The organism is Paraburkholderia bonniea (genome assembly GCF_009455625.1).
GTDB classification, from domain to species: Bacteria; Pseudomonadota; Gammaproteobacteria; order Burkholderiales; family Burkholderiaceae; genus Paraburkholderia; species Paraburkholderia bonniea.
In genome coordinates this window covers 2,529,053-2,586,723 of sequence record NZ_QPEQ01000001.1, presented here as the reverse complement: position 1 = coordinate 2,586,723, position 57,671 = coordinate 2,529,053, and the positions used below count along the sequence as shown (strand labels likewise).

Sequence of the window (57,671 nt, the reverse complement as noted above, 5' to 3'; positions counted from 1 at the left end):
TCAACGGGGCGGGCAATGTGCGCGACCTGTGGCAGGCGGCGAGTATGGAGACGGCTGAGGGTTCTGGATGCCGGTTAGTACCGGCTGCAGACCGAAGCCGCTTCATCCGATTGAGCAAGCCGTTTGACGGGGTGAGAAACAAGCAGCGCGATGCGCGGCGGATGTCTCGACGGACTGCCCGGGCAAGACATAACCTGGAATCAAACTTTGCCTGTTTTGCTAAAAGCGATAGTCGTTGCGCCAGAGGTTTGTATGCAAAATGCATAATTCAAATGTTATTACGCCGATAAGATAATTCTTATGCTTAAAATATTGAGATGCATTTTTTAAATAAAATCATAGAGATAAAGATATCAGACGATTTTTGAAAAATTCGCCAATTGTAAAATTGCGTCAATAACGGATTTAATTGTTTGGATGGTGAATTTTTCGTGTAAGAATTACGATTCTTGAAGAGGCGGAGGGAGTGAGCGGAAGTGGAGATTTACTGTTTCTTGAGAAGCTTCATTTGTGCCATATGAGATTCATTGCATGTCGAAGTGATGGATGTTTTTTATCGGCAGGCATTGGGGTTAACGAAAGGGTATTGATTGACCATGTTTGAGCGTTGTATGTTCAAGAGCACCAGCTTGTCTAAAAATGAGTGAGCCATAGATGAGTTAATTCTTTCTATGATGCGTGAGTGAAGTTTTTAAAAGTCGAAGATGGTTGATATTTAATAGATATATTGGCCATTGCTTATAGATCTACCGGGTTGATCTGCTGCATTGCGCATCGCCGGGATGGTAGCCGTGAGATTGATTTTATGTCGTTTCTTCCTGAAGTAAAGAAAAAGCCGCGCTATTTAAATGCCCATATTGATGAATCGGTTTTTTGGGTGCCATTTTCATTCATAATTTTGTCCTGCCTGTTTTTACAGAATAGTCTTTCTGAGAATGACGCGGTGGGGTTTGTTTTGAAAATTTGCAGGGCGCTTCCGTTATTGAATCAGTACGCTTCCCGGACTGAGTTCCCAGTTGCGTTTTTGATTGGTTATGGTTCTGCATTTTACCTTGGGTGGATAGGATCGATTTACCTGTATCTGCGGAATATTTTTAATAAGAAAGTACGGGTGGAGATAGATAAATATGATCGCAAGGAGCGAAGGATGTATTTGATAATGTTTTTTGTGATTTTGGCGCTGGCCATTTGGCCGGATTCAAATTATGGAAGCTCATCAGGGGTTGGTCGAAGTATCGTGCGGAATAGAGCTATTTTGGCGATATTTTCGGGTGGAGTTTATTTTATCAACCTGATGTCCACTACATTGGCAATTTTCATTTTCGAATACTACATCAGGAGGTGTTATGGAAAAATACTTAACAGATGAAGAGTTGATTACGGGATCTGCGAATGAAAAAGGAGATGCTGGGGCAACAAATAGCGATGTCAGGGCTGTAATCGAGTTTGTTCAGGAAAATATAGCGGATATCTGGACCTTTGGTGCTGGGGGAATTGAGGGGTCTGACCAGATTGTGGCTGAGCAGCAGTAGCACCGAACTGTTGCATGGTGGTCCGGATAAATGCACGTGTTTTTCGGTAGAAATTCAGAGAGAGGCATGATTGCCGATGCGATGAATTGCTCTGATGAAGACTGCTATGCATTGATTTATGATGCAAATGCTCCGTCAAAAATGATTTGCTTGTGGAGAAAATATGCCTGTAGGTAGATTGATTAGCATCATTTTTACAGTGTGTTTGTTTCTGTTCATAGTTTGTGATCCGGTAGAAGTGTTGTTTTATACCGCTCCAAAAAAATCTGATTTAATATATTCTTCTGGGGTGGTTAATCTAGACCGCGCGTATAAGGGAGGGGTAATAGTAAAATTAAAAACAAAAAATGGAAAAATGATTTTTGTTTGCAGAAGTGCATCCATGAATATTCTGCAGTCTGTTATGTGTCCATTTTCAAATGAAGAAATAGATCTTCTTGATAAAAAACACGTCACTGTTGGATGGTATAAGCAAAATAAATGGCCGTTAACTTCTTCAGAGTTGCAGGTTTTTGTGCTTTTGTTAAATGATAGAAATATTTTTTCTTACGAAAAAATGGTTGATTTTTATAATAAAAAAAATAAAGAAGTGAGCTTTGGATTTGTAACGATATTCATTGGGCTATTTGCTGTTGCGTGGATGGCAAAGAGTATTTTTGAGCAATGCAAGGTTGATGTAAAAAATGCGGAGAATAAGTAATGTAAAATTTAGGTGTTGAGTATCTTCAAATAGGGCTTGCGCAATTTTCAAATGGTGCAAATGCTGTGCAAGTTGGTAAAAACATAGGAAACATGACAGAAAAAGATCCGGATCGGTCGGCTGCAGTTATTTCTATATTGCAAGCGGCCGATAGTTTTTTGGGGTCAATTGGAAGAATGGCCCCTTTTTTGGTGGCAAAAACTGCACAAGGGAGCATTCCGCTTGCAGGAACTCTTTTATCCGTTGCTTCTTTGTCAAATAACTTGCTTGAAATTTAAAAGCAGTTGCCCTCTGGGAAAATAAATAAAAGCAATATTTACGGTGTGGTTAGCGATCTTTATTCGATTGCAGGTAGCTTAACCATGGGTCTTGCTGCAATAGCTATGGGCAGCTCTGGTGCAATTGCATTAGGTGCGGTTTTAGGTGGAATATTGGTTGTCGGTAGCATTGGGTTTGCTGTTGCATCAGTAATGGCGGGACGTGGCACAGTGAATATTCCGCCACCAATCATGGCTGTATTAGAAGCAACCGATTCATTGGTGAGTAAACTTGGCAATTCGTTGGGCGAAGTCATCGCGGAAATCGGCGAAATTTTGGACAACGTGCTTCATCATGGGGAAAGATCTGTCTGATTTGATATATGGCTGGATTGTAAAAAAAGTAAGCGACATCAGCGCCTTCTTCAGCTCATTCTCCCAGTCGCGCGACATGATCGCCCCCCTAATCCTCGATCTAAACGGCGACGGCATCCACACCACCGGCGTCGACCAGTCCAGCGCCCATTTCGACTTCGCAGGCGAGGGCAGCCGCACCCACACCGGCTGGATCACCACCGGCGACGGTTTTCTCGTCCTTGACCGCAACAACAACGGCGCCATCGACACCGGCGCGGAACTCTTCAGCAACTTCACCAAACTCGCCAACGGCATGCTCGCCGCCAACGGTTTCGACGCGCTACGCGAATACGACAGCAATAAAGACGGCGTGATCGACCGCCACGATGCGATCTGGTCTTCACTAAAAATCTGGCACGACGGCAACAGCGACGGCATGACCCAGCAGGGCGAACTGCTGACACTAGACCAGTCAGGCATCGTCGAAATCCGCTTAAGCAAGGACGGCACCATCCGCACGCTGGAAAACGGCAACATGGTGCGCGGCAAAGGCAGCTTCATACAGATCGTAGATGGCAAACATACCGAACGAGAAATGCTCGAAGTATGGTTTGGCCAGGACACGCTGCATCAAAAATTCGACACGACGATTGCGTTACGCGACGACGTGACTGCGTTACCAGACATTAACGGGGCGGGCAATGTGCGCGACCTGTGGCAGGCGGCGAGTATGGAGACGGCTGAGGGCGCAGCACTGCGCACGCTGCTCCGCCAGGTGGCCGCAGTAAAAACCACGACTGAACAGCATGCGCTGATCGAGTCGCTATTGAAGGCATGGGTGGCGACGTCAAGCATGACGACCACGCAAGCGATGGAAGCTGCTGGCCAGCGCCGGCTGGTGGGTGAAAACGCTACGCGAGAATGGGCAGGCCGTCTGACGGTGCTGGAAAAGATGGCGGGCACGATGCTGGACGCGCGCCATGGTGGTGGCGTGGTACTGAGCATCGAGCGTTTCCGGCAGATCCAGCGGGCATGGGAAACGCTGGTGCACTCGGTGTACGTGGCAGTGGCATCGCAGACCACGTGGAAGCCGTATCTGGATGCGATCCGTTACCGGTTTGACGCAAACGGCCGGGTCAGCATGGATTTCAGCGGGATGGTGGCGTTGTTGCAGACAGCATCCGGGCGCGTCGGGACGATAGAAACGGCGCTGCTGATGACCGAATTGATCCGGCAGCACGGTGAGGGCTGGCGGGCGAACGGTTTCGCGCTGGAAGCGCATTTACAGCGCTACGTCGCCGCGCATGATTCGGCGGCGCTGCGTGCCGCGTTGGCGGCGGTGGGTGTGCATTACGGCGCGGGCGACGTCGAGGGTGGGGCTGGCGCGGATCTTCTGCTGGGCATCGCAGGCAGCACCCGATTGACGGGTGGCGCGGGTGATGACTTGTTGCTGGGCACTAGCGGCGATGAAAAGCTGAACGGCGGAGCGGGCAGCGATCAGTATTTCTTTGGCCGCAACTCGGGCAACGACACGATCAATGATGAACATGACCTCTATGAAGACGACGTCGATGTACTGAACTTCGATGCGGATGTGCTTCCTGAAGACGTGATGGTGAAGCGGGATGGTTACAGTAACGATCTGCTGGTAACGATCAGGGGTGCGACGAATGTGCTGCGTATCAAGGATCAGCTGTACCAGTCTGGCGAGAAATTCATCAAAGCCATTGAGCAATTCAAGTTTGCTAATGGCACGATCTGGAGCAAGGATGAAGTCGCGCTGATGACGCTAAAAAGCACCTCAGGCAATGATGTGATTTATGGCTTCAACGGCAACGATCTGATGGATGGCGGTGCAGGCGATGACCGTCTCTATGGCGGCAACGGCAGCGACACTTACCTGTTCGGCCGTAACTCGGGCAACGACACCCTCTTTGAAGACTACGATTTCAGCGACAGGGACAAAGACGTTGTTCAATTCGATGCAGATGTTCTGCCCGAGGACGTGACGGTAAAGCGGGATGGCAGCACTGACGATCTGCTGATAACGATCAGGGGTTCGGCAAACGTGTTGCGTATCAGCGAGCAGTTACGGCAGCTTGGTCAGACGTTCTACAAAGCCATCGAGCAATTCAAGTTCGCCAACGGCACGATCTGGAGCAAGGACGAAATCGCGCTGATGACGCTACAAGGCACCTCAGGTGACGACCTTCTCATAGGCTTCAACGGCGACGATCTAATGGACGGAGGCGCAGGCAACGACCGTCTCTATGGCGGCAACGGCAGCGACACCTACCTGTTCGGCCGTAACTCGGGCAACGACGTCATTGGCGAAGAATATGACTTCGACAAACGCTACAACGACGTCGTTCAGTTCGACACTGACGTCCTGCCAGAAGACGTGATGGTGAAGCGCGACGGCGAGAGCAACGACCTGCTGGTAACGATCAAAGGCGCAACAAACGTGCTGCGCATCAAGGACCAGTTACAGCAACACCGCGAGGAGTTCATCAAAGCCATTGAGCAATTCAAGTTCGCCAACGGCACAACCTGGAGCAAGGACGAAGTCGCGTTGATGACGCTACAAGGCACCCCAGGTGACGACCTTCTCATAGGCTTCAACGGCGACGATCTGATGGATGGCGGTGCAGGCAACGATCGTCTCTATGGCGGCAACGGCAGCGACACCTACCTGTTCGGCCGCAACTCGGGCAACGACGTCATTGGCGAAGAATACGACTTCGACAAACGCTACAACGACGTCGTGCAGTTCGACACTGACGTCCTGCCAGAAGACGTGATGGTGAAGCGCGACGGTGAAAGCAAGGACCTGCTGATAACGATCAAAGGCGCAACAAACGTGCTGCGCATCAAGGACCAGTTAAATCAACACCACGAGGAGTTCATCAAAGCCATCGAACAATTCAAGTTCGCCAACGGCACAACCTGGAGCAAGAACGAAGTCGCGTTAATGACGCTAAAAAGCACCCCAGGTGACGACCTTCTAATCGGCTTCAACGGCGACGACATCCTCGACGGTGGCTCCGGCACCAACACCCTCGCAGGCGGCGCAGGCAACGACACCTACCTCCACGGCCGCCGTTCAGGCCATAACACGATTGAAGAAGGCTACGACTTCGACAAGCGCTACATCGACGTGGTGCGCTTCGACGCCGACATCCGTCCGCAGGACCTCACCGTCAGCCGCGAGCTGTACACCAGCAACATCGTGATCAAGATTGACGGCTCGCATACCGAACTCAGAATCATCGACCAGTTGGTCCAGCACAACGACGAGTACGTCAAAGGCATCGAACAGTTCGTCTTCGCAGACGGCACGATCTGGGACAAACAGACAATCGCCGAGAAATCCGCGCGCACGCCGCAAATCAGAAGCCTGATGGGTTGGGCCGCAGGAGAGAACGCACACCTGCACGATCCGATTGGCCACATGTGGAAGAAGTATTACGCGGCAGGCGGGAAGCGCGCAGGCGAAGAATCGTTTTATGCCGACGGCACTGCACCGCTGCCGTGGAGTTCGCGCAAGTCGTCGGGGATTGCCGAAGCCGCCGCCGACGCCTTACCCAAGTCCCCCGTTCTACCGGCCTACAGCAAAATTGAAAGAGACGCCGAAGCCATGTATCAGGGGCTATTGCGCGCATATGCCACGCCATCGGCTGCCACTACCACCCGCGAACAACCGCGCGAAACAGCGTTCTTCGCACCACCGTTGATCGCATCGAATATCAGCTAACCTGGCGCAGCGTCAAAACTGGCTTGGTGACAGGAGTAAAAAAAGCAAACGCAACTGTCACCAGGCTACTTCAAACATCGACGTCAAACACCCGCACCTGAGTAAACACACAAAAAGTTCGCGGCCGGTTTGACCCAAGACCCAGGACCCAAACCAGAAAAGCTACGCCCACTCACTGCAGAAGAGTGGACGCAGCTCCTGATTTCTCGCTAACCCATCATTAAACGAAGCGCTCATTCGCCGTCAGATGCAGTGGTAGTTACCGCTTTGCGTGGACGGCGGCCACGAGTGGTTTTAGCGGCGGGCTTTTCTGATGGCTCAGTGGCAACGGCCTGGGCCTCACGGGTATCCGGTGCAGCAGATGCAACCGGCGCAGCAGGCACATCATGGCCCGCCGTATCAGGCACTGCCTCAGTCGCTTTTTGTGTCGTTTTGCGTGCCGCAGGTTTGCGGCCACCACGTGCGGTCCGTGGTGCTTTAACCGGTTGTTCCAGCACTTCAGCCGCAACCCCAGCCGCTTCCGTCATGCCAGCACCAGCACCAGCACCAGCACCAGCACCAACGCTAACGGTTGCCCGGAGCGCATGAGCCTCACCCTCGGCTGTCGCACGAACGTCCGGTGTTGCCACGCTTTCCGTGCTCCGCGCTTCATGAGCGGCTTCTATGCCCCCGCTCCGCGCAGATTTCCCGCGTCCGCCACGGCCTTTGCGCCGCGTTTCGTGTTTGCCGCTCACGCCTTGCCCAGACGTTCCAGACGTCCCAGATGTAGCCGCCACTGGATGAGCGGCGACGCTTTCCGTTAGCCCAAGCCCAAGCCCCAACGCCGCGCTGTCTTGTGCCGCGTCGCCGCGTGCCGTGCTGGCGTTGCTGCGATACACGTAGGTACCCGATTTTTCATCCCGGCCGAATTCGAGCAGCCCGCGTGCCTGGGCTTCTTCCAGCAGGTTGCCGAACGCGCGGAAGCCGTAATAGGTTTCGTTGAAATCGGGCTTGCGGCGCTTGATTGCGTTTTTCAGCACTGAGGCCCAGATCTTGCCGCTGTCGCCGCGTTCCGTGGCGAGCGCATCGAAGGTTTGCACCGCCATTTCGATGGCTTTGCTGCGCCGTGTTTCGAGGTCTTCGCGGCGCAGCTTTTCTTCTTCGGGGGGGCGTTTCGCTGAGGGCTGTGTGGGCCGTGTGCTGTCGCGTTTAGTGCTGACGGTGCGCTGGCTTTCGCGCACGAGGTCGTCGTAAAAAATAAATTCGTCGCAGTTGGCAATCAGTAAATCTGAGGTGGATTGCTGTACGCCAACGCCGATCACTTGCTTGGCGTTTTCGCGCAGTTTCGATACGAGCGGGGAAAAGTCTGAGTCGCCACTGATGATGACGAAGGTGTTCACGTGTGACTTGGTGTAGCAGAGGTCCAGCGCATCGACTACCAGGCGGATATCGGCGGAATTTTTGCCGGACTGGCGCACGTGTGGGATTTCAATCAGTTCGAAGTTGGCTTCGTGCATCGTCGCTTTGAAGCTCTTGTAGCGTTCCCAGTCGCAGTAGGCCTTTTTCACGACGATGCTGCCTTTGAGCAGCAAACGCTCAAGCACTAGCTTGATATCGAATTTGTCGTACTTCGCGTCGCGCACGCCGAGTGCGACGTTTTCGAAGTCGCAAAACAGCGCCATGCTGACGGTTTCCGGGGATGACGCCATAAATTTCTCCAGTTCAATCCAGTTCAGTTCGATGAGGTAGCAGCGAGCGGGGTGTGGCGGGGTGCTTGAGCCAGACCGAGCCAGATCAAGCCAGATTGCAGCCGCTCAAGACGGCTGAAGCGCGCCCATGATAGCGATTCGCGCAGTGCGAGGGCTTTTATGCGGCATACGGCATGCCGCATGCCGCATGACATGCACTACACCCGGTGCGCTGCGGCATCCCAGTTGATATCCGCGCACAGCACCTGCATTCCTTGTCCGGTCTCTACGGCGATCGAAGCCGTAATGCACAGGTGGGCTTCGTTGATCGACAGATACGGTGGCGTCAGGTGCACCTGACCCGGTGTGCGCATGGCTTCGATGAAGTATGGGCGGCGAGCCCAGCTTGCGCCTTCCGAATGCAGCAGTGGCCGGAAGCGCCGGGCTCGCAATGAGGTCCGGCGCAGGGGCAGTACGTTGTCGCCGATTTGCCGTCCGGTGTGGTCCAGCAAGAAGCAGCGTGCGGTGTCGCTTAGTGTCAGCAGCGCTGCGCTCGCGTGCGTCAGGCTGGCACCTGCTGCGCGTTGTTCGCTGGCTTGCTCGAGCGCTGTGACGTAAGGCGCGAGACGTGTGGCTTGAGCCCAGTTGCGTGCGGCAACCCGTTCGCGCAATGCAGCGGACAGGTTGTCCATCAGGCTGGCTGCGGCTTGTGCCTGTAGCGGTTCGGTGCTTGGGGCAGCGAAGTACGTGCCTTGCACAAAATCGACGTTGCATTCGAGTGCGATCAGGGCGTCCCGTTCGTTGGCCAGGCCGCCCATCAGCACGAGTTGTCCCGATTCATGCAACAGCGATACCAAACCTGGCAGCACTCGTTCGATATGCGCATGCTGGCTGGCCTGGGCCAGGATGCAGCGATCCAGCGTGACGATGTCGGGGCGCAGGTTCCATACGCGGTCGATATTCGAATGCTTCGCACCGAAGCCATCCAGGGAAATCAGGAAACCTGATTTACGCAGTGCATCAATGATTTCAGCAAAGCGAGTGGTTTCGCCGCCAGCTTGCTCGGGCACTTCGAGCACCACCCGCTGCGGCATGAGTCCGAGTGCTTTCAGGCCAGCCAGCAGCGCGTCGCCATAACTCGTATCCATCAATGCCGCGGGATGCAGGCTCAGAAAAAGCCATTCGTCACGGCTGTCGAACGCGTGGAAATTGCCCAGATGCAGCGATTCAGCGAGGCGTCCCATTTCCAGCAGATCGCCACGGCGCGCGGCCTGGGTAAAGACTTCGTGCGATGGCACCTGGCGGCCCTGTTCATCGTGCGCCCGCAACGACGCGTGATAGCCAATCGCACGCCGGTGCGAGACCGAGAACACAGGGGCGAAAACGCTGAATACGGTGTAGCCGCCATAGAGCACGGTGCGGCGCAAACCAGCATCACCGGCCATGGGGCGTGGCGGCTGAAAGCCGGGGGGATCGAGGTCGATCATGCTAGGTCGGACGCCTGTTGGTGGGGCTGGGGGGATTCACGGCGCGTTCGCACTCGTGTTGCCACGGTGTTGGCTCGCGCCGGAAGGAGCTGAGCTTACAGGATCGGTATGCAAGAAGCATGCGCGGCCTGGCCAGGCGATATGCGGCTCGGGGGGCGGGATGGCGGCATTGGGGCGCGGTGAGCGAATGGCACTGCCCGGGCATAGTTTAGTGCGCCGTGATAGGCGCTGCACTGTGCTGGGGCAGCGCGTTTTGCTGGTGCATGGCTGGTGCCCGGCTTGGTGCGGCTGGGGCACGGTTGAGGTGCGAGGGGCGTGCTGCCGCCGTTGCCGCCACAATCTGCCGCATCAGGTTTGCTCGGACGGATCGGTTTTCTTCAGCGTTCCGCGTGTTTGCGTCGAGACCTGGGCAAAGATCCACATTGAGCCCGCCGTGATGATGCCAAGGCACAGAAAGGTGGCATGAAATGCGGGCAGCGAATTGGTCGGCGTGACGCGCGCGATGATGCCGGTGAACGTGGCCAGCAACGCTCCCGCGACGCTGACGCCAAGGCTCATCGACAGCATCTGCACCAGCGAAAACAAACTATTGCCGCTGCTCGCGCCGCCAACGCCGAGGTCTTTCAGCGTTAGCGTGTTCATCGCGGTGAACTGGATCGAGTTCACCGCGCCAAAGAAAGCGAACTGCACTAGCCTGAGCCAAAGCGGTTGTCCGGCGCTGGTGAGCGCGAAGCTGGCGATGGCGAGGCCCACCAGCAAGGTGTTGATGATTAGTACGCGGCGATAGCCATAACGTGTGATGAGCCGGGTGACGATGCGCTTGGAGGTAATCGCCGCCGCAGCGACCGGCAGCATCATCAGGCCGGCTTCAAAGGCGTTGTAACCGAGGCTGACTTGCAGCAGCAGCGGGATCAGATAAGGCATGGCACCGCTGCCAATCCGGGCGAACAGGTTGCCCAGCAGGCCAACGCTAAAGGTGTGGATCTTGAACAGTTCGAGCGGAAAGATCGGCTGAGGTGCATGTACTGCATGCAGCCCATATGCGACGAAACACGCGAGCCCGAGAATCAGCAGCACCAGCACTGTGGCGTGGCCCATGCCTAATTCGGTGCGGCCATCCAGTGCAAACGAGAGCGCCACCATGCCCGCGACCAGTAACAAATACCCTTTGCTGTCGAAGCGGGCGGTATCGGGATTGCGGTTATCCGACATGAAGAAATAAGTAGCGATGCAGCCGCCAATTCCCACCGGCACATTGATCAGGAAGATCCAGTGCCATGACGCGATCTTCACCAGCCAGCCTCCCAGGGTGGGTCCGATCAGCGGGCCGATCAGTCCTGGAATGGCGACAAACGAAAGCGCGGGCAGATAACGTTCGGCCGGGAAGGTGCGTAGCACCGCGAGCCGTCCGACTGGCAGCAGCATCGCGCCGCCAACGCCTTGCACGACGCGTGCGAGCACCAGGTAGGTCAGTGTCGGGGCGCTGGCGCAGAGCAGTGAGCCAATCGTGAAGACGAGGATGGCGCTGAAAAACACCCGGCGCGTGCCGAATTTGTCTGCGAGCCAGCCGGAGACGGGAATCATCACCGCCATCGTCAACGAGTAGGCAATCACCACCGATTGCATGCGCAGGGGTAACTCGTTCAGGCTGTCGGCCATCGCGGGCAATGCCGTGTTGACGATAGTGGCATCGAGCGTCTGCATGAAAAAGCCCGTGGCGACCAGCCACAGCATGATGGTGAGAGAGCGGGCGGTGGGCGGCGTGGACATGGACGAAAAGAGGTGGGAAGAGGCATGAGCCAGAAGGGATGCACACCGGTGAGGGGGCGCGTTTGACGGTTTGACGCCCGCGGCGGGCAGCAAGGCACCGGACCCCGGGCGGCAGAATCGCGCCAGTGTGCAGAGCGCGCGGCGAAATTGCAAACCGTGGTTGCAGGGTAGGGGGAAGCACCGTGATGAGCTGCAACTGTCACTGTCCGTTTTCCGGGCGGCACAGTTCGGCTTGAAGTGCCCGCAAGTGTGCATGGGCTAGCCCATGCCTTGGGTCAACAATGAAAGCCCATCAAGCCTTTGACGGAGCAGGTAATGCGTGAGATCCGCACTTATGAGCTGGACCATGGCGAAGCGCCGGTTGCCTGGTGTGCCACGCAACCGTTCGTCGTTACGATTACTGCCGGTGAAGTCTGGCTGACGTTAGCGGGTCAACTGGGCGATCACTGGCTGGCCGCTGGTGAATCGTTGGCGTTGCCGCGTGGCACGCGGGTCTGGGTGAGCGCTGGGCCAAACGGTGCGCAGGTCAAACTGGCCTTGCCTGCTAGCTGGATTGCGCCGTCACTTGCGTGGCGAGGCGGGTGGGGCCGTGTTTTGCGCTGGCTGCCGCTGGCGGTAATGCCAGACCGCGTGTGACCAGGTCCAGGTCTGGCTTGAGGCTTGAAGCGCCCTGGATGCTCGTTGCCCGTGCCCGCGCTAGAGCCAGCCTGCATCCGGCGACTACGCGGCGAATAGCACGTTAAGTTGTCCGTGCCCGCGCTAGCGTCTGCGTTACGCTGGCCGGCCTCTAGCTGCGTAGCTCGATGACGAAGTCGTAGTAATCGTTGCGGCAGTAGGTATCGGTTAACTCGATGGCACGCTGGTCCACGGTGTAGCCGACCCGGGTAATCAGCAACAGCGCATCGTTGGGCGCGATGTTCATCTGCTGGGCGATTTCTGCCGTGGCGTTGACTGCGCGAAAGTGTTGCAGCGCGCGCACGATCGACAGCCCGTGCTGGTCCAGATAGCTATAGAGCGAGTCGCCAATGGTCTTTGGCACGGGAATCAGCGCGGCCGGAAAGGTCGAGTTTTCGACCGCCATCACGATGCCATCGGCCAGCCTCAGACGGCGGAGATGAATCACCTGCGCGCCGGGCGACAGCCCAAGCTGAATGACTTCATCACGATTGGCTGGCCGCACTTCGTGCGAGAGCCACTTCGAGCTCGGCGTAAAACCGCGCCGCCGCAGCATCTGGCTGAAGGATGAAAGGCGCGAGAGCGGGTCTTCGTAGCGTGGCGTGATAAAGCTGCCTGCTCCCTGGGTGCGACGGATTAAACCTTGTTCGACTAGTAGCGCCACGGCGTTGCGTGCGGTGATCCGCGATACGCCCAGGGCTTCCGAGAGCAATCGTTCAGAGGGCAACGCTTCGCCAGCCTGCCAGCGATTGCTGTGAATCGCATGGTTGAGCTTGCGGGCTAGTTGCAGGTACAGCGGGGTATCGTTTTCCGGGTCCGGGCGCAGGTCGCGCCAGCGGTCTTCCGAGGTTGATGTCATGGAACGCTTGCAAGGGGGTTTGGGCGGCAATTCTATGTCATTGGCGCGTCAGGCTTATAGCGGTCTTTTGCGCGCTGATATACAGCGCATGCAGGACGCTAAACCGTGGCAAGCCTCGCGCCCGCTTTTCCGCTTTTTACCGCGTGTCAGATTGCTTGCGGAAGGCGGGCGCGAGGGGCTTGAGGAGCGCTAGCGGCCTCTGCCGCCGTTGCCTCTGCCACCGCCGCCGCCACTGCCGCCATGGCCACCGATGCCACCGATGCCACCGATGCCACCACGACCACCACCCATGCCACCCATGCCACCGTGGCCGCTCGCGGAACCCGCACCGCAACCACACCCACCTTGAGCGCCGGGGCCACCAGGGCCGCCGCCGCTGGGCCCGCCAGGGCTGCTGCCGCCGCCACCGCCTGTGCTACCGCCACCGCCAGTGCCTCCCGTACCACCACTTCTCCCGCCGCCGCTTGCCGCGACGCCGCCACCGCGTCCGCCTCCCACTGCGCCACTGTTCCCGGCTGCACCACCCGCAGCACCGCTGCCGCCACTACCACCGCCGCCGCCATTACCTCCTCCTCCGCCACCCGCGTTACCGCCGCCGCGTGGTCTTGCGGGCTGGCATTTGCCGGGATTGTTATGGCAGGTGTTGTCGATGGCAAAGACCGATGCGGCATCGTCAGCCGCGGTGGCCGACGGCGCGGCTGCGGCGATGACTATCGCCTCGGCTGGCGCAGTGTGTTGCGCCAGCAGGATCACGCTATCTGCGCCATCTGCGTTATCGCCAGGCAAGGCCGCATCGGCCACGAGCATCCATGGGGGAATCGTGCTGTCAGCCGGTGCGGCCTGAGCCACACGTGGGAGCAACAACGGCCCCATGCCTGCTGCGAGCGTTGCCGCGCGCAGAAGCGGCAAGCCGTAGCGTCTAAGTATTCTGGTTTTCATCACCTTTCTCCCGATGAGCCGGCTGATGCCTCGTTGCTGCCGTCTCATATGCAGTTGCGCGCGGGTGGCCCGATGAGCCGCGATTTTGTTGTCGTTATTGGTGTGACGCCAGGCTGGTCGTGTTGCATGACTCGTCGCCGGGAGTTCAAGCGATAACTGTGCCATTGCCCGCTTAAGCCCAGTGGTGTGCGGTGTGAGCTACGCGTGCAGGGGAGCGGTGGGGCGCAAATCGAGGAAAGTGTTTCGTCAATGAAACGTGGCGGCGAGGCGGAGGGGACGGCGGGCCTCGATGCAAGGTGTTGCGCCGCGAGGCGAAGACGAAGGTGCGGCGATGGTGAACGGCACCGGGCGGGATGGTGCTCCGCTCAGGCATACAAAAAAGACCCCGTTCAATCGCGTGGGCGGGCCTCTGCATGCCTGAGCGGCCAACCAGCCACCTGCGATAGAACGGGGTGTGTGCCTTGAGCGAGCTATTTGCGTTTCGCGTTCACGATGGCTTCTGACACGTTGCCGGGTGTTTCAGCGTAGTGCTTGAATTCCATCGAGTACGTTGCCCGCCCTTGGGTCAGTGAGCGCAGTGAGGTTGAGTAACCAAACATCTCCGCTAACGGCACTTCAGCGCGGACCAGCTTGCCGCCGCCACCGGCGATGTCTTCCATGCCCTGGACAATGCCGCGCCGTCCCGACAGGTCGCCCATCACGTTGCCCATGAACTCTTCGGGCGTTTCAACTTCAACGGCCATCATTGGCTCCAGCAGAACGGGCTTCGCGCGGCGCATGCCTTCCTTGAACGCCATTGAGCCGGCCATGCGGAACGCATTTTCGTTCGAATCCACATCGTGGTAAGAGCCAAAGGTCAGCGTGGCCTTCACATCAACGACCGGATAGCCTGCCAGCACACCGGCCTTGAGTGTTTCCTGAATGCCTTTGTCCACGGCTGGAATGAATTCGCGTGGCACCACGCCGCCTTTGATGGCATCGACGAAGGCATACCCGTCGCCAGGTTTTTGCGGCTCCAGCTTTAGCACCACATGGCCGTATTGTCCGCGTCCGCCAGACTGCTTGACGAACTTGCCTTCGACATCCTCAACAGCACTCCGAATGGTTTCGCGGTAAGCCACCTGAGGTTTGCCCACGGTGGCTTCGACGCCAAACTCGCGTTTCATCCGGTCCACCAGGATTTCGAGGTGCAGCTCGCCCATGCCGGAGATGATCGTCTGCCCGGATTCCTCATCGGTTTGCACTCGGAACGAGGGGTCTTCCTGAGCCAGCCGGTTCAGCGCGATGCCCATTTTTTCCTGGTCGACCTTGGTTTTGGGCTCAACCGCCTGGGAGATCACCGGCTCCGGGAAGATCATTTTTTCGAGCACGATCACGTGAGCTGGATCGCATAGCGTGTCGCCTGTGGTCGCTTCTTTCAGGCCGACTGCGGCGGCGATGTCACCGGCCCAGACCTCCTTGATTTCCTTGCGCTCGTTGGCGTGCATCTGCAGGATCCGGCCAAGGCGCTCTTTCTTGTCCTTGACCGGGTTGTAGACGGTATCGCCTGAATGCACGATGCCCGAATACACGCGAAAGAAAATCAGCTGGCCGACATACGGGTCAGTCATGATCTTGAACGCGAGTGCGGAGAACGGTTCGTCGTCGCTGGGATGACGCTCGATTTCGTTGTCGTGCAAGTCATGCCCGAGGATCGCAGGCACATCCACGGGCGATGGCAGATAGTCGATCACGGCATCGAGCATCGCCTGCACGCCCTTGTTCTTGAACGCGCTGCCGCACAGCATCGGCACGATTTCGTTGGCGATGGTGCGCTCGCGCAAGCCCGCCTTGATTTCTTCTTCGCTAATAGGCTGGCCTTGCAGATACTTGTTGAGTAGCGTTTCGTTGGCCTCGGCTGCTGCTTCGACCAGCTTTTCGCGCCAGTGCCTGGCCGTATCGAGCAGCTCCGCTGGAATCTCTTCGTACTGAAACTGGATGCCCTGGCTCTCGTCATCCCAGACGATCGCTTTCATCTTCACCAGATCCACCACGCCCTGGAAATGATCTTCTGCTCCGACCGGAATCTGGATGGGTACCGCGACGCCTTTCAGGCGCTCGCCAATCTGCCGCTGAACCCGGAAAAAATCGGCACCAACGCGATCCATCTTGTTCACGAACGCGATGCGCGGCACCTTGTATTTATTGGCCTGACGCCAGACCGTTTCGGATTGCGGCTGCACGCCACCCACCGAGTCATAGACCATGCACGCGCCATCCAGTACCCGCATTGAACGCTCGACTTCGATGGTGAAGTCGACGTGCCCAGGGGTGTCGATGATGTTGATGCGGTGTTCCGGATAGTTGCCCGCCATGCCTTTCCAGAAAGCAGTGGTGGCCGCGGAGGTGATGGTGATGCCGCGTTCCTGCTCCTGCTCCATCCAGTCCATGGTGGCTGCACCGTCATGCACTTCGCCGATTTTGTGAGTGACGCCGGTGTAGAACAGGATGCGTTCGGTGGTGGTGGTTTTGCCAGCATCAATGTGAGCGCTGATGCCGATATTGCGGTAGCGCTCGATGGGAGTCTTGCGGGGCACGTGTTTCTCCTTGGAATAGCGCAGAAAAGCGCAAACACCTGGCGGCCAGGGCTGTCAGGCGCGGATGGTTGCGGACAGTTGCGCCTGACAGAGGGCAAGGATACGCCGTGGCACGTGCTTTTGCAGGATCGTTACGCGTGGCTTGCCGTGCGGGCGCAAGACGCAAAAAAGCCGTTGAAGCGATATGCATCAACGGCTTTATCTACGGCTTCAGAGCGGCGCGCTTACCAGGCCAAAGTCATCAGGTCAGAGCCATCAGCTCAAAGTCATCAGGCCCAAGCCACCAGACGTGTGGTCTCGCGCATGCGCGTGTTACTGCGGCGAGGGCAAGCCTTGAATTTTCATGCCGGGCTTAATGCCCTTGGCGCTGAACCAGCCCCGGCTCATTTCCAGCGCATACACGCCGTTGTTCTTCGGGCAATGATTGTTGCTGGTTTCAGCCTGCATTTCGGCGATATCGGTGATGGTGCCGTCTGCACGAATGAAGGCGATGGACAGCGGGATCAGCGTGTTCTTCATCCAGAAACAATGCACGGCGTTTTCGTTAAACACGAACAGCATGCCTTCGTTGGGCGCGAGTTGCGTGCGGTACATCAATCCTTGTTCGCGGTCTGGGTCGGTGGCGGCGACGGCCGCATCAATCACGTACATGCCTGCGGTGAGTTTCAGCCGTGGAAAATCGCCCGGTGCCTTGGCACCCGCGGGCATGGTCTGCGCGTTAGGCTGCGCCGCATGAGTGCTGAACGACGCCAACGCTGCGAGCGGCAGCGCGAGCACTAGGGCAAAACGCGCTATCAACGAGCGCAGATGAAATCGCACGGCCAGACTCCTTGGTCAAAAAAATAATTCGCGCATGGTACGTGAGCGCGGCAAAAACAAAAAGGCAGACCGCCTTGTGGACGGTCTGCCTTTTAACGCCAGGAAACGATGCCAGCGATGCTAGCGACACCGGCATAAATGCCAATGTGTGTTTCGCAACAGCGTTTTACATCATGCTTACTCAGCAGCGCCAGAAGCGGCTTCAGCAGCAGCAGCCTTCTTGTGCGTTGCTTTCTTGTGGTGCGTCGACTTCTTGTGCTCAGCCTTGTGTGCCGACGAAGCAGCAGCAGCCGGAGCTGCAGCAGCTGTAGCTTCTGGTGCCGAAGCTTGTGCGAAAGCAGCAGTTGCGAAAAGGCCAGCGACCAGAGCAGCGATCAGTTTGTTCATTTTGTGAATCCTCAGCTTGAGTTAATTAACCAAATGACCCGGTTAGGTAGAGTCATGTCGGTAAACGTGCCATCCACCTTTCGGTTGACAGCTACAGCGCAGAAAACTTTGCTGTGTCTGTCAGCGTCTGGGCTAGTAGCGAAACCGTTGGAGCGGTTCGCCGCTAGACCCTTGAGGCTGAATGCCAGACGGCTTGGGTGGCATCTGCGTCGAATAACGCGTGAGTCAGTAACGCGGTTGACGCGATTTTTTACGATTTCTGGATTTCTTTGCGCCATCGCGGACAAGGCCAATAGCGAGGGCCAGACATCTCGCGTTCAGGTGCAGGAAATACTGTGCAAATACAATCGCCTGCATTTTTTTGAGATTGCGTGCGGGTTGTGCGTGGGTTGTGCCTGACGCGCTGGGGTGTTTCAGATGAGACCATCCCACGGTGCTTGAGGTGGCAACACACGCTGTGCGCCTGGTGCGAGTTCGAGGGAGAAAAGATCGAGTGCACCGATGCCAACACGCACCAGACGCAGCGTTGGAAAACCGAGGGCGGCTGTCATGCGCCGCACCTGCCGGTTTTTGCCTTCACTAATAGAGAGCGTGATCCATGTGGTGGGAATCGCGGCGCGAAAGCGCACTGGAGGATGACGCGGCCAGAGCGCGGTGGTGTCGGCTGGATCGAGCAGGGCGGCCTGGCAGGGGCGGGTGACGTAGTCGCCTAGATCAACACCGCGTGCCAGCGCGGCAAGGTCAGCCGTAGCGGGCACACCTTCAACCTGAGCCCAGTAACGTTTGACCAGTTTGTGCCGCGGCTCGGTGATGCGCGCTTGAAGCGCGCCATCGTCGGTGAGCAGCAGCAGCCCTTCGCTATCTGAGTCGAGCCGGCCAGCCGGATACACGCCAGGGGTTTTAATCCAGTCCGCCAGCGAAGCACGTGTTGCGTGTGGTGAGAACTGGCAGATCGTGCCAAAAGGCTTGTTCAGGGCGATAAGACGCATGCAGAAAACCGGGCCGAAGTCTGGAGGGCTGCCGCCACCACACTGGCGTGGGTGGTGGCACGTGGCGGGATATTAATGCATAATGCGCATCGCTCAAGTCTTATATAAGACCTAAGAGGCAAGGAAGAGGCAGGGATGGCCTGAAAAGGCTTCCAGCGGGTGCTGCCGGATGCTTCGGCAGCGGCGTTTTACAGCGGTCATGGCGGCATAGCCGGTCTGGCCGTGTGGGCTAGAATGGCCGCCTGGTGCGTTCGGGCCTTGCATGCCACCCGCGCCCTGTCATGCCGCTTTGCTTCATCAGTTTTTTTCGCTTTACTCGCACAGCCATCACTGGAGTCCACTCATGCCGTATCAGCACATCAAGGTTCCGACCGGCGGTGACCAGATCACCGTCAACGCAGATTACTCACTTAACGTTTCCGACCAGCCGATCATTCCTTATATCGAAGGCGATGGCACTGGGCTGGACATCACCCCGGTGATGATTAAAGTGGTCGACGCGGCTGTCCAGAAGGCTTACGCGGGCAAGAAGAAGATTCACTGGATGGAAATTTTCGCGGGCGAGAAAGCGACCCGGGTCTACGGCCCGGATGTCTGGCTCCCGGAAGAAACGCTTCAGGTGCTCAAAGAATATGTGGTGTCGATCAAAGGCCCGCTGACCACCCCAGTTGGCGGTGGTATCCGTTCGCTGAACGTCGCACTGCGCCAGGAACTGGATCTCTACGTGTGCTTGCGCCCGGTGCAGTACTTCAAAGGCGTGCCTTCGCCAGTGCGCGAGCCTGAAAAAACCAACATGGTGATCTTCCGCGAGAACTCGGAAGACATCTACGCTGGCATCGAATGGGCGGCTGAATCCGAGCAGGCCAAAAAGGTCATCAAGTTTCTGCGCGAAGAAATGGGCGTGAAGAAGATTCGTTTTCCTGAAACTTCAGGCATCGGGATCAAGCCTGTTTCGCGCGAAGGCACGGAGCGTCTGGTGCGCAAGGCAATCCAGTACGCGATCGACAACGATCGCCGCTCGGTGACGCTGGTGCACAAGGGCAACATCATGAAGTTCACCGAAGGCGCGTTCCGTGACTACGGCTATGCGCTGGCGCAAAAGGAATTTGGCGCGGAACTGATCGATGGTGGCCCATGGATGAAGTTCAAGAATCCGAAAAACGGCAACGAGATCGTCGTCAAGGATGTGATCGCTGATGCATTCCTGCAGCAAATCCTGTTGCGTCCGGCTGAATACGATGTGATCGCCACGCTGAACCTGAACGGCGACTATGTTTCCGACGCGCTGGCGGCTCAGGTGGGCGGTATCGGCATTGCGCCGGGCGCGAACATGTCGGATTCGATTGCGATGTTCGAAGCCACCCACGGCACCGCGCCGAAGTATGCGGGCAAAGACTACGTGAACCCTGGTTCAGAAATTCTCTCGGCTGAAATGATGCTGCGCCACCTCGGCTGGACCGAAGCGGCGGACGTGATTATCAAGTCGATGGAAAAATCCATTTTGCAAAAGCGCGTCACTTATGACTTCGCACGGCTGATGGAAGGCGCGACGCAAGTGTCGTGCTCCGGTTTTGGCCAGGTGCTGATTGAAAATATGTAAGCGCCAGGTTTAACCGGACCTGGATTCGGGCCCGGTTAAATAGAAGCAAATGCAGCAGTAAAAACCCCCGGTGTCCGTAGTGGCATCGGGGGTTTTTTCTTGGTGGGCTCAGTTATGCCGTGACTCAAATCGTCCCTGTCGTTTTATTTGGCCTGAACATTGATTCTGAAACTTTTCTGGCGGTGGCCTGATGCATCAGGCATTATGCGATTGGCATCAATTATTTAAATAAGCATCAGCATGATTATCTGTATTAATCAGAGTTTCGCTCAGGCAGAACGATAAATTATCTGCCTGAGGCACGGTTAAATATCATCGCGGCACAGATATCCTGAGAGGCGAAGTAAAAATGACGAGTAATGTCAAAAAAATTCAGGGCGGAACGCCTGAGTTACCCAGAAAAACCCTGCCTGGCACGAATTTTCGTCCAGAAAAAGATTCCTCTGTACCGCAACACGGTGAGTCGATTTTACCGAAAATGATTAAAGCGGACACCTTGGATGATATTCAGAATCTGGCGCGGCGTAGTGATTTGCCTCCACCTCCACCTTCGCCCAAGCCTGCTGGCATGGGCGAAAGTTTTACCTGGGGTGAGCTGGATGTTTGTGAAACGCCGGGCCTTGAGATCAGTGTTACAAAATTCAATATCGTCGATCTGAGTAAAAAACTGAATATGCAAGATAGCCTGGGCAATACGCCATTCGGTTATATCTTGTCTCCCGCATCCAATAAGCTAAATTATTTAGAAAGCTTTTTCCCGATACTCGGTGAAAACTGTCTTTACCGGCTGCATTGTGATCCGTCGCTTGATGCTGGTTTGCTGGGCCGGGCTTGCGAACGTGCTGAAAGTCTTGGAGTAATATTGCGTTTCGTCAGCCAAAAATCGATTGTGGAGCAAAAAGATGTAAATGGCGCAGTGATTAAGGCGGAGCAGATCTGGTTTGATAAAAGGCAGGGTAGCAAAACGCCATTTGAATGCGCGTTAAGATGTTTTGTCGATATTCCAAAGGGTTCTGTTGGACGGCAGTTAAGTGGCGATATGGCTGATTTTATGGCGAGCATTGAGCCAAAAACATTAAATCAATTTTTTGTTGAAAATGTGGATCTGGTGCAATCATTTCTGGGGAAAATAATTGCAGAAATGAATAGCGATATAGATGGTGATGGCTGTTTGCAGATGTTTGCCCTGGTTTTTAATCATCAAAATGCCGTTGAAATTCAGTCTTTTGAAAATCGTTTTTTTCTTTGTCAGCCTAATGGCCTTGCTATGCTAAAGCTTGCCGCGGCATTGAGAGTGATGCATGCGATTTTGGGCAATTTCGAAAAAAACAATCTTACTGAAAAAATAAGGAATCTAAATAAATGCGTGGCGGATAAACTGCAGCTAGACGAGGCGGTGCGCGAACTGGGAAATTTTAAATCAGAAGTTCAGAGTATTTTGGAGAAAATGGTTGCGCGGAATGGGTCTTGCTTGATGGAAAAAGAAATAAACGACATAAGACTTGCGATGTGCTCATTACCGGTGAAAGAACTTCATTTGCCATCGACCATGGTGCAATATAATAAGGCAGTAAAATTTGCGGATAAGGTATATGCCACAAATCTCGAGGGGTTTGATTCTGCGCTGAAGGATGTTGTTATGAGCAGAAGCCCATTAGCTAAAATAATTAAATCTCATATGCAGGTCGAGTTGGAAAAATTTACCGCAAAGATGAAATCGTTTTCCTACGCTGACGAAGCAAAAGAAACGAACTCGCTGGAAGTCATGGAATATAAAGAATTCATATCTGATTCCGAGAAGAAAATAGATGAAATTTTCAATAATGATTTGCCGGAAACCAAACTCGATTCAAAGCAAAAAACCGTGATCAGAGGTATTTTAAAAAAATACGCGGTGCGGATTCGGGATGAGGTTGCAAGAAATGATCCGGAACGTGTTTGTAATAGAAAACAAAGTTATCTGAATTCTATTTTTAGGGTGCATCCGGATGAGAGAGGTAATCTCATACAAAAAGTGACAGGACAAGATCATCCTGTTTTTAAAAAATTTTCCAGCGAAATAGCGAGCTATGAAAAAAGGCTCTCGCTAGATTTACGTGACAAGCAGAATGAAATAGATCGTGAAAAAAACAAGATTGATGCCGAATTTAGATTTAATGAAGAATCTGATCATTTAAAAAAGGCGCAGGAAATTATTTTCGCTAATTTACGGGCGTGGCGCAGGGCAGGATTGAGTGAATTTGAAAAAAATTATGTTTTAGGTTTGCTGTGGATGATGGAAAACAGCATAAAGGAAGTCAATACTAACCTCGACAAGCTGCCTTCGGCTGATATGGGCACGAGCCGGGAGAAGTACAGCATTTCAGAATTAAATAAAAAACTGCGGAAAATGTAATATTTCGTGCCGGGGTGAGTGCTCGCCTGAGTTGCTTATGTAATCCGCATCAGTGTAACCAGGCTGTGGCGGCGAAATCATGCAACTGAAACAACCAGAGGCCTGCTGGCCAGCTTGCTTATCAAGCAAACTGGTCCGATTTACGGGCGGATTGGCGTTGGAACTTTTTCTCCGGCGATGTTACGTACCTCGCACGAAACATCAGACACGCTGCGCCAGCCAGATGGTGAATCGTGAATTAACCGGTCTATCTAGCCGGGTATTGATACAGGATAGTTTTTAATTAGCAGAATTTTATTTATTAATTTGAATGGCTAATTTTGCCGGGGGTAGTGTGATAACTGTTAAAAATCAAAAAAATATTCGTGATTATGGAGGTGGGTTGAAAAATACCAGTATCACGATTTCCGGCGATAGCCCGCTTGAGATTGTGTCAGCATCGCCAAAAAGGAATGAAAACAATTACCCGCAATTTAACGAGAAAGTCGATTTAAGGCAGCGCCGGATTAGTAGCGTTGCAACTGAAGAAATAACTGAAGGCGAAGTAGTGGATAAAGCAGTGGATTTTATCCCGGTTGTACCGGCGGAGCAAAAAGTTTCACGCGATGTAATGGATCAAAAATTGATCGAGCAATTTATTATTTTAGGCGATAGCGCTGAGTTTGACGCTCAGGCGCTTGCCTTGCTTGATTTTTTTTCTATCAGAAAAAAAGAAGATGCGGTGCAGTTTTTTAATAAAAATGAGATGTTAAAATCAATATTGGTAAAAGCAATCGCAAAAAATATAAAAAAGCAGGAATTCGCCTCTCGGCTCGACTGGATTTTTATTGACCGGAAGTCAAAATATGAATATTGCCAGATTATTCTGGAAATCGAGCTGCCAGAAGGAAGGGTGCTGAAATCTTATTTTAATCAGGCGTACAGTAATATGCTGTCGATCTGTGATTCCATTATGGTCGTGAGAGATAAGCTTCTGCTGGAGAAAAAAAATAAGCTGGGAAGTTATGGAGCTGCAGCCCAAAATTTTATTAATCACTTAAGGCATTTGGGTGCGATTGAAAGGCACTATGGAGCGAATCCGTATTATTATAATCCGGAGCTGTGGCGTGAAATTGATATAAAAGAAAAAATAATAGATCGTGAATTTCGTGAATCTCAGTGGGAAAATGAAAATTCATTGATCGCAAAGGGCGAAAAAATTCAGGAATTGGAGAGAATTCATACGCATGGCGAAAAAGATATTATTCGGGATGCATTTAAAAAAATTATCGATTTTAAGGGGGGGTTGCCGCGCAAAGGGCTTGTGCCGCTGATATTGGTGGCCGAGGAATATTCCAGGCTGACAAGCGATTCTGAGCTAAGAAAAGCTAAATATTTTAATGTCGAAAATCCATGCGAATTTCTGGATCAGTTAATTGATCTGTATAACGATGAAAAAACGAATAAGTCAAACTGGCGCAAGTCGCTGGTTAACTTGTTTTAAACCAGGCCGAAGCCGCCCCGGCCAGTCGCCCTGGCCATCTGGCGGATCCCCCGTTCCGTACCCGTACCCTCCACGGCCTGCCCACCGCGCTGCTCAAGCTGCTCAAGCCGCAACCGCCGCACCCAGATACAAATGCGCCAGTTGCGGGTCTTGTGCGATTTGATCCGCAGGCCCGTCCAGCCGCATCCGGCCACCCTCCAGGACATACGCGTAATCGGCCACTTCCAGGGCCAGCCGCACGTTTTGTTCGACCAGCAGGATCGACATCCCCGCTTCAGCCAGATCCAGAATGATCTGGAATATCTGCGTGATGACTTTCGGCGCGAGCCCCAGCGATGGCTCATCGAGCATCAGTAAATCGGGCTCTGCCATTAGCGCGCGGCCAATCGCCAGCATTTGCTGCTGTCCGCCAGAAAGACGGTTGGCCGATGAGTGCCGGCGCTCAAGCAGGATCGGAAACAGCCCATACACCTGCTCTCGCAGCGCTGTCGCGCTTTTCGGGCCTCGGCCCAGGTGTGCGGCGATCAGGTTTTCTTCCACCGTGAGGCGCTGGAAGATTTGCCGCCCTTCCGGGCAGTGCGCCAGGCCGCCGCGAATCACCTGGTCGGGCCGGGCCCGTGTGATGTCGCGCGCGCCAAAGCTGACCTGACCACCCTTGACCTTCACCATCCCGGAGATCGCGTTTAGCAGCGTGGATTTGCCCGCACCATTCGGGCCGACCAGCACGACGATCTCGCCTTTTTGCACCTTCAGGCTGACGTCAGACAAGACCTGCTTAGTGCCGTAACCGGCGGACAGATTTTCGACGTTGAGCAAGCTGGCGGATGCTTTCGAGTTCATTTTCGGTTCCAAGGTAGGCGTGCTGCACGTCCTGGCTGGCCTGGACTTCATCGGGCGTGCCGTCGAACAGCAGAGCCCCGTTTTGCAGCACATACACGTGATCAGAAATCGACATCACGAGATCCATGTCGTGTTCGATGACGATGACCGAGAGGTCGGGACGCCGCAGTGCTTTGAGCCGGTCGCGCAATTCAGCGCTTTCGGCTTCGTTGAGTCCGGCGGCGGGCTCGTCCAGCAGCAGCACGCGCGGCCGCCGGGCCAGCGCCCGGACGATTTCGAGCATGCGCTGGCGGCCATAAGAGAGCGAAGCCGCTTCGTCGAACGCCACGTGCTGCAGGCCGAACTGTTCCAGCAGCTCCATGCAGTACGCGAGACGCTCCTCGCGCCGCCGCCGCGCATCGGCAGGCCACACCAGATCGCGCCACACATGGCGCGCTTCAGAGGGAAACAGGCAGACCTCGATATTTTCGATCACCTGCATCCGGTCGAACAGCCGGATGTTCTGGAAGGTGCGGGCGATGCCAGCCAGGCTGATCTGATACTTCTGCAACTGGTGAATGGGCTGGCCATCGAGAAAAATTTCGCCGGAGGTCAGCTCATACGAACCCGTTGCCAGATTGACCAGGGTCGATTTGCCTGCCCCGTTCGGGCCGATGATCGCGTGAATCTTGCCGGCTTCGAAGGTCATCGAAACCTGGTTGATCGCGGTGACCGCGCCGTAACGTTTGGTGAGATCCCTGAATTCGAGTGTCATCGTGGCAGCACCGATTTGAGTAGTCGATCAATTCCGTAGCGCCGTGACACCAGCCCTTGCGGCCGCAAGATCACCAGCACCACCATGAACAAGCCCAGCAGCAGCATCCGGTATTCAGCGAAACCACGCAGCACTTCGGGCAGCAGCACCAGGATCAGCGTGCCGACGATCACGCCAAGCACGTTGCCGACACCGCCAATCACGATCATCAGCACGATCAGCACGGATTCGTTCAGCGAGAAGCTGTCGGGGCTCACGTAGCGCTGCGAGGTGGCGAACAGCACGCCTGTCAGGCTGCCGATGGCCGCGCTGATGGCGAAGGCCCAGAGCTTGACGGAAGTGGTGTTGATGCCGATGCTGCGCGCCGCATCCTGGTCTTCGCGGATCGCGGCCCAGGCTTTGCCGAGAATCGAATGCTCCAGCCGGTACACAACGTAGATCACCAGCAGCGTGATGCCGAGCAGCAACCAGAAAAAAGCCTGGGGGGTATTCGGCGACCAGCCGAACAGGCTGGCGTGGTCGATCTGCGAAATGCCCTGGGGGCCATTGGTCAGGCTGTCGAGGTTATTCAGGATGATGCGGATGATTTCGCCGAAACCCAGCGTGACAATCGCCAGATAATCGCCGCGCAACCGTAGCACCGGGATGCCGAGCAGCACCCCCGCGAGCGCCCCTAGCACAATGGCGGCTGGCAGGATCAGCAGAAACGGCAAATGCAGTCCGAGTTGCGGGCTGGCCAGCAACGCGCAGGTGTAGGCCCCAACTGCGTAAAACCCGACGAAGCCGAGATCGAGCAGACCAACGTAGCCAATCATGATGTTCAGGCCCACGCCCAGCATCACGTAGATCAGCACACTGTTGGCGACGCGGGCATAGTGCCCGCTGGCGAATGCAACCGAGGCGCAGGCAGCGAGCGCGGCCAGCAGCAGCACACTGCCGATGATCCGTTCGCGCGCGGTGACCGGGCCGCTTTGGCTGGCTGACAAGGTGTGTGCCTGCATCAGTAGTCCCTCTTGTAGACCATGGTTTCTTCGGAAATTTTTTCGCCCAGCAAACCGGTGGGGCGCACCAGCAAGACGACGATGAGCGTCATGAAGGCGAAGATGTCGCGGTACTCGGTGCCGAGCACGCCATGACTGACGATGGGCAACAAGCTGGTGCCGAAGACCTCAAGAAAGCCCAGCAGGAGCCCGCCCAGCATCGCGCCCGGAATGCTACCGATGCCGCCCAGGATCGCTGCGGTAAAGGCTTTGAGACCGACGGTGGCACCCATGGTGGGCGACACGATGCCGTAGTAGTTGCCGTACAGCATGCCCGCGACGCCGCCAAGCGCCGGGCCGATCAGGAATACCAGGCTGATCGCGCGATCCACGCGGATGCCGAGCAGCATCGAGGTGCGCGAGTTTTCCGACACGGCGCGCACGATGATGCCCAGCCGGGTCTTGTTGACGAAGAGGTACAGCGCCCCCAGCAAGGCGAAGGCGAACAGCGTGATGTAGATCTGCGTGGAGGTGAGCGACGCGCCGGCGATGTTGAACTGGTGCGCGGGGATGAGTTGCGGAAAGGCGATGGGTTGCGGGCCGCAGACCACCTGCACCGCGGCCTGAAACGCCAGCGACAACCCCAGCGCGCTAAGCAGCGGGGCCAGCCGTGACGAATGGCGCAGTGGCTTGTAGGCCAGCCGCTCGACCATCACGCCCACCAGGCCCACCACGGTGAAGGCCGCGAGCAGACCGAGCCCGGCTAGCACCGGCATGGCAATGCCGGTTTGCGGCAGCCACAGCACCAGGCCGACGCAGACATACGCGCCAAGCATGAAGAATTCGCCGTGCACAAAGTTAATCAGGCGCAAGACGCCGTACACCATCGTGTAGCCCAGCGCGATCAGCGCATACAGGGAACCAATAGTCAGCGCGTTAAACAGTTGCTGGGTGAGAAATGCTGTCATGGCAGGAGATCCTGATGTTTCGGCATGGGCTGGCGTGGTTGTGCTGCCCGTGCTGACAAACCGGTGGAAGATGCCGCTGGTGCCGTGGCGCTAATCGCTAATCTTGTCCCGAGGTTATTTTTCATCCCCAGGCCCGTGCTACTATTCACGTCGATGAATTTATCTCTAAATCTATCACGTTCATGAAAAATTCAAAAATAATTTCACAGAAAAAGAAGCCAGCGGAGGCTGACAAGGGGGAGCTCCACCTCAACCTCAATCTCGACGCGGCGACCGATGGTGTGCGTGGCATTGGCGAAGACATTCGTGGCTTGCGCAAGTCGCGCCGCATGACGATTAACCAGCTCGCCAGTGCGCTGGACCGCTCGGTGGGCTATGTCAGCCAGATCGAGCGGGGCTTGTCTACTCCAACTCTGAAAGACGTGTACGCGATTAGCGCGACGCTGAATGTCACTGTGGGCTGGTTTCTGCGGAATAACGAACCGGGTCTGGCACCGGCGGATGAACGTGGTTTAGTGGTGCGTCAGAGCAATCGCCGCCGCATGAGCCAGGACGGCATCCTGACTGAGGCGCTGTCGCCACAGCTGGGCGAGAAACTTGAATTCATGCAGTCGACCTTCGATCCTGGCGTCGTAACGGAGGAAAAATCCGTGCAGGGCACCGGGCTTGAATGCGGCATGGTGCTGAGCGGTCAGCTTGAGCTCTGGATCGACGACCATTACTTCGTCCTCAATGCCGGTGACAGTTATTCGTTCCGGCGCAGCCAGCGGTATCACTCACGCAATCCATCGCAAACCGAGCGGGTGGTGATTATCTGGGTGTTTGCCCAGTAAGCCTCCTGGTCTTGCCTGGCACCAGGCGTGCGGCTGCAATACCGCATATTTCACATCCCATGCCCCACATCCCGTATGGCCCGGCAGCACGAAGCCCCCGCACAACACGGGGGCTTCGTGCGAGTGCGCTGGCTTATTTGCTGACCAGCTTGAAGTTCTTGCCCTCCACCTGGAACATGAAGAGGCCGCCACCCTTGAGCGCGCCAGCTGGGTCAAAGGCGACCTTGCCCAGCAAGCTGTCGAAGTTGCTCAACCGCATCGCGGCGAGGATGCCCGCACGGTCTAGCGATTTCGCGCTCTTCATCGCATTCACCACCGTCTGGCCAGAGACCCAGCCATAGACCGCTTGCGGGCCAGGCGCGGCACCAAACTTCGCCTGATATTTCGCGGCGAAGTCACGCAGTTCCGGGGACGCGTCGTAAGGCAGCGCCTGGAATGTCACATAGGCATTGGCGGCGGCACCGCTCGACAACTCGTAGAACTGCGGTGTGTAAGCGCCATCCGGTGCCATGAAGGTGGCCTTCATGCCTGCGCTGCGCATTTGCTTCACGAACAGCGCGAGCTGCGGCATCGTGCCGCCGAAGTACACCACGTCGGGCGCTTGCTGCTTGAGCGTGGCCAGCACGGAGCTGAAATCGACGTCAGTCGGGTTCACGCTGGAGGTGCTGGCAATCGCGCCGCCCAGGCTTTTGAACCTGGCCGTGAAGGCCTGCGAGACGCCTTGGCCAAACGCCTGCTTGTCGTTGACCACGGCTGCCTTGCGCGCATTCAGCGTGCCGTAGGCGTAGCTGGCGGAGAGCTCGCCTTGCACTGAATCATTCGGCGCGCCCTGGAACACGTGTTTAAAGCCAAGCTGCGTGACTTTCGGGTTGGTCGAAATGGTGAGTTGCGGCATGCCACAGCCGTTATAGATATCCATCGTCGGAATCGTCACGCCGCTATTCATGTGAGCCACGGCGGTCACGACGCCGCGTTCGTCACAGAATTTTTGCGCGATCAGTGTGCCTTCGCGCGGGTCGGCTTTGTCGTCCAGCCGTTGCAGCGCGATTTTTCTGCCGCCAACCCCGCCTGCGGCATTCGCCTGGTCGATATACAGCTGCAGCCCGTTGAGCCATGAACTGCCGAAGTAAGCCTGTGCGCCCGAGAGCGGGGCCGAGGCACCGATGGTTAACGGCTCGACAGCCAGGGTGCTGGCGGAAAACGTGGCCAGGGCGGCAAACACGGCAGCGGATAGCGATTTCTTCATGTCAGTCTCCAGTTCCAGTGGTCACACACGACGTGCTGGCACGGCGCGTGTGACGGTTCGTGTGGTGAGGTGTCGTGTTTTTGCTTGCCTTAGAGCGCGGCTTGAGATGCTCTAGATGTGCAACTGCCTGAGCTCCGGCCATACGCCTGGGGCGGCGCATGGCCCAACTGCGGCCTAGTCCAGAAACCGGCCGAAAGTCAGCGTGAAATCAGCCACGATGAATTCAGCGCCAAGTACCTTGAGCACCGGCAATTCGTGCAACGGATCTTGCGGATTGCCGCCTAACGAGACGGTGGCGCTGCCAACCACCCGTTGATGCACCGTGGCGTCTTGCAGCTCATTGACGATCACCCGGTCCATGTCGAAGCCTTCACCGTTCACAGCAGGAAACCGCTTTACCTGATAGCGCGGCTGCAGCGGTGGTTTGTCGAACGACACGTTGGCGTCAGGACGAAAATCTGCATCGATCAGAATTTCGCCACGGCGCACGACCCGGCCCCGCACGCGTCCTTCATGTTCGGACCAATCCACCTTCGACATCTTTTTCGGGTAACCCCAGATTTCACGCCCGGCCGCCATTGAATCATCATTTGTCACAAATTCGTATAAAACATGACCGCCGCGCTGGCCGCCGCATTCAACCGGCACCACGATTCCGCCTTCCCGGTATGCGCCTAACGGGCCGCCATCTGGCACATCCATCACGAACACTTCCATCACATCTGACACCGCCGTGAGATGCCGCGGCAACATCCGCGCCAACGCTGCGCTGTCGGTGCGGCAGAACACGCTCAGCTTGCGGTAGTTGCGGTAGTAGTAGGGCGGCTTGGGGAACAGCGGGGCGGCGTCAGGCAACGAATAAACAGCGGCAGTCATGGCGAGTCTCCGGGAGGAAGAGAAAAAAATCTGGTGTGAAATTTTTTATCAATATATCATCATCGTGAATATTTTTAATATATTTTCATGGTCGGGAGTTCCCTGGCATGGCCTCCGGCAGCAGGCCCCTGCGCCTGCTTCTGGCTGCGGCGCTGGTGGTGGCCTTGCGCCTTGCGCCTTGCTCCCGGCGCTGGCCGGCCCCTCACTTTGGAGAATCACGTGTCGAAGCATCTGGTGCAAAACGGCAATAACGCCCCGATCCACGCGCCTTTGATCCCGGACCCGTTTGTCCCGTATCACTGCCCGCGCCAGCGTTCGCTGAACGCGGTGTGCCGCGTCGACCGGGCCACGCTTGAGCGTTATCTCGCCCCCACGCCGTTTACGCCGCTCGATGACCGCGTGCTGGTGTATGTCGCTGATTTCATGAATTGCAACAAGGTGCCGTTCATGGATGCGGGCATCGTCGTGCCGGTGCGTTACGGCGACGGCCAGGGCGGCTACTTTCTGTTCGAGTACGAAGACGACGATGCGGCGATTGCCGCTGGGCGCGACCTGTGGGGCTATCCGAAGAAATTCGGCGTGATTGAGCTGCTGGAAGACGGCGAGCGGGTGCGCGGCACGGTGGTGCGCAAAGGCGTGACGCTGATCGAGATCGAGTGTGATCTGGCCTCTGACGCAACCACGGCGGCTGCGGCGAACCTGCCACCGCCGCTGGTCACCACGCCGCATCTGAACCTGCACGTTCAGCCCGCGCCGGATGGCAGCATCCTGAACAAGCGCGTGATTGCACGCGACACCTCAGCGGATTTTCAACTGACGTCAGCGCGTCACGGTGCGGCACGGGTTCAGCTAGCGGGGATTGCGACCGATCCGCTGCACGAATTTCAGCCGTTGGAAGTGCTGGGCGCGACATATGTGATTGGCGATTTTTTCGCTACTGAGCAAAACGGCTGGGGCCGCACGCTCGAAGTGCTGCGCTAGCTGCAGCACCGTCGCAGCGCAGCGCTGCGCTTGCTGGCAGGTGCAAACCTGACGGCGGTGGTGTGGGGGCGGCTGATTTTTCAGCCGGCCCGGAAAATTCACTCAGAAGATGGCAGGCACATCCATGAAGGTAGATCGTAAAGAGTCCGCATTGATTACGGGTGCTGCATCCGGCATTGGCCGCGCCACTGCGCTGGTGCTAGCCCGGCGTGGTGCGGATGTCGCGCTGGTGGATCTCGACCCGGCGCGGTTGCAGGCGGTGGCGGATGAGGCCGCGGCGTTCGGCGGCAAGGTGCTCGCGTTGCGCGCCAGCGTCGCGCACTCGGCCGATTTGCAAGCGGCTGTGCAGCGTGCCGCGCAGGCTTTCGGCGGGCTGCATACCGTCGTAGCGGCCGCTGGCATTGCGCGCAAGGGCCGGGTGACCGAGATCAGCGAGGACGAATGGGATCAGGTGATTGAGGTGAATCTGCGTGGCGTGTTTCTACTGGCGCGCCATGCGCTGCCGCACATGATCGCCAGCGGCGGTGGCAGTTTTGTCGCCGTGAGCTCGGACGCGGGCTTGCGTGGCTCGATTGGCTATGCCGCGTATAGCGCGTCCAAGCATGCGGTGATCGGCCTTGTACGCTGCCTCGCGCTTGACCATGCGCGCGAAGGCATTCGCAGTAATGCGGTGTGTCCGGGGTTTGTCGAAACGCCGATGGCCGATGAGCTGTTCGCGGAAAACCCGCGTTACGACCGGGCGTTTTACGAAAATCGCATGCCGCTGGGCCGCCTGGCTCGCGCCGATGAGGTGGCTAATGTGATCGCGCATTTGTCGTCGCCAGAGGCCAGCTATACCAACGGCATGTTTTATACGGTCGATGGCGGCACGACAGCAGGCACGTTCGGTTGATGGGCTGGCAAGGGTTGATGCCAAGGGCTGACGACAAGGGTTGGCAAGCGCAGACAAGCGTTGAAACGGCTGACAGGAAAGCAGATAAGGCGCGGCTAGATGAGCCGCGTTTTTCGTCTCTGGCGCGATCCTCTCCGCCAGCACGGGCGCAGAAAAAAGAAAAATTCGCCTCGCGCCATGGGGTGTTTTTCCGGATGCTTTTCCGCAAAATTAATTGCATTAAAATCGCTCGGATTGCAATGCAATGCAATGACTGACGGAACCCCCATTCCTTAAATTGCCATGACTGCCTCCGATCCCGCCGCTGATTCCGCCTCCCCTTCCACGCCAGCGCGCTCTTCGCTATTTGTCGGTTCGACCGAAAAAGCTTTTCAGGTGCTGCATGCATTTGATGGCCCGAGCCCGCATATGACGCTGATCGACATTGCCCGCGCCTCAGGGCTGGATCGCAGTGCAACCCAGCGTCTGGTGCATACGCTTGAAGCGCTGGGCTATCTGTATCGCGTGCCAGACACCCGCAGCTACGGCTTGACGCCCAAGGTGCTGCAGTTTTCCTATAACTACGTGCGCGCCAACGAACTGATCGGCAAGGCTTCGCCCTATCTGCTCGACATCAGCCGACGCCTGGGCGAGACCACCAACCTGCTTGAGCTGGATGGTCACGAGATCGTGTTTGTCGCGCGTTTTCCGGGGCGGCATCTGGTGAATATCGACATCGTGGTGGGCGCGCGTTTGCCCGCGATGTTCACCGCAGCGGGCATAGCGATTCTGTCGCGGCTGGCCCCCGCGCGAGTCGAAGAAATCCTCGCGCAAACCCGGCTTGAGCCGCTGACGCATTACACCGAAACCGATTCTGAGAAGCTGTTGGAGCGCGTGCGCAAAGTGGCACGGCGTGGTTATGCGGTGGTCGAAAATGAAACCGTGCTGGGCGATATTTCGGTGGCCGCGCCGGTGACCGATCACGGTGGCATGGGGGTGGCGGCGATCAATATTTCGGTGCCGACTTCGCGCTGGTCGCGCGAGCGGGTGGAGGCCGAACTGGCGCAGCACGTGCAGGTTGCGGCGACGTCGATTTCGAAGTCGCGTCTGGCGGGGTATACGCGCTAAAGGCGTGTGTCTGGTTCTTTAGCGCTTGCTTTTAGCTTTGCGCGGGGCGGGAGCGCTGGTACATGCGCAGGCGGTGTGAGCGCCCAACTGCTCACACAGCTCACACAGCCCAACACCTGCTACTTGCCCTGTCCCGGGGCCGTCTGGCTGCCGCCCTTAGCCCCGAGCGCCCTCAATGGCTGCGTTCAAACACGGCAAGCTGCTTGCCCAGCTCAGCCCGCAGCTTCGCTACCAGGCTGGCCTCGGCTGGCACCAGCGGTGCCAGCATCGCTGGGGCATCCACGCCAATCAGGTCGAGCACCGCTTTCATGGGCCCTGGATTGGTCTCCGAGAACGCGAGGTTCATCAACGGAATCAGCGAGCGATGCAGCGTCAGCGCGGCGCGCGTGTGGCCTTCCGCTGACAGTTGATAAATCTTCCGCCAGGCCGTGGGCAGCAGCGTCGCGGTCACCACAATGCCGCCGCGTGCGCCTGCTGCCATGTGCAGCGGAAATAACGTGTCTTCGCCGCTAAGCACCGCGAACGAATCATCGACCCCCGCCACCGTGCGCAGGAAATGCCACATGTCGGTATTGCACGCCTTCATGCCGATGATCCGTTCATGGCGTGATAGCTCATGCAGCACTTCAGGTGCAATCGCAATCCGGGTGCGGTACGGAATTTCATAGATCAGGATGGGCAATGGTGATTCATCGGCATAACGCAGGTAGTAATCACGAATGCCTTGCTGGGTCGGGTTGGTGTAGTAGGGCGTTAGCACCAGCAAGCCATCGGCCCCTGCGGCGGCGAATTCTCGGCCCGCTTGCAGTGCGTCGTGGTAGCCCGGATCCAGCACGCCAGCGATCACCGGAACGGTGCCCGCCGCCTGCAAGGCCGTGACTTCGGCCATGCGAATCCGTTCGGCACGCGCCAGCGCGCCATATTCACCAGTGCCACCAAGCGGCAGCAGACCATCCACGCCTTGTTTGAGCAGATAGCCGGTGAGGGCGCGAGCGGCCTCCACGTGCAACGTGCCATCCGCATGGACTGGCGTCGGAATGGCGGGCATCACGCCGCGTAACTGTTGGGATGCAAGCATAAGAACTCTCTGTAATGGCTGTGATGATGCGTTCAGGAAGCGAGGCTGCGGCGGCGTAGACGGTCTGCCACCCAGATCAGCGCCGCGATAAACAGGAACAGGCAGGTTGATACGGCGGCGATGACGGGCGAAATCTGCATAGTCAGCTCGTCCCAGAACTGCTTGGGCAAGGTGGTGCTCAGGCCGCCTGAGGTGAAGAGCGCGATTGTCAGCTCGTCGAATGAAGTGGCGAAGGCGAACAGGAACGACGACATCAGCCCCGCGCCGAGAATCGGGAAGGTCACACGGCGCAGCGTGGCCCACGGCCGCGCGCCCATGCTGTACGCCGCCAGATCGAGCCGGGTGTCGTAGTTGCGCAGTACCGCCATCATCGTGATGACGACATACGGCACCGCCACCATGGTGTGCGCCAGCACGAGGCCGATGGCTGAACCGACCAGGCCGATTTCAGCGAAGAAATAAAACACGCCGACCGCGATAATCATGCGCGGCACCACGATGGGAGCCAGGACGAAGGCCAGCATTGCTGCTTTGCCGGGCAGATTGCCGCGCACCAGCAAGAAGGCGGCGGGGGTGCCGATCAGCATCGACAAAACACCGGTGCCAATGCCAACCAGCATTGAGCGCGTGATGGCTTGCATCCAGAGCGGTGAATCGATGATTTGCTGATACCACTGCAGCGACACGCCATGCGGTGGCCAGGACAGGCCCGAAGCGGCATCGAATGAAAGCGGAAACATCAGCAGAGCGGGTGCCGTGAGAAACACCAGCAGTGCGAGCACCACGCCGCGCAGCAACGGGTTTTCGCCGTCGTTGCTGCGACCACGGCCACGGACACGGCGTGGCACTAGCGCCAGCAGCAGATCGGTGGCGCGGCCCAGCGTGCTGAGCACCGCGTCACCCAGCTTGCGGCTCCACGCCCCGCGCGCTTGCGGGCCACGTGTGGCACTGCTGTCACCGGCCATCGTCGAGAGTCCGACGAGCCGGTCGTACAGCAGAAACACCAGCAGCACGACCGCCAGCAACAGCACCGAGATCGCCCCCGCAAAGCCCCAGTTCAGCGCTTGCATGACCTGGTCAATGATGAGCTGGGTAATCATCGTTTGATGACGGCCGCCGAGCAGCGTGGGCGTGATGAAAAAGCCAATTGCTGTGACGAACACCATCAGCGCACCAGCGGCGACACCGGGCAGCGAGAGCGGGAAATACACCTTCCAGAACACCGTGCCAGGGCGGGCACCGAGCGTTGCGGCGGCGCGCGGCAGCGTGCGGTCGATGTTCTCCATCACTGAGAGCATGGTGAGCACGGCTAGCGGCATCAGCGCATGCACCATGCCGATGACGACGGCGGAGAAGTTGTACAGCAGGTCAAGCGGCTGGCTGATGATGCCAAGGCTCATCAGCGTGTGGTTGATGACCCCGTTGCGCCCAAGCAGCACGACCCACGCGAAAGTCCGCACCAGAAAGCTGGTCCAGAACGACAGCAGCACCCAGAACAGCAAGCGGTTCTTGCGCTCGCGCGTGAGTGTCGAGATCAGATAGGCCACCGGATAGCCGGTGAGGACGGAGAAGAAGGTGGTCCACAGCGCGATCTTCAGCGTGATCAACAGCACTTCGACATACACCGGAGAGGCGAACAGACGCTGGTATTCCACCAGCGTGAAGTGGCTGCCGTCATGCACGCTGAGCAACAGCAACTGGCCCACCGGATAGATCAGCATCACCAGGAGCAAGATCACGATCGGCGCGGCTTTCATGCTGGGCCGCAACCACGTGTGCCAGCGTGGCGGACGTGAGGCGTGCGTAGGGTTAGGGCGCGGAGCGCTCAGGGCAGGCTGGCTCATGAGTTACTCCGCGATGGCAACAGCGTCAGTGGCGAGCCACGACAGGTTGAGCGTTTGCCCGATGGCGTATTGGCTGCCCAGCTGGTTTGTCGGGAAGGCGGCGACCAGCGGTGCCGCAGCGGCGGTGGACGCTTGCAGATACAGCTTGGTCATGCTGCCGGTGACCATGATGTCCGTGAGCTGCGCCGAGAGCATGCCGCCTGGCGCGGCACTGGTTGTGGCTGTAGCTGTGGTGGCCGTGACGGTCTCGTGTACGCGCAGGTTTTGCGGCCGCAGCATCAGCTTGATGTTGCGGCCGTTGGCGATCTTTGGGTCGTAGGCCATGGCATGGGCTGCTGGGCTGCCTGGCAAGCTGAGCTGCACCTGGTCGCCAGAGCGGTGCGTGACCACCGCATCGAGCAGATTCGATTCGCCGAGAAAATCCGCCACGAACACGCTGTTTGGGCGGAAATACAAATCCGCGGGCGTGCCGAGCTGGGCAATCGAGCCATGGTTCATCAGGCAGATGCGATCCGACATCGTCATGGCTTCTTCCTGATCGTGCGTGACATAGACAATCGTCGTGCCGAGTTCCCGGTGAATCCGCTTGATCTCAAGCTGCATATGGTCACGCAGCTTTTTATCGAGCGCCCCCAGCGGCTCGTCCATCAAGATGATCGAGGGCCGGTAGACCATGCAGCGTGCCAGCGCGATGCGCTGTTGCTGGCCACCTGACAGCTCACGCGGAAAGCGTTTGGCCACGTGTGGCAGATGCACCATCTCCAGCGCCTGCATCACCTTGTCCTGCGTCGCCTTAGCGTCGGTTTTGCGCATTTGCAGCGGGAACGCAATGTTTTCCGCCACCGTCATATGCGGAAACAGCGCGTAGTTCTGGAACACCATGCCGATGTCCCGCTCATAGGGCGCGCCATACGTGACATCCGCGCCATTGATGCGCAGCGTGCCCGCATCCGGTTGCGCCAGCCCGGCGATCAGGCTGAGCAACGTGGTTTTGCCCGAGCCGCTAGGGCCGAGCAGCGTGAGAAATTCGCCCTGGGCGACGTCGAGATCCGTGGGCGCGAGAGCAACGAAGTCGCCATAGCGCTTGCACAGTCCGGAGATTTTGAGGTTCGAGGCAGGCATGGGAAGCGGCACGCGTAAGAGTGAAAACGGAGATCAGGTCAGGATCCAGCGATTGAACCGTTCGAGCCCGGCGCTTTGCTTGTCTTTCCAGAACTGGGCGTCGATATGCAGCCCGGTTTTCATGTTGGCGGGAAAGGTTGGGCAGTTTTTGGCGATCTCGGGCTTGATGTAGTTGAACGCTTCGGGTTGCGTCACGCCAGCCGGGAAATATTCGACCAGTGCAGCCTGGCGCTTGGGATCGGAGGCGAACTTGATGAACTCGCGGCAAGCATTCGCATTCGGCGTGCCTTTGAGAATCGACCAGTTGTCGCAGCCCCAGATGTTCTGGTTCCACACGATGCCGACCGGCGCGCCATTAGCGATTGCCGACTGCGCACGTGACACCCAGGTGCTGATGATGTCCACCTCACCCGAGCCGAGCATTTGCTCGACTTGCGCGCCGGTGGTCCACCACACGTCCACCTGTTTGGCGATCTTGCTCAGGCTGGCGAACGCCCGGTCGAAGTTGCACGGATACACCTGGCCTGGCGCGACGCCATCGGCCATCAATGCTTCTTCGATGGTGTCGAAGGGATATTTGCGCAAGCCGCGGCGGCCTGGAAAATCCTTCAAATTCCACATATCGGCCCACGATTGCGGCGCGCGCCGGCCCTTGAACGCATCCTTGCGATACGCCAGCACGGTCGTATAGACGTTGTTACCGACGCCATACGGCGACATGTATTGCGCGGGAATTTTGGCGATCACTGGGTCTGATTCCAGACCATGCTTTTCCAGATAATCCTTGCCGCCACCGGTCAGTAGCAAGATCGCGGGCTGGCTCAGCTTGGCCATGTCCCATGTGTAGCTACCGGTTTCGACCATGCTTTTGATGAGCGCGGTCGGTTCGGCGTTGGCCTGGACACCCACCACTTCGATGCCGGTTTTTTCCTTGAATGGACGATAAAACACCGCGCCAAACGCCTTGGTGTAAATGCCACCGTCATCACGGATCACGATGCGCTTGGTGGCGGCGCGCGAGGGCGTCCAGACGAAGGGGAACGCGACTGCGGCGACACCGGCCGCAGCGGTTTTGAGGGCGGTGCGGCGGCGTGGCTGCTGAATTGGATCGCGTGCAGGCTGCTTTTTCATATCGGCTCCAGAGGAGGAAAAGGACGCCATCGCCGTGAGACGGAAAAGGGCGGACAGGGTTGAGCTTCGGCCGCCTGGCCTGGCTGGACCAGGCCGGGTTGGGTTCAGGCAGATTCAGGCGCGGCTCAAGCGTGCTTCAAGGCAGGTTCAAGCGGGTTTCAGGCCGCTGATGCCGGCAATGGTTTCGATGATTCAGGTTCAGGCACGAGACGTCCGGGGTTAAAGCGGTTAGCAGGGTCAAGCGCTTGCTTGACGGCACGCATCAATGAGAGCTCAGCGGGAGATTTGTAATGCGCCATTTCGGCGAGGCCGGTTTGGCCCACGCCATGCTCCGCGCTAAAGGTGCCATGCAGCGCATGCGCGACATCGTTGACACAGCGGCGTAAAGCGCCAGCGGTGGCGGCGGAATCGGGGAGCGCGCGCCAGCGCTCGAAGGAGAAGAATGGGATGAAATGCACGTTGCCATCGCCCAAATGAGCGACCACCAGGATCTCAAGCCCAGGCTCAAGCGCATGCACTGCTTGCGTGGCCTGCTCGATAAAGGCGGGCACGGCGGAGAGTGGCACGGCACAGTCGGTGGTCAGGCCAAGGCCGCCTTTCTTGTTGGCTTCGGACACGCTGTGACGGACTTCCCACAACGCGCTGCGCTGGCTTTCGTTGCTCGCCAGCACGGCATCGAGAATCAAACCGGCTTCGGCCGCGTGTTCCAGTGTTTGTTGCAGCAGCGCTGCCATAGCCTCATGGCCGCCAGTATCGGCCAGCTCGACCAGCACATGCCACGGATGCGTCCCGGCTAGCGGATTGCGCCGCTCGGGCACGTGTTCCAGAACCAGTTCGAGTTGTTGCTGGTTAATCATTTCGAATGCGGCGAGACGCGCGCCACACGCAGCCTGAAACAGACCGAGCACGCGTAGCGCCGCAGCCGGATCACAAGGCGCGAACCAGGCCAGCGCATGGTGCGTGGGCAATGGATGCAATTTCAGCGTGGCGGCGGTGATGATGCCCAGCGTGCCTTCGGTGCCGATGAACAGATGCTTCAGATCTAGCCCGGTATTGTCTTTGCGCAGCGCACGCAGGCCATTCCAGATCGTGCCGTCGGGCAGCACCACTTCGACGCCGAGCACGTTGTCACGCGTGTTGCCGTAGCGCAGCACGCCTGTGCCACCCGCGTTGGTTGCCAGCGTGCCGCCGATCTGGCACGAGCCTTCCGCACCGAGGCTCACCGGATACAGCCGCTGCGCCGCTGCTGCCGCGTCCTGCACGGTTTGCAGCACGCAACCGGCTTCGACTTCCATTGAACCGTTGGCCGCGTCGATCTGACGGATGCGGCGCATCCGCGACAAATTCACGATTACTGGGGCCGGGCCACTTTGCGCGGGAATTGCGCCACCACACAGGCTGGTGTTACCACCTTGTGCGAGCACCGGCACGCCATGAGCGGCACACAGACGCACGCTTGCGGCCACTTGCCCGGTGCTGGACGGCAGCACCACGCAGATCGCTGGTGCTTTGTAGCGGCCACGCCAGTCTTCGATAAAGCCTTCCAGATCGGCTTCAGCGGTGATGACCGCAGCCGCGCCGAGTTCAGCTTGCAGGGCGGCGATCAAGGGCGCGACGTGATTCATTTCCAGTTCCTCAGAAGGCATCGGATAAGGCAAGGCACAACATGATGAAGGCGGTCGTTGCAGGCCGTGGGGCATCCTGTATTTAAATCAGGATAGAGTCAAAAAAATTGCATTGAAATGAGTTCAATCGTAATGCAATTAAATTAAGTGTTTTTACTGAGGCGTTGACGGAAGCGCACCGGCGGCTGGCTAAGGCGCAGCGTTTTGTCCAGATTTAGCGGATGTTGCATGGAGTAAAGAAGGGGTTTCGCCGGAAATGAAGCCTGGAGCAAGACGGGGTGTGAGCTATGATCTGCCCGGTTGAGTTCTCTGGTGCCTCGGCACCTTTTTGCTAAATGGCTCTTTTGCAACGCTGGTGCATGGTGCTACTGCTGCCACTGTTTGTCTGCGGCTGGCCGGGCGTATTCGCTGCGGCCTCAGCCCCAGCCTCAGCAAGTGACCCGTTGCACACGGCGCTGGCGGCCAGGGTGATGACGGCAGTGCCGGTGCCGCTCGCCGTTACGCGCGCTGAGAAGCCAGCTTGTGCAGGACTTGACGCGCCAGATCTAGCCCATGCCCCGTGCGCTGGGACTGATTGCCACGCCGCTTGCAGCCACGTGTGCTGCTCCTTGCCGGGCACCTGGCGCAGTGGCTTTGCCATGCTCCGCGACACCTCGTTGCCACCACCGGCGCGCCACACCAGCCGCCTGAACAGCATCACGCATCCCCCTTTGCTTCGTCCTCCGATTGATCAGCGCGCTGCCTGAACCCGAGCGATGGCCCAGGCGACTGGCCCCGGCCATATCGCATCAGCAACAAACCCACATCGAGGACCTTTGACATGCTCCGCAGAACTTTTTTCGCCCAGACGCTGAGCCTCGCGCTCGCCTCGTTCTTCACCCGGCAGACCTTCGCCCAGCACGCGGCGCATTCGGCCCACGCAGCACACCCGATGCCTGAGATGGCCGGGATGCCTGAGATGGGCTCCACCGTAATGGGCCAGCCAACTGGTGCCGGATTAGCCCCCATGGATGCGTTGCCGGTTGGCGCACCGCTTCCCGCATTACGCACGCTGGCTAATACCAGCCGTGAGCCGGGCGTGTTCCGGGCGACCCTGGTGGCGCATCCGGTGCCGCATCAATGGCTTGCCGGAGCACCGACGCTGGTCTGGCAATACGATCCGCAGACCCAGCACCCGGCACCAGGCTCAACGGAACCGGCGATTGGCCCGCTGATCGACGTGCGCGAAGGCGATACGGTCGAAATCCGCTTTATCAACCATCTGCCTCAGCCATCGACCATCCACTGGCACGGCTTGCCGGTGCCGCCCGATCAGGACGGCAATCCTGCCGATCCAGTGGCCCCAGGCGCGAGCCGCCTCTACCGGTTTACGCTGCCGCGCGGCAGTGCGGGCACCTACTGGTATCACCCGCATCCCCACATGATGACCGCCGAGCAGGTGTTTCGCGGGCTGGCGGGGCCGTTCATCGTGCGCGCCGCCGATGATCCCTTGCAGGGCTGGCCTGAACGCCATCTGTTCTTTACCGATCTGAAGCTCGCCCAAGACGGCACGATTGCACCGAACGAGACGCTGGACTGGATGAATGGCCGCGAAGGGCAATTCGTGCTGCTTAATGGCGCGCATCAGCCGCGCATTGAGGTGGTAGAGGACGAACGCTGGCGCGTCTGGAACGGCTGCAACGCTCGCTACCTGAAGCTGACGCTTGGCGCGAACCAGCGTTTTAGCCAGGTTGGCACGGACGGCGGCTTGCTGGCGCAGCCCCGTGATGGCTTGACAGAGCTACTGCTCGCGCCTGGCGAGCGGGCCGAGTTGATCGTGCCGGTGGGTTCTGTGGCGCATCAGGGCAGTTTGAGCGCCGCGGCTTACGACCGCGGCAAGATGGCGCTGTCGCACGGCAGCTTGCCGCCAGATCCGGCCAGGGTGCTGGCGCAGGTGCATTTCGCCGCTCCGGCGGGCTCACCTGCTGCTGCCGGCGTGCGCCGTCCACTTCCGGCGCAACTGCGGCGAGTGCCGGCGCTGGGCACGCCAGTGGCGCAAAAAACGGTGGTATTCACAGAAGCCATGGAGATGGACGCATTGCCGATGCAGCATGACGCACCGGGAGCGACGCCGATGACGGCACATGCAGCGCTGCCACGCGGGATGAAATTCATGATTAACGGCGCGGTATTCGACCCGTCACAGGTCATGCTGACCAGCCGCCGCGACGAGGTAGAGCAATGGTCGCTTGAGAACCGTACCGACATGGATCATCCATTTCATTTGCATGGCACACAGTTTCAGGTGCTGGCCCGCGAATTAAACGGAATTAACACACCGGAACCATTTTTGGCATGGCGCGATACGGTCAATCTTCAATCTGGTGAAACTGTGCGGATAGCGACGCTTCAATCGATGACGGGCGAGCGGATGTTTCATTGCCATATCCTGGAACATGAAGATCTCGGCATGATGGCGACGCTGAAAGTGATTTAATCAATACGCATTATTTAAATCAGGCCACATATGAAAAAACCCGGCTTTAAGCCGGGTTCTGGATCACGGAAACCGAGAAGGCTAAACCGCTTCCTGAATATTCGAGGCCTGCTTGCCTTTGGGGCCTTGCACGATCTCGAAGCTCACTTTCTGGCCTTCCTTGAGGGTTTTGAACCCGTTCATCTGGATTGCCGAGAAATGTGCAAACAAATCTTCACCGCCTTCATCGGGCGTAATGAAACCGAAACCTTTTGCATCGTTAAACCATTTAACCGTACCAGTTGACATTCCTACTTCCCCTGTCTCATGTGACTACCACGAGCCCTCGAAAAGCTTAACGGCTGTGACTCACAGCCGCTTCTTCTTTCACAAGCTCACCATCGGCATTACTTCGATTTACTGCGCATTGAAATAAGTGCCAGCTTGATTGTTGAGTCTCTTTATTCGAGTGTCAAGAAAATTTTGAGATATTCCGGTTGCCGTTGTAAAGAATCCATTTTTAATATTTTTGCTGTTTTTTTGTGCCATATCGAGATATGAACCTCGCCATATGAACCCTCAATCTTGAAAAAGAGCATAAGCGACGCATATGAGCCGGGATACTTCGTGCCGGTGCTAAAGAGACACAGTGCGGTGTTACTAGACGGCTTCAATCGGGCAGGGGTTGTGCCATACTCGTGCAACGCCGCTGGCTAGGACAAATTTCAGACAGATCTTAGGCAGTAGCTCGAAACACATTGGTTAGCACGCAGGACATTGATGGAACACACGCTGGACCGGTGCTGCGACCGGACTAGCGCACGACACAGATACCGGGCGTGCCGCCAGGTCATGGGAGAACAGCCTCCTGAGTCTTGCGGGCGGGTTTTGGCAGGGGCGCGGACCTGTCCGAGTTGTTTAGAATGGACGTATGGCGATTAATCCGGACAAGCAGGGCAGTACAGTGATAGAGCGGCAGACGCGCAAGCTGAAGCCGCCGTCCATGTACAGAGTGGTGTTACTGAACGACGACTTCACGCCGATGGAATTTGTGGTGATGATCGTGCAGGAATATTTCAGCAAAGATCGTGAAACTGCCACGCAGATCATGTTGAAAGTGCATCGGGAAGGTAGAGGTGTTTGTGGGGTCTATACGCGGGACATCGCGTCGACCAAAGTCGAGCAAGTCGTTACCCACGCACGGCAGGCCGGGCATCCGCTGCAGTGTCTGATGGAGGAAGCATGATTGCCCAGGAACTGGAAGTCAGTCTGCATATGGCGTTTATGGAAGCACGCCAGGCGCGGCACGAATTCATCACGGTTGAACATCTTTTGCTGGCGCTGCTGGACAATCCGACCGCCGCTGAAGTGCTACGTGCATGCGCGGCCAACATAGAAGATCTGCGGCAGAATTTGCGCAACTTCATTCATGACAACACACCTACCGTACCAGGCGCGGAAGATGTCGATACCCAGCCTACGCTCGGGTTTCAGCGCGTGATCCAGCGCGCGATCATGCATGTGCAATCCACCTCGAACGGCAAAAAGGAAGTGACCGGCGCGAACGTGCTGGTGGCGATCTTCGGCGAGAAAGATTCGCACGCGGTGTATTACCTGCAGCAGCAGGGTGTGACGCGCCTGGACGTGGTGAATTTCATTTCTCACGGGATCGCCAAGACCAGCAGCACGGACGCCGCGAAAGCGGGCGACGCGGGTGCCGAGTCTGACGAAGCGGCGGCACAAAAAGAAACCCCGCTGGCCCAGTTCACACAAAACCTGAACCAGATGGCGAAAGAGGGCCGCATTGACCCGCTGATTGGCCGTGAGCCGGAAGTCGAGCGTGTGGTGCAGGTGCTGTGCCGCCGGCGCAAAAACAATCCGTTGCTGGTGGGCGAAGCCGGGGTGGGCAAAACCGCAATTGCTGAAGGGTTGGCCTGGCGCATCACGCGCGGCGAAGTGCCCGATATCCTGGCTGATGCGCAGGTGTATTCGCTGGACATGGGTGCATTGCTGGCGGGCACCAAGTACCGGGGCGACTTCGAGCAACGCTTGAAGACCGTGCTCAAAGAGTTGAAAGAGCGGCCCCACGCGATTCTTTTCATCGACGAAATTCACACGCTGATTGGCGCGGGTGCAGCATCGGGCGGCACGCTTGATGCGTCCAACCTGCTTAAGCCCGCGCTGTCGTCCGGCACACTCAAATGCCTGGGGGCGACCACTTTCACCGAATACCGCGGCATTTTTGAAAAAGACGCCGCACTTTCGCGCCGCTTCCAGAAGGTCGATGTAACAGAGCCGACCGTGGAGCAAACCGTGGCGATTCTGCGCGGGCTGAAGTCGCGTTTCGAAGAACACCATGGCGTGAAATATTCGGCCAGCGCGCTTTCCGCTGCGGCGGAACTGTCGGCGCGTTTCATCACCGACCGTCATTTGCCGGACAAGGCGATTGATGTCATCGACGAAGCGGGTGCCGCGCAGCGCATCTTGCCGAAGTCGAAACAGCGCAAGACGATCGGTAAGGGCGAGATCGAGGAAATCATTTCGAAGATGGCGCGCGTGCCGCCGCAAAGCGTGTCACAGGATGATCGCAGCAAGCTGCAGACACTCGACCGCGATCTGAAGAGCGTCGTCTTTGGCCAGGACCCGGCAATTGATGCGCTGGCCGCTGCGATCAAGATGGCGCGCGCAGGCCTCGGCAAGACTGACAAGCCGATTGGTTCGTTCCTGTTTTCAGGCCCGACGGGGGTCGGTAAAACTGAAGTGGCACGGCAACTGGCGTTCACGCTGGGGATCGAGCTGATTCGTTTTGACATGTCTGAATACATGGAACGGCATGCGGTGAGCCGCTTGATTGGCGCGCCGCCGGGCTATGTCGGGTTCGATCAGGGTGGCCTGCTGACCGAAGCCGTGACGAAAAAACCGCATTGCGTGCTGCTTCTTGACGAGGTTGAGAAAGCGCATCCGGATATTTTCAACGTGCTGCTGCAGGTGATGGATCACGGCACGCTGACGGATAACAACGGCCGCAAGGCAGATTTCCGCAACGTCATCATCATCATGACGACCAATGCGGGTGCGGAGTCGATGAACAAAACCACCATCGGCTTTACGACGCGGCGTGAAGCGGGCGACGAAATGGTCGATATCAAGCGGATGTTCACGCCGGAGTTTCGTAACCGGCTGGATGCCACGATCAGCTTCCGTCCGCTGGATGAAGAAATCATCATGCGTGTGGTCGACAAGTTCCTGATTCAGCTTGAAGATCAGCTGCACGAGAAGAAGGTCGATGCGCTCTTTACCGATGCGCTGCGCAAGCATCTGGCGAAGAACGGCTTTGATCCGCTGATGGGCGCCCGCCCGATGCAACGCCTGATTCAGGACACGATCCGCCGCGCGTTAGCTGACGAACTGCTGTTCGGCAAGCTGGTGAATGGTGGCCGTGTCAGCGTCGATGTTGACGAGAATGACAAGGTTTCGTTGACGTTTGACGAGCATCCAGCATCGCGCAAGCCTAATCCGCAGGCGCTTGAGGTGGAGTAGGCCGCACGTAACGGTAAGGCGATAGCAAAACGGCGCGGGGGGCAGTTCAATCTGAACTGCCCCCCGCGCCGTTTTGCATTTGAACCTCAAACGCAAAGCATTAGATAGGTGCTGCCTCAACCCCTAATGCTGGCCGGTGCTGCCAAAGCCGCCTGCGCCACGCTCGCTTTGCGTGAAGTCGTCTACGAGATTGAACTGGGCCTGCACCACCGGCACGATCACCAGTTGCGCCAGGCGTTCCATCGGGTTGAGCGTGAAGGTGCTGGCGCTGCGATTCCACGTCGAAATCATCAATTGCCCCTGGTAATCTGAGTCGATCAGTCCAACCAGATTGCCCAGCACGATACCGTGCTTATGCCCAAGCCCTGAGCGCGGCAAGATCAGCGCGGCATAGCCTGGATCGGCCACATGAATTGCCAGTCCGGTCGGTACCAGCGCGGTGCCGCCTGCTGGCAAAACCAGCGGCTCATCCAGGCAGGCGCGCAGATCAAGACCGGCACTACCCGGTGTTGCATAAGCCGGAAGAAAGTCGCGCATGCGCGCATCAAGGATTTTCAGATCAAGTTTCATGCGGACTCAAAAAGAGTAAGAAAAATGCTAGCGCCCAAGCTGGAACGCATCGGCCAGAAGTTCATAAGAGCGTTGCCGGGCCTGATAGCTGCCCGCCACGGTGAGCACGATCAACTCGTCGGCGTCGAATTCAGCGGCCAGCGTGTGCAGCCGTTCAGTCACAGTGCAGGGCGTGCCGATGATGCTGCGCGGCCGCTCGCGCGCAATGACCAGTTGTTCGCGCTCGCCGTATTCCTGGGCTGCGCCTTGTTCGATGGATGGAATCGGCTCATTGAGGCCATACGCCATTTGCACCCGGCGCAGATCGACGGCTTTTTCCAGGGCGATGGCTTCTGCTTCGGTATCCGCACAAATCACGAATACCGCAGCGGCAAGGTACGGTTGCGTCTCACCAGCGGGCTGAAAGCGTTCCCGATAGCCTTGTGCCACGCGCAGGCCGAAATGCGCATTAATGAAATGGGCAAACGCAAAACGCAGCCCCAACTGTGCGGCTAGCTCGCCGCCGAATTCGCTGGAGCCCAGCATCCACAGTTGTGGCCGAGTGTCGATTTGCGGCTGGAGCAGGACGCCATGTGCCAGATGATCGGCGGGCAGGTTTTGCTGCATCAGGCCAGCCAGATCGGTCACTTGCTGGGTAAAGATTTCGCCGCGGTTGTAGGCTCCAGCGGCTACCGCTTGCGCGGTGCGCTGGTCGCCGCCCGGCGCGCGGCCCACGCCCAGATCGACCCGGCCAGGAAAGAGCGCTTCGAGCATCATGAATTGCTCAGCGACCTTGAATGGGCTGTAGTAAGGCAGCATCACGCCGCCTGAGCCGATACGGATACGTTGGGTGACACTGCCAAGCCTCGCCAGCAGCACCTCGGGGCATGGGTTCGAGACGGCGCGCAGGCCGTGATGCTCGGCGCACCAGTAGCGGGTATAGCCGAGATCGTCGGCGAGCTGGGCGAGATCGACGGTGGCCGCAATCGCATCCGCGACTGAATGACCCGCGATCACCGGTGTCTGGTCGAGTACTGAAAGCAAGGTCATCGCTGTCGTCCTCCTGCTAGCTTGATGGGGTGTTGTGGCTACGCGTGGCCGGTAGTGAGCGAACGGGTGAGTGCTAGTGAACCAGCCGCCGGGCAATTTCTGCGATCAGGGTGCGCGCCAGTTCGTGCTTGTCCGCGCGCGGTAACGCGGTCTGGCCGCTGGCTTCGAAGAGCACGATTTCGTTGTCGTCCTGGCCGAATGTCTGCGGGCCCAGGTTGCCGATCAACAGCGGCACTTTCTTGCGCAGCCGTTTTTGCTCGCCGTTGCTGGCCAGATCCCCGCTTTCCGCTGCAAAACCCACGCAATACGGTGCCTGCGGCAGTTGCGCCACGGTAGCGAGGATGTCGGGGTTTTCAATGAAGGTGAAGGTGGGCAGCGCCTGGCCGGGGGCTTTCTTGAGCTTGTGCGCGCTGACATGATCGGCACGCCAGTCCGCCACTGCCGCCACGCCAATGAATACATGCTGCTGCGCCACTACTCGCATCACGGCTTCGTACATCTGCTGCGCGGTTTGCACGTCCTCGCGGTTCACGCCCCAGGGCGTAGCGAGCGCCACCGGGCCCGCGATCAGATGCACCTCGGCACCCGCCTGCTGCGCGGCCCGCGCAAGCGCAAAACCCATTTTGCCGCTGGAGCGATTGGTCAGGCCCCGCACCGGATCGAGTGGCTCGAAGGTCGGACCCGCGGTTATCAGCACACGCTGGCCTGTCAGCACCTTGGCGCTGAAAAATGACGCAATGGCCTCATAGGTGGCGCTGGCTTCGAGCATCCGGCCATCACCGGTTTCGCCGCAGGCCTGCGCGCCAGAATCCGGCCCCAGCACCTGGATGTCATCCGCACGCAGCTGCGCGACGTTGCGCTGGGTCGCAGGGTTGAGCCACATCTGGCGGTTCATCGCGGGCACCACTAGCAGTGGGCAGTCGCGCGCGACGCAGAGCGTGGAAAGCAGGTCATCGGCCATGCCATGCGCGAGCTTCGCCAGAAAATCGGTGGAAGCGGGGGCGATCACAATCGCATCCGCTTCACGCGACAGGTCGATGTGCGCCATGTTGTTGTCGATGCGTGCATCCCACTGGCTGGTGTAGACAGGGCGTCCCGAGAGCGCTTGCATAGTGACGGGCGTGATGAACTGCGTCGCGGCCTCGGTCATCACGACCTGCACCGTGGCCCCGGCTTTGCCGAGCAAACGCGTGAGTTCAGCGATCTTGTAGCAGGCGACGCCACCGGTCATGCCGAGGACGAGGTGCTTGCCTGTGAGTTCTGCAATGGCCATGGTGAGTCTCCGGCATAGCGTGGTGACGTGGTGACCGCCTGACCGGCACTGACGCGCCGGCTCCAGATACAAGTGACGACGGCACGCGTGACGCGTGCGCGTGGCTCAACGCGAGCCGTGCCGCACCCGGCGCAATTCGTCGAAGATCAGCAAGATTGCGCCTAGCGTAATCGCGCTATCCGCCAGATTGAAGGCGGGAAAGTGCCATGCGTTCAGATGAAAATCGAGAAAGTCGATTACGTGGCCATACGCCAGCCGGTCGATCACATTGCCCAGCGCACCGCCCAGGATAAACGCCAGCGCGGTGCAAAAAAGCCGCTGCGTGCCGTGGCGCTGCAGCATGTAGATAATCACCAGCGCTGCGCCCAGGCCCAGCGCGGTGAGCGCCCAGCGCTGCCAGCCACCAGCCGAGGCGAGAAAGCTAAAAGCCGCGCCCAGGTTGTACACCAGCACCAGGTTGAAAAACGAAGTGAGGGACACGGATTCGCCATACGAGAACACCCGGAGGATGGCAATTTTCGTCAGCTGGTCGCACAAGATAATCACGAAGGCGAGGCCCAGCCATGGCAAGAGTGACGTGCGAGCGGGTTTCGAGAGGGATCGGGCCATTTATGCTGCGCTCCTGGTTTCACCGGTGCCAAACAGGTTGCTAAAGCAACGGCCGCACAGTGTGGGGTGTTCCGCATGTGCGCCAACGTCGGCACGGTAGTGCCAGCAACGTTCGCATTTCAGATAGCTCGAAGCGATGACTTCGATGGCTTCCTGGGCTTCGCTGTCGACCTTGACGACCGTGGCCGCCGAGGTAATTAGCACGAATTTCAAATCCTCGCCCAGGCTGGCCAGCGCATCGTGCCGCGTGCCGCTCGCGCGAATTTCGACTTCGGCCTGCAGTGACGAGCCAATCAGGTTCGAGACACGCGCTTCTTCCAGCGCTTTGGTGACATCGCTGCGCACCGCGCGCAACAGCGCCCATTTGTCGAGCAGGGCCTGGCTGTCCGAAATGGCCGGGAACGCGTGATATGTCTCGGTGAAAATGGTTTCGCGGCCGGGCTGGAAGATCTTCCACGCTTCTTCGGCGGTGAACGACAGGAACGGCGCGATGATCCGCAGCAGCGCGTGTGCGATGTGATACAGCACGGTTTGCGCCGAGCGGCGCGCGCTGGAATCGACTGCGCTGGTATAGAGCCGGTCTTTCAGCACATCCAGATAAAAGCCGCCGAGGTCTTCTGAGCAGAAGGTCTGGAGCCGGGCGACGACCGGATGGAACTCGTATTTGTCGTAATGCGCGAGGATGTCGTTTTGCAGCGAGGCGGACAACGCCACTGCATAGCGGTCGATTTCAAGCCAGTCTTCGACCGGACGGGCATGCTGGGCGAAATCGAAATCGGCCAGGTTGGCGAGCAAAAAGCGCAGCGTATTGCGAATGCGCCGGTAGCTCTCAGTCACACGTTTGAGAATTTCTTCGGAGATCGCCAGTTCGCCTGAATAATCGGTCGAGGCAATCCACAGGCGGATGATTTCCGCGCCGAGCCGGTTAGCCACTTCATGCGGATCAATGCCATTGCCGAGCGATTTGCTCATCTTGCGGCCTTCGCCATCGACGGTGAAGCCGTGCGTCAGCAGCGCTTTGTAGGGCGGCTGGCCATCCAGCATCGAGGCCGTCAGCAACGATGAGTGGAACCAGCCGCGATGCTGGTCCGAGCCTTCCAGATAGAGGTCCGCTGGAAACTGCAGCGAGTCTTTGTGCGAGCCGCGCAGCACGTGCCAGTGTGTTGTGCCGGAATCGAACCAGACATCGAGCGTGTCGCGGTTTTTTTCGTAGAGATTGGCATCGTCACCGATCAGCTCACGGGCATCCAGCGTTTGCCAGGCTTCGATTCCGCCTTGCTCTACGCGTTGCGCGACAGCTTCGAGCAGTTCAGGCGTGCGCGGGTGCAGCGCACCGGTTTCCTTGTGAATGAAAAACGCCATGGGCACGCCCCATTGACGTTGCCGCGAGAGAGTCCAGTCAGGCCGGTTGGCAATCATGCTGAACAGCCGCTGCTTGCCCCACGCGGGGTAGAACGCAGTGGCCTCGATGCCTGCCAGCGCGGTTTCGCGCAGGGTCTGCTCGCGGTCATTGGGCTTGAGATCCATCCCGGCGAACCATTGCGAGGTTGCGCGGTAGATGATCGGCGTTTTGTGCCGCCAGCAGTGCATGTAGCTGTGGATGTATTTTTCGGTGCGCAACAGGGTGCCCGCTTCGCTGAGCGCGGCGATGACCTGCGGATTGGCCGCCCAGATCGACAGCCCGCCAAAGAGCGCGAGCGATTCGATGTAGCGGCCATCGCCCATGACCGGGCTGACGATTTCGGAGTCGCTCATGCCGTGCGCCTTGCACGTCATGAAGTCTTCGATGCCATACGCGGGCGTCGAGTGAACGATGCCTGTGCCGGTATCGGTCGTGACGTAATCAGCGAGATGCACGGGCGCGGTACGCCGGTACGCCGGATGAGCGGTAGCGAGCGGATGGTTAAAGCGCAGCCCGGCGAGCGCTGTGCCAGGCGTGGTGGCCAGGACCTCGCCTGTGAGGCCGTATTGCTCGAGGCAGGCGGCAACCCGTTCTTGCGCGAGAATCAGCAGCCCGCGCGGGGTGTCCACCAGCGCATACACGATCTCGGGATGAAGATTCAGCGCCTGGTTGGCGGGAATGGTCCATGGCGTGGTGGTCCAGATGACGATGCCACCTTCATCGCGCGGCAGACGCGGCAGGCCGAAAGCCTGGGCGGTGGCGTCGAGGTCAGCGAAGCTGAACAGCACATCAATGGTCGGATCGGTTTTGTCTGCGTATTCGACCTCTGCCTCAGCCAACGCCGAACCGCAATCGAAGCACCAGTTGACTGGCTTTAGTCCACGGAACACAAAGCCCTTTTCCATGATCTTGGCGAGCGCCCGGATTTCGCCGGCTTCGTTGGCGAAATTCATCGTGCGGTACGGGTTGTCCCAGTCGCCGAGCACGCCCAGACGGCGAAAGCCGAGCTTCTGTTTTTCGATTTGCTCACCGGCATAGGCCCGTGCTTTCTGCATCACTTCGATGGCAGGCAGTGATTTGCCGAACTGTTTTTCGATCTGGATCTCGATGGGCATGCCGTGACAATCCCAGCCGGGCACATACACCGCGTCAAAGCCCGCCAGATTGCGCGCCTTGACGATCATGTCTTTCAGAATTTTGTTGACCGCGTGGCCGAGGTGAATATCGCCGTTTGCATACGGCGGGCCGTCGTGCAGGATGAATTTTTCGCGGCCCTTGCTGGCCTTGCGGATTGCTTCGTAGATCTTGCGTTCCTGCCACTCCTTAACCCATTGCGGTTCGCGTTTGGGCAGATCGCCGCGCATCGGAAACGGGGTGTCGAGCAGGTTGACCGGGTAGCGGGCAGGGGCTTTCGAATCAGCTTTCTTGTTGCTCATGATGAGATCGTCGTGAATTCGGTCGGTGCGCCATCAGGGCGCGGGGGAGAGGTAAGCAAAAGCGCCGGGCGTGTCTCACAGATGGCTCAGGTGCCAGGCACCTCACACTGCCTGGCTGAGGCACGCCAGGTTAGCTAATTCGGTCGGTGGCGGAGGTGGCGAAGCCGCTCGCGCCGCTGCCGGGCGAGATGCCGTTACGGGCAAGCCACGTCCGCGCATGGGCGACATCGCGGGCGATGGCGGCGGTTAGGGTTTCGAGGTCGAGGTATTTCTCCTCGTCACGCAGCTTGTGCAGAAATTCGACGCGCACGAGTTTGCCATAGGCATCGCCGTGCCAGTCGAGCAGATGCGCCTCAAGCAGCACTCTGCCGGAATCATCCACCGTCGGGCGCACACCGAGGCTGGCGACACCCGTGAGCGGATGTTCAGCGATCCCATGCACCAGGACGACGAAGATCCCGGCCAGCGCTGGGCGCTTGTGCTGGATCGGCACATTCAGGGTGGGAAAGCCTAGGTCACGGCCCAGTTTCATGCCGTGCACCACGTGGCCGCTGATCTGATAGCTGCGGCCGAGCGCGGCACGCACGACGTCAAGCTGACCAGCGCTAAGCGCGGCCCGCACTGCCGAGCTGGAGATGCGCGCGCCGGACGGATCGGCCACGGTTGCCATCTGCTCGACTTCAAAGCCATGCTGCTGGCCTGCGGCCTTGAGCGAGGCGAAGTCGCCTGCGCGTTTGGCACCGTAGCGAAAGTCGTCACCGATCATGACCCAGCGCGCATGCAGGCCATTCACGATGATGCGTTCAACGAAGGTATCGGGCGACTGGCTGGCAAAGGTGTGATTGAAGTGCTCGACGACGATGCGGTCTACGCCATTGGCCGCGAGCGCTTCGAGCTTGTCGCGCAGCATGGCGATGCGCGGCGGCGCGCTGGCGGGATTGAAGAATTCGCGCGGATGCGGCTCGAAAGTCATCACGCAGACGGGCAGCCCCCGGGCATCGGCCGCCGCGCGCACGTGCGCAAGCAACGCCTGATGACCGCGATGGACACCGTCGAAGTTGCCGATCGTCAGTGCGCATGGCGCACGGCTTTCGGCATTGGGAAGACCGCGGAAGACTCTCACGATAGGACGGACGGGGTAGGACGGGCGAATCGCCGCCAAAACGGTCGATTATAAACGTTCAAGGGCTGACACGCCGAGATGGCGCGGTTGAGAGGCTGTCTGAATGATAAAATCCGCCGATGAAAAAAATCGTTATCTTGATTTCAGGGCGGGGCAGCAACATGGAGGCCGTGGTTCGCGCATGCGCGACCGAGGGCTGGCCGGCCCAAGTGGTGGCGGTGATTGCTAACCGTCCGGAGGCGACGGGCCTGGCGTTTGCCGCCGCGCATGGCATTGCTACCGCGGTGGTTGACCACCGCCAGTTCGACCAGCGCGAGGCCTTCGATGCCGCGCTGGCCGAGGCCATCGACCGTTTCGCGCCCGATCTGGTGGTGCTCGCGGGCTTCATGCGAGTACTGACTGCGGGCTTTGTCGGGCATTATGCGGGGCGCATGCTGAATATCCACCCGTCCTTGCTGCCCAGCTTCGCTGGCCTCAAGACCCACCAGCAGGCGCTGGATGCGGGCGTGCGGTTGCATGGCGCTTCAGTTCATTTCGTCACAGCGCAACTCGATCACGGGCCTATCGTGATTCAGGCTGCGCTGCCTGTGCTGGCGAGCGACGACGTCACCACGCTGGCGGCGCGGGTACTCGCTGCCGAACACATTATTTATCCACGCGCAGTGCGCTGGTTCGTTGAAGGGCGTCTTGCTCTCGACGGGCTGACCGTTGTGCTTACGCCGCCAGAGCCGCAATGGCTCTTTGCCGACTACACCGCCGGGGAGGGCGTATGAGACTGCATGGTTTTTTGATTGGACAAACTGAAACACTACTGGCAGAAGTGCTGCAATTTAATGGCCCGGCCGACGCCACCACCAGCCGCTTTTTCCGCGCTCACCCAAAGCTGGGGCATGGTGAGCGCGGCGTTATTGCCGAAGCGGTGTTCGCGGTATTACGCCGCCGTATGGAGTTTGCCCATCTGTCTGAAAGCGGTTCCGGCAGTCCGGCCCGGCGCATGACGCTGTTGGGTTTGATGCAGACTGCCGGGCGTTCGGCGCTCAAGCCATTTGTGACTGAGCAGGAAATGAGCTGGCTTGACCACGTGTCGAAGATCGATCCTGAAAGCCTGCCGCTGCGCATTCGCCTGAATTTGCCCGACTGGATCTACCAGGCGCTGGCGAGCCGTTTTGAACCTGCCGAACTCGCGCAACTGGCGGCCGCGCTGAATTACCCCGCACCGCTGGATCTACGCGCCAATCCGGTCAAGGCGAGCCGTGCCGAAGTGCTGGAAGCGCTCAAGCTGGCGGGCATCGAAGCTGGCGCGATGCCGTTCGCGCCGTTTGGCGTGCGGGTGGTGGGCAAGCCGCCGCTGACGAAGCTGGACGCGTTCCAGAATGGCTGGCTGGAAGTGCAGGATGAGGGCAGCCAGTTGCTGTGCTCAATGGTGGCACCCAAGCGCGGCGAGATGGTGGTTGATTTCTGCGCAGGCGCAGGCGGCAAGACGCTGGCGCTGGGCGCGATGATGCGCTCGACCGGGCGGCTGTATGCGTTTGATGTGGCTGAGCGCCGTCTGGCGAAACTCAAGCCGCGTTTGGCGCGCAGTGGCCTGTCGAACGTGAACCCGGTGCTGATCGACAGTGAACATGACGCGAAGATCAAGCGTCTGGCGGGCAAGATCGACCGGGTGCTGGTCGATGCGCCATGCAGCGGGCTGGGTACATTGCGGCGCAATCCTGATCTGAAATGGCGCCAGTCGCCGGATTCGATTGGCGAACTGACACCGAAGCAGGCCTCCATTCTGGCGAGCGCTGCGCGTCTGGTGAAACGTGGCGGCCGTTTGGTGTATGCGACTTGCAGCATTCTCGAAGCAGAAAATGAAGCGGTGGTGCAACAGTTCCTGGCCACACATCCTGATTTTGTCCTGGTTCCCGCGCGGGAAGTATTCGCGGAACAGCGTATCGATCTGGATACTGGCGATTACCTCTCGCTCTGGCCGCATCGTCACGCGACCGATGGTTTCTTTGCTGCGGTGATGCAGCGCCGGATGCAACCTCTTTCAGCCTCTGACTCAACCACCACTGCCGCCCCGGAGGCTGTGGCTGCAGCGCTGGCCAGCGCCGGTCCGGCGCAAGCGGAAGAGGCCTGACGCGAATACCCAGAAGCGTTCTCGCAGGATCACCATCACGCTATGCCTAATCGTTTTCTGACCCATATGTTTGGCGATCTGGTGCACGATTTCGGCCAGCCCGCAATGTTGTGGCAGGTCGGCGTACTGCTGGCCACGCTGGTGCTGGCCTGGGTGCTGGCGCGGTTCCTGCGCCGCCGTCTTGATCGACGCCAGAGCTTGGCTGGCTCTGGCGGCCTGCGTTTTGGCGCGGAAAGCCTTAACCGGGCATTTTTCCCGCTGATTGGCGCAGTGCTGGTCGGGATCGCGCGTGCCATTACCGCCGAGTTCATGCACACCTCGTTGCTGAATCTGGCGCTGGTGCCGCTGCTTGGCATTGGCCTGATTTACATCGTGTTCTTTTTTGCGCGGCGGGTATTTAGCCGCGATGGTGAGAATCACGCCTGGCTGTCGCTGGTGGAGAAAGTCGTGTCGCTGGTGGTCTGGGTGGGCATGGTGCTGACCGTGATGGGCATTCAGGACGATGTGCTGGCGTGGATGGATAGTGTGCGTTTTCGTGTAGCGAATACCCACATGACGTTGCTGTCGCTGGCATCCGGGCTGCTGTGGGTTTGCGTCACGATGATCGTCGCAATGTGGCTCGGCTCGGCGCTGGAAGACCGGGTGATGCGCGCCAGCACGCTCGACGCGAACCTCAAAGTCGTGCTGGCCCGCCTTGGGCGTGCGCTGCTGGTGGTGGCGGCCGTGCTGGTGAGCCTGTCGCTGGTGGGCATTGATATTACGGTGCTGGGGGTATTTGGCGGCGCGCTTGGGGTAGGGCTGGGTTTTGGCTTGCAGAAAATTGCCAGCAATTACGTCTCGGGTTTCATTATTTTGCTCGACCGGTCATTGCGGATTGGCGACACGATTAACGTGAGCGGCTTGCAGGGCATGGTGACGCAGATTCGCACGCGCTACACCGTGGTGCGTGGCCTGGATGGTATCGAGACGCTGGTGCCAAACGAGAAGCTGATTACCGACGTGGTGCAAAACCAGTCGTCGTTTCAGACGCGTGGCTATACCAAAGTCGCGGTTCAGGTCGCCTACGAAACCGATATCAGGCAAGCGATGGCTTTGCTCGCCCAGGCGGCGGACGACGTGCCGCGTGTGCTGCAGGACCCGGTGCCCGCTCCATATCTGGTGAATTTCGGTGCGGACGGGATTGATCTCGAACTCGGTTTTTGGGTCGAAGATGCTGCGACTGGCACGTCGAGTGTCCGCTCGGCGGTCAATCTGAATATCTGGCGGCTGTTTGCTGAGCACGATATTTCGATTCCGTTTGCACAGCGTGAAGTGCGCATCATCGGCGCGGGCGACATATTGCCGCAGAATTTAGCCGCGGCAGCCCAGCCCACATCAGCCGCCGCGCCGGAGGCTGGCTGACGCCACGCCTGCTGCGATGGGCGTGACGGGGGGATTGGCAAGAGCCCGACTTGAAAAGGCGCGAGTCACACCAAATTTTGACAAACATCATGGGCTGGAACCGTTCGCGTAGAATGGCGTCCAATCTCGCTGGATGCTTTCATTTTCTTGACGCCGGTTTTTTTGCCAAGGTGTCATCCATTACA

The 57,671-nt window shown here is 58.2% G+C and carries 49 protein-coding genes (1 of these 49 cut by a window edge); 22 read left to right on the top strand and 27 right to left on the bottom strand.

Annotation, left to right across the window (positions count from 1 at the left end; genetic code table 11):
• From GH656_RS11410 to GH656_RS11380, 7 genes are all read left to right on the top strand, one after another.
• Positions 1–290: the final stretch of a hypothetical protein gene (locus GH656_RS11410; RefSeq protein WP_153076021.1), read on the top strand. Its footprint begins 1,321 nt before the window's first position; the window shows 290 of its 1,611 coding nt (coding positions 1,322–1,611); its start codon lies off the left edge, out of view; the stop codon is at positions 288–290.
• Positions 291–805: 515 nt separating this feature from the next.
• Complete coding sequence (locus tag GH656_RS11405; RefSeq protein ID WP_153076020.1) at positions 806–1,369, top strand: hypothetical protein; 564 nt, start codon at positions 806–808, stop codon at positions 1,367–1,369.
• Positions 1,347–1,532: a hypothetical protein gene (locus tag GH656_RS11400; protein WP_153076018.1), complete on the top strand. Its 186-nt coding sequence runs from the start codon at positions 1,347–1,349 to the stop codon at positions 1,530–1,532. The genes GH656_RS11405 and GH656_RS11400 overlap by 23 nt, the downstream gene beginning before the upstream one ends.
• A gap of 163 nt (positions 1,533–1,695) precedes the next feature.
• Positions 1,696–2,232 carry a hypothetical protein gene (locus GH656_RS11395; protein WP_153076017.1) on the top strand — a complete coding sequence of 179 codons (537 nt, stop codon included), beginning with the start codon at positions 1,696–1,698 and terminating at the stop codon, positions 2,230–2,232.
• A gap of 65 nt (positions 2,233–2,297) precedes the next feature.
• A complete protein-coding gene (locus tag GH656_RS11390; RefSeq protein WP_153076015.1) occupies positions 2,298–2,510 on the top strand; it encodes a hypothetical protein in 213 nt (70 codons plus the stop codon).
• A gap of 45 nt (positions 2,511–2,555) precedes the next feature.
• Positions 2,556–2,864: a hypothetical protein gene (locus GH656_RS11385; protein WP_153076014.1), complete on the top strand. Its 309-nt coding sequence runs from the start codon at positions 2,556–2,558 to the stop codon at positions 2,862–2,864.
• Between the two features lie 76 nt (positions 2,865–2,940).
• Positions 2,941–6,600, top strand: coding sequence for a calcium-binding protein (locus GH656_RS11380; protein WP_174769746.1), 3,660 nt, complete (start codon positions 2,941–2,943; stop codon positions 6,598–6,600).
• A gap of 233 nt (positions 6,601–6,833) precedes the next feature.
• Here GH656_RS11380 and GH656_RS11375 read toward each other — a convergent pair whose 3' ends face one another.
• The 3 genes from GH656_RS11375 to mdtD all read right to left on the bottom strand — a co-directional run bounded on the left by GH656_RS11375 (position 6,834) and on the right by mdtD (position 11,524).
• Positions 6,834–8,288, bottom strand: coding sequence for an NYN domain-containing protein (locus GH656_RS11375; RefSeq protein ID WP_153076010.1), 1,455 nt, complete (start codon positions 8,286–8,288; stop codon positions 6,834–6,836).
• A gap of 197 nt (positions 8,289–8,485) precedes the next feature.
• Positions 8,486–9,754 carry a sensor domain-containing phosphodiesterase gene (locus GH656_RS11370; RefSeq protein WP_153076009.1) on the bottom strand — a complete coding sequence of 423 codons (1,269 nt, stop codon included), beginning with the start codon at positions 9,752–9,754 and terminating at the stop codon, positions 8,486–8,488.
• 348 nt (positions 9,755–10,102) lie between these two features.
• A complete protein-coding gene (gene mdtD, locus GH656_RS11365) occupies positions 10,103–11,524 on the bottom strand; it encodes a multidrug transporter subunit MdtD (RefSeq protein ID WP_246184251.1) in 1,422 nt (473 codons plus the stop codon).
• Positions 11,525–11,839: 315 nt separating this feature from the next.
• Here mdtD and GH656_RS11360 point away from each other — a divergent pair, with 315 nt between their 5' ends.
• A complete protein-coding gene (locus GH656_RS11360; RefSeq protein WP_153076007.1) occupies positions 11,840–12,160 on the top strand; it encodes a DUF2917 domain-containing protein in 321 nt (106 codons plus the stop codon).
• A 151-nt stretch (positions 12,161–12,311) separates the two neighbouring features.
• Here GH656_RS11360 and GH656_RS11355 read toward each other — a convergent pair whose 3' ends face one another.
• The 6 genes from GH656_RS11355 to GH656_RS11330 all read right to left on the bottom strand — a co-directional run bounded on the left by GH656_RS11355 (position 12,312) and on the right by GH656_RS11330 (position 18,768).
• Positions 12,312–13,058, bottom strand: coding sequence for a GntR family transcriptional regulator (locus tag GH656_RS11355; RefSeq protein ID WP_153076006.1), 747 nt, complete (start codon positions 13,056–13,058; stop codon positions 12,312–12,314).
• 189 nt (positions 13,059–13,247) lie between these two features.
• Positions 13,248–13,997, bottom strand: coding sequence for a hypothetical protein (locus GH656_RS11350; protein WP_153076004.1), 750 nt, complete (start codon positions 13,995–13,997; stop codon positions 13,248–13,250).
• 470 nt (positions 13,998–14,467) lie between these two features.
• Positions 14,468–16,573: an elongation factor G gene (gene fusA, locus GH656_RS11345; RefSeq protein ID WP_153076002.1), complete on the bottom strand. Its 2,106-nt coding sequence runs from the start codon at positions 16,571–16,573 to the stop codon at positions 14,468–14,470.
• A 312-nt stretch (positions 16,574–16,885) separates the two neighbouring features.
• Positions 16,886–17,392 carry a DUF192 domain-containing protein gene (locus GH656_RS11340; protein ID WP_153076001.1) on the bottom strand — a complete coding sequence of 169 codons (507 nt, stop codon included), beginning with the start codon at positions 17,390–17,392 and terminating at the stop codon, positions 16,886–16,888.
• A 177-nt stretch (positions 17,393–17,569) separates the two neighbouring features.
• Positions 17,570–17,779, bottom strand: a complete 210-nt coding sequence (locus GH656_RS11335; protein ID WP_153075999.1) for a hypothetical protein — start codon at positions 17,777–17,779, stop codon at positions 17,570–17,572.
• 413 nt (positions 17,780–18,192) lie between these two features.
• Complete coding sequence (locus GH656_RS11330; RefSeq protein WP_153075998.1) at positions 18,193–18,768, bottom strand: pseudouridine synthase; 576 nt, start codon at positions 18,766–18,768, stop codon at positions 18,193–18,195.
• Between the two features lie 343 nt (positions 18,769–19,111).
• Between GH656_RS11330 and icd the strand changes: the two genes are divergently transcribed.
• The 3 genes from icd to GH656_RS11315 all read left to right on the top strand — a co-directional run bounded on the left by icd (position 19,112) and on the right by GH656_RS11315 (position 24,246).
• Positions 19,112–20,368, top strand: coding sequence for an NADP-dependent isocitrate dehydrogenase (icd, locus tag GH656_RS11325; protein WP_153075997.1), 1,257 nt, complete (start codon positions 19,112–19,114; stop codon positions 20,366–20,368).
• A gap of 349 nt (positions 20,369–20,717) precedes the next feature.
• A complete protein-coding gene (locus GH656_RS11320; protein WP_153075995.1) occupies positions 20,718–22,763 on the top strand; it encodes a hypothetical protein in 2,046 nt (681 codons plus the stop codon).
• Between the two features lie 310 nt (positions 22,764–23,073).
• Complete coding sequence (locus tag GH656_RS11315; RefSeq protein WP_153075993.1) at positions 23,074–24,246, top strand: hypothetical protein; 1,173 nt, start codon at positions 23,074–23,076, stop codon at positions 24,244–24,246.
• Positions 24,247–24,348: 102 nt separating this feature from the next.
• Here the strand turns inward: GH656_RS11315 and GH656_RS11310 are convergent, their stop codons facing one another.
• Genes GH656_RS11310 through GH656_RS11295 form a run of 4 tightly spaced genes read right to left on the bottom strand, consistent with a single transcriptional unit; the run spans position 24,349 to position 27,788 of the window.
• Positions 24,349–25,086, bottom strand: coding sequence for an ABC transporter ATP-binding protein (locus GH656_RS11310; protein ID WP_153075991.1), 738 nt, complete (start codon positions 25,084–25,086; stop codon positions 24,349–24,351).
• Positions 25,022–25,840: an ABC transporter ATP-binding protein gene (locus GH656_RS11305; RefSeq protein WP_153075989.1), complete on the bottom strand. Its 819-nt coding sequence runs from the start codon at positions 25,838–25,840 to the stop codon at positions 25,022–25,024. Before GH656_RS11305 ends, GH656_RS11310 begins: the two co-directional genes overlap by 65 nt.
• Complete coding sequence (locus GH656_RS11300; protein WP_246184250.1) at positions 25,837–26,826, bottom strand: branched-chain amino acid ABC transporter permease; 990 nt, start codon at positions 26,824–26,826, stop codon at positions 25,837–25,839. Before GH656_RS11300 ends, GH656_RS11305 begins: the two co-directional genes overlap by 4 nt.
• Positions 26,827–26,840: 14 nt before the next feature.
• Positions 26,841–27,788, bottom strand: a complete 948-nt coding sequence (locus GH656_RS11295; RefSeq protein WP_153075986.1) for a branched-chain amino acid ABC transporter permease — start codon at positions 27,786–27,788, stop codon at positions 26,841–26,843.
• A 182-nt stretch (positions 27,789–27,970) separates the two neighbouring features.
• Between GH656_RS11295 and GH656_RS11290 the strand changes: the two genes are divergently transcribed.
• Positions 27,971–28,621 carry a helix-turn-helix domain-containing protein gene (locus GH656_RS11290; protein ID WP_153075984.1) on the top strand — a complete coding sequence of 217 codons (651 nt, stop codon included), beginning with the start codon at positions 27,971–27,973 and terminating at the stop codon, positions 28,619–28,621.
• A 133-nt stretch (positions 28,622–28,754) separates the two neighbouring features.
• Here the strand turns inward: GH656_RS11290 and GH656_RS11285 are convergent, their stop codons facing one another.
• Both GH656_RS11285 and GH656_RS11280 read right to left on the bottom strand, forming a co-directional pair.
• Positions 28,755–29,867: a branched-chain amino acid ABC transporter substrate-binding protein gene (locus GH656_RS11285; protein ID WP_153075983.1), complete on the bottom strand. Its 1,113-nt coding sequence runs from the start codon at positions 29,865–29,867 to the stop codon at positions 28,755–28,757.
• Between the two features lie 174 nt (positions 29,868–30,041).
• The gene (locus GH656_RS11280; protein WP_153075981.1) at positions 30,042–30,743 is read right to left on the bottom strand and encodes an acetoacetate decarboxylase family protein; all 702 of its coding nucleotides are present in this window, start codon (positions 30,741–30,743) and stop codon (positions 30,042–30,044) included.
• A 219-nt stretch (positions 30,744–30,962) separates the two neighbouring features.
• On the opposite strand from GH656_RS11280, the gene GH656_RS11275 reads away from it, so the two are divergent.
• The 4 genes from GH656_RS11275 (at position 30,963) to GH656_RS11265 (ending at position 33,723) form a co-directional block, all read left to right on the top strand.
• Positions 30,963–31,724 (top strand): acetoacetate decarboxylase family protein, encoded by a 762-nt coding sequence (locus tag GH656_RS11275; RefSeq protein WP_174769745.1) that lies wholly within the window; start codon positions 30,963–30,965, stop codon positions 31,722–31,724.
• 124 nt (positions 31,725–31,848) lie between these two features.
• The gene (locus GH656_RS11270; RefSeq protein WP_174769744.1) at positions 31,849–32,616 is read left to right on the top strand and encodes an SDR family NAD(P)-dependent oxidoreductase; all 768 of its coding nucleotides are present in this window, start codon (positions 31,849–31,851) and stop codon (positions 32,614–32,616) included.
• Positions 32,613–32,873: a hypothetical protein gene (locus GH656_RS17905; protein WP_217352251.1), complete on the top strand. Its 261-nt coding sequence runs from the start codon at positions 32,613–32,615 to the stop codon at positions 32,871–32,873. Before GH656_RS11270 ends, GH656_RS17905 begins: the two co-directional genes overlap by 4 nt.
• A 25-nt stretch (positions 32,874–32,898) precedes the next feature.
• Entirely contained in the window at positions 32,899–33,723 is an 825-nt protein-coding gene (locus GH656_RS11265) for an IclR family transcriptional regulator (protein WP_153075976.1), read from the top strand.
• A 172-nt stretch (positions 33,724–33,895) separates the two neighbouring features.
• Here the strand turns inward: GH656_RS11265 and GH656_RS11260 are convergent, their stop codons facing one another.
• The 5 genes from GH656_RS11260 to GH656_RS11240 form a co-directional block, all read right to left on the bottom strand.
• Positions 33,896–34,801, bottom strand: coding sequence for a dihydrodipicolinate synthase family protein (locus tag GH656_RS11260; RefSeq protein ID WP_153075975.1), 906 nt, complete (start codon positions 34,799–34,801; stop codon positions 33,896–33,898).
• A 32-nt stretch (positions 34,802–34,833) separates the two neighbouring features.
• Positions 34,834–36,558, bottom strand: coding sequence for an ABC transporter permease subunit (locus tag GH656_RS11255; protein WP_246184306.1), 1,725 nt, complete (start codon positions 36,556–36,558; stop codon positions 34,834–34,836).
• Positions 36,559–36,648: 90 nt separating this feature from the next.
• Positions 36,649–37,767: an ABC transporter ATP-binding protein gene (locus GH656_RS11250; protein WP_153075971.1), complete on the bottom strand. Its 1,119-nt coding sequence runs from the start codon at positions 37,765–37,767 to the stop codon at positions 36,649–36,651.
• Positions 37,768–37,800: 33 nt separating this feature from the next.
• On the bottom strand, positions 37,801–38,898 hold the full coding sequence (locus GH656_RS11245) for an ABC transporter substrate-binding protein (protein ID WP_153075970.1): 1,098 nt from the start codon (positions 38,896–38,898) through the stop codon (positions 37,801–37,803).
• Positions 38,899–39,056: 158 nt separating this feature from the next.
• Positions 39,057–40,523, bottom strand: a complete 1,467-nt coding sequence (locus tag GH656_RS11240) for an FAD-binding oxidoreductase (protein WP_153075968.1) — start codon at positions 40,521–40,523, stop codon at positions 39,057–39,059.
• 820 nt (positions 40,524–41,343) lie between these two features.
• Here GH656_RS11240 and GH656_RS11235 point away from each other — a divergent pair.
• Positions 41,344–42,999, top strand: a complete 1,656-nt coding sequence (locus GH656_RS11235) for a multicopper oxidase family protein (RefSeq protein ID WP_153075967.1) — start codon at positions 41,344–41,346, stop codon at positions 42,997–42,999.
• A gap of 81 nt (positions 43,000–43,080) precedes the next feature.
• Here the strand turns inward: GH656_RS11235 and GH656_RS11230 are convergent, their stop codons facing one another.
• A complete protein-coding gene (locus tag GH656_RS11230; protein ID WP_153075965.1) occupies positions 43,081–43,287 on the bottom strand; it encodes a cold-shock protein in 207 nt (68 codons plus the stop codon).
• A gap of 622 nt (positions 43,288–43,909) precedes the next feature.
• Between GH656_RS11230 and clpS the strand changes: the two genes are divergently transcribed.
• A complete protein-coding gene (clpS, locus tag GH656_RS11225) occupies positions 43,910–44,224 on the top strand; it encodes an ATP-dependent Clp protease adapter ClpS (RefSeq protein ID WP_153075964.1) in 315 nt (104 codons plus the stop codon).
• On the top strand, positions 44,221–46,518 hold the full coding sequence (gene clpA, locus GH656_RS11220) for an ATP-dependent Clp protease ATP-binding subunit ClpA (RefSeq protein WP_153075962.1): 2,298 nt from the start codon (positions 44,221–44,223) through the stop codon (positions 46,516–46,518). The genes clpS and clpA overlap by 4 nt, the downstream gene beginning before the upstream one ends.
• Before the next feature lie 123 nt (positions 46,519–46,641).
• Here the strand turns inward: clpA and dut are convergent, their stop codons facing one another.
• The 6 genes from dut to GH656_RS11190 form a co-directional block, all read right to left on the bottom strand.
• The gene (dut, locus tag GH656_RS11215; protein ID WP_153075961.1) at positions 46,642–47,088 is read right to left on the bottom strand and encodes a dUTP diphosphatase; all 447 of its coding nucleotides are present in this window, start codon (positions 47,086–47,088) and stop codon (positions 46,642–46,644) included.
• Between the two features lie 27 nt (positions 47,089–47,115).
• Positions 47,116–48,117: an LLM class flavin-dependent oxidoreductase gene (locus GH656_RS11210; RefSeq protein WP_153075958.1), complete on the bottom strand. Its 1,002-nt coding sequence runs from the start codon at positions 48,115–48,117 to the stop codon at positions 47,116–47,118.
• 73 nt (positions 48,118–48,190) lie between these two features.
• Positions 48,191–49,390 carry a bifunctional phosphopantothenoylcysteine decarboxylase/phosphopantothenate--cysteine ligase CoaBC gene (coaBC, locus tag GH656_RS11205; protein ID WP_153075957.1) on the bottom strand — a complete coding sequence of 400 codons (1,200 nt, stop codon included), beginning with the start codon at positions 49,388–49,390 and terminating at the stop codon, positions 48,191–48,193.
• A gap of 105 nt (positions 49,391–49,495) precedes the next feature.
• On the bottom strand, positions 49,496–49,999 hold the full coding sequence (gene lspA / locus GH656_RS11200) for a signal peptidase II (RefSeq protein WP_153075955.1): 504 nt from the start codon (positions 49,997–49,999) through the stop codon (positions 49,496–49,498).
• Complete coding sequence (ileS, locus tag GH656_RS11195) at positions 50,000–52,837, bottom strand: isoleucine--tRNA ligase (RefSeq protein WP_153075954.1); 2,838 nt, start codon at positions 52,835–52,837, stop codon at positions 50,000–50,002.
• Positions 52,838–52,967: 130 nt separating this feature from the next.
• Complete coding sequence (locus GH656_RS11190) at positions 52,968–53,960, bottom strand: bifunctional riboflavin kinase/FAD synthetase (RefSeq protein WP_153075952.1); 993 nt, start codon at positions 53,958–53,960, stop codon at positions 52,968–52,970.
• A 119-nt stretch (positions 53,961–54,079) separates the two neighbouring features.
• Here GH656_RS11190 and purN point away from each other — a divergent pair, with 119 nt between their 5' ends.
• The 3 genes from purN to GH656_RS11175 are packed head-to-tail and all read left to right on the top strand — an operon-like array spanning position 54,080 to position 57,486.
• Complete coding sequence (purN, locus tag GH656_RS11185) at positions 54,080–54,733, top strand: phosphoribosylglycinamide formyltransferase (RefSeq protein ID WP_153075951.1); 654 nt, start codon at positions 54,080–54,082, stop codon at positions 54,731–54,733.
• Positions 54,730–56,085 (top strand): RsmB/NOP family class I SAM-dependent RNA methyltransferase, encoded by a 1,356-nt coding sequence (locus GH656_RS11180; protein WP_153075949.1) that lies wholly within the window; start codon positions 54,730–54,732, stop codon positions 56,083–56,085. The genes purN and GH656_RS11180 overlap by 4 nt, the downstream gene beginning before the upstream one ends.
• Positions 56,086–56,127: 42 nt before the next feature.
• Positions 56,128–57,486: a mechanosensitive ion channel family protein gene (locus tag GH656_RS11175; RefSeq protein ID WP_174769743.1), complete on the top strand. Its 1,359-nt coding sequence runs from the start codon at positions 56,128–56,130 to the stop codon at positions 57,484–57,486.
• Positions 57,487–57,671: the final 185 nt, after the last annotated feature.

Bases quoted from the DNA above. Each gene is read 5' to 3' on its own strand.
- GH656_RS11405 (WP_153076020.1), top strand. From the start codon at position 806: ATGTCGTTTCTTCCTGAAGTAAAGAAAAAGCCGCGCTATTTAAATGCC.
- GH656_RS11400 (WP_153076018.1), top strand. From the start codon at position 1,347: ATGGAAAAATACTTAACAGATGAAGAGTTGATTACGGGATCTGCGAAT.
- GH656_RS11395 (WP_153076017.1), top strand. From the start codon at position 1,696: ATGCCTGTAGGTAGATTGATTAGCATCATTTTTACAGTGTGTTTGTTT.
- GH656_RS11380 (WP_174769746.1), top strand. From the start codon at position 2,941: ATGATCGCCCCCCTAATCCTCGATCTAAACGGCGACGGCATCCACACC.
- GH656_RS11375 (WP_153076010.1), bottom strand. From the start codon at position 8,288: ATGGCGTCATCCCCGGAAACCGTCAGCATGGCGCTGTTTTGCGACTTC.
- GH656_RS11370 (WP_153076009.1), bottom strand. From the start codon at position 9,754: ATGATCGACCTCGATCCCCCCGGCTTTCAGCCGCCACGCCCCATGGCC.
- mdtD (WP_246184251.1), bottom strand. From the start codon at position 11,524: ATGTCCACGCCGCCCACCGCCCGCTCTCTCACCATCATGCTGTGGCTG.
- GH656_RS11360 (WP_153076007.1), top strand. From the start codon at position 11,840: ATGCGTGAGATCCGCACTTATGAGCTGGACCATGGCGAAGCGCCGGTT.
- GH656_RS11355 (WP_153076006.1), bottom strand. From the start codon at position 13,058: ATGACATCAACCTCGGAAGACCGCTGGCGCGACCTGCGCCCGGACCCG.
- GH656_RS11350 (WP_153076004.1), bottom strand. From the start codon at position 13,997: ATGAAAACCAGAATACTTAGACGCTACGGCTTGCCGCTTCTGCGCGCG.
- GH656_RS11335 (WP_153075999.1), bottom strand. From the start codon at position 17,779: ATGAACAAACTGATCGCTGCTCTGGTCGCTGGCCTTTTCGCAACTGCT.
- GH656_RS11330 (WP_153075998.1), bottom strand. From the start codon at position 18,768: ATGCGTCTTATCGCCCTGAACAAGCCTTTTGGCACGATCTGCCAGTTC.
- icd (WP_153075997.1), top strand. From the start codon at position 19,112: ATGCCGTATCAGCACATCAAGGTTCCGACCGGCGGTGACCAGATCACC.
- GH656_RS11320 (WP_153075995.1), top strand. From the start codon at position 20,718: ATGACGAGTAATGTCAAAAAAATTCAGGGCGGAACGCCTGAGTTACCC.
- GH656_RS11315 (WP_153075993.1), top strand. From the start codon at position 23,074: ATGGCTAATTTTGCCGGGGGTAGTGTGATAACTGTTAAAAATCAAAAA.
- GH656_RS11310 (WP_153075991.1), bottom strand. From the start codon at position 25,086: ATGAACTCGAAAGCATCCGCCAGCTTGCTCAACGTCGAAAATCTGTCC.
- GH656_RS11305 (WP_153075989.1), bottom strand. From the start codon at position 25,840: ATGACACTCGAATTCAGGGATCTCACCAAACGTTACGGCGCGGTCACC.
- GH656_RS11295 (WP_153075986.1), bottom strand. From the start codon at position 27,788: ATGACAGCATTTCTCACCCAGCAACTGTTTAACGCGCTGACTATTGGT.
- GH656_RS11290 (WP_153075984.1), top strand. From the start codon at position 27,971: ATGAAAAATTCAAAAATAATTTCACAGAAAAAGAAGCCAGCGGAGGCT.
- GH656_RS11285 (WP_153075983.1), bottom strand. From the start codon at position 29,867: ATGAAGAAATCGCTATCCGCTGCCGTGTTTGCCGCCCTGGCCACGTTT.
- GH656_RS11280 (WP_153075981.1), bottom strand. From the start codon at position 30,743: ATGACTGCCGCTGTTTATTCGTTGCCTGACGCCGCCCCGCTGTTCCCC.
- GH656_RS11270 (WP_174769744.1), top strand. From the start codon at position 31,849: ATGAAGGTAGATCGTAAAGAGTCCGCATTGATTACGGGTGCTGCATCC.
- GH656_RS11265 (WP_153075976.1), top strand. From the start codon at position 32,899: ATGACTGCCTCCGATCCCGCCGCTGATTCCGCCTCCCCTTCCACGCCA.
- GH656_RS11260 (WP_153075975.1), bottom strand. From the start codon at position 34,801: ATGCTTGCATCCCAACAGTTACGCGGCGTGATGCCCGCCATTCCGACG.
- GH656_RS11255 (WP_246184306.1), bottom strand. From the start codon at position 36,558: ATGAAAGCCGCGCCGATCGTGATCTTGCTCCTGGTGATGCTGATCTAT.
- GH656_RS11250 (WP_153075971.1), bottom strand. From the start codon at position 37,767: ATGCCTGCCTCGAACCTCAAAATCTCCGGACTGTGCAAGCGCTATGGC.
- GH656_RS11245 (WP_153075970.1), bottom strand. From the start codon at position 38,898: ATGAAAAAGCAGCCTGCACGCGATCCAATTCAGCAGCCACGCCGCCGC.
- GH656_RS11240 (WP_153075968.1), bottom strand. From the start codon at position 40,523: ATGAATCACGTCGCGCCCTTGATCGCCGCCCTGCAAGCTGAACTCGGC.
- GH656_RS11235 (WP_153075967.1), top strand. From the start codon at position 41,344: ATGCTCCGCAGAACTTTTTTCGCCCAGACGCTGAGCCTCGCGCTCGCC.
- GH656_RS11230 (WP_153075965.1), bottom strand. From the start codon at position 43,287: ATGTCAACTGGTACGGTTAAATGGTTTAACGATGCAAAAGGTTTCGGT.
- clpS (WP_153075964.1), top strand. From the start codon at position 43,910: ATGGCGATTAATCCGGACAAGCAGGGCAGTACAGTGATAGAGCGGCAG.
- clpA (WP_153075962.1), top strand. From the start codon at position 44,221: ATGATTGCCCAGGAACTGGAAGTCAGTCTGCATATGGCGTTTATGGAA.
- dut (WP_153075961.1), bottom strand. From the start codon at position 47,088: ATGAAACTTGATCTGAAAATCCTTGATGCGCGCATGCGCGACTTTCTT.
- GH656_RS11210 (WP_153075958.1), bottom strand. From the start codon at position 48,117: ATGACCTTGCTTTCAGTACTCGACCAGACACCGGTGATCGCGGGTCAT.
- coaBC (WP_153075957.1), bottom strand. From the start codon at position 49,390: ATGGCCATTGCAGAACTCACAGGCAAGCACCTCGTCCTCGGCATGACC.
- lspA (WP_153075955.1), bottom strand. From the start codon at position 49,999: ATGGCCCGATCCCTCTCGAAACCCGCTCGCACGTCACTCTTGCCATGG.
- ileS (WP_153075954.1), bottom strand. From the start codon at position 52,837: ATGAGCAACAAGAAAGCTGATTCGAAAGCCCCTGCCCGCTACCCGGTC.
- purN (WP_153075951.1), top strand. From the start codon at position 54,080: ATGAAAAAAATCGTTATCTTGATTTCAGGGCGGGGCAGCAACATGGAG.
- GH656_RS11180 (WP_153075949.1), top strand. From the start codon at position 54,730: ATGAGACTGCATGGTTTTTTGATTGGACAAACTGAAACACTACTGGCA.
- GH656_RS11175 (WP_174769743.1), top strand. From the start codon at position 56,128: ATGCCTAATCGTTTTCTGACCCATATGTTTGGCGATCTGGTGCACGAT.